The sequence below is a fragment of the Pseudalkalibacillus berkeleyi genome (genome assembly GCF_021608225.1).
GTDB classification, from domain to species: Bacteria; Bacillota; Bacilli; order Bacillales; family Fictibacillaceae; genus Pseudalkalibacillus; species Pseudalkalibacillus berkeleyi.
The window spans coordinates 1-57,671 of sequence record NZ_JAKIJS010000002.1; the positions used below are offsets into that span (position 1 = coordinate 1).

Here is a 57,671-nt window from a genome sequence, read left to right on the forward strand (position 1 = left end):
AGAGGTCACACCCGTTCCCATGCCGAACACGGAAGTTAAGCTCTTCAGCGTCAATGGTAATTGGGGGCTTCCCCCTGTGAGAGTAGAACGTCGCCGGGCGTAAAAAGGTGAAACGTACACAACGTCGTTTCATCTTTTTTTGTGTTTAATGTAAAGAGGAAGGTATGAGTAGTCGAAAGACTTCTCTTTTTTGTATGTCTAAAGAAGTCCGTAAGGACTTAAAACAACAAAGCATGTGAGGGTTGAGAGGAACGAGAAGGTCAAGGAAACAAACGAGTGACGACCGGAGCGTATGATATACGCGAGGACGTCACGAGTGTAGATGACAAAGAGATTCGATGTTCATCTCAAGCCGAAAGCCGAACACGGAAGTTAAGCTCGCGCGTCAATGGTAATTGGGGGCTTCCCCCTGTGAGAGTAGAACGTCGCCGGGCGTAAAAAGGTGAAACGTACACAACGTCGTTTCATCTTTTTTTGTTAATAAGCAAAATCTGATTGCGTATTAAGACTTACATCAATAAGGAAAGAATTGAGTAGTCAAAAGACTGCTCTTTTTTTGTGTGTTTAGAAGTCATGAAGGGCAAAAACAAAGAAGCAGCTGATTTATAGATATAAGATCATATTAGATGTAGTAAGAAGCTACTAAATTCCCCAAGTAAAAGCGAAAGTTCCACAAGGTTGCGTGAAAGTTCCACAAGTTCACTCCAAAGTTCCACAAGCGAGTGCAAAAGTTCCCTAAGTAAAGGCAAAGTAGAATGATACGTTTCTTAAAAGGTAGATTTTTGTGCCAAAAAACATCTATTTAGTAAATATTTTTTGCTATAAGTGCACGGTAGCGAGAAAAACGTTCTACGGAGCACTCAAAAATGGGCAATAGGTGCACGGTAGCGAGAAAAACGTTCTACGGAGCACTCAAAGAGAGTCAATGACTGCTTGGTAACGGCAAAATCGCACTACAAATCACTCATAATGAAGATTTTTGTCCCAAAAATCAACCTATATGAGACCTCCACTCCAACATGCAGTACAAACCCTATTTTCTCAACCTTCAAACCAACGTTTTTGCTCTCATTCCAAATTATTTTCATTCTTATAGCTTTTTTCACTTTCGGTTTCATGTTAGTTCGTGCTATTCTAGAAATTACAAAATTTGAAATCTCAGCTTTGGAGGTTTTTGCGGTGCTTGAAAATAGTTTTACATTAATTGCGATTATATTAGTGATCAACATTGTATATGTGACGTTTTTCACGTTGCGAATGATTCTAACTTTGAAAAATCAACGGTATCTAGCTGCCATAACAAGTATGTTTGAAGTGGTCATTTATGTTGTTGGACTTGGCATTGTACTCGACAACTTAAATGAGATTGAGAACTTGATTGCTTATGCTGTCGGTTATGGGATTGGTGTCATTGTTGGAATGAAAATTGAAGAAAAGCTCGCTTTAGGGTATATTACGGTTAATGTGATTACGAAGGAATTCGATTCTGATATTCCAAACGCACTTCGTAACAGAGGATATGGTGTTACGAATTGGTTGGCAGATGGGCGTGAAGGACCACGTCTCATGATGCAAATCCTGACATCAAGGAAATCGGAGCAGGATCTCTATAGTAGTGTTAAGGCTTTAGATACGAAAGCGTTTATTATTTCGCATGAACCAAAAGCGTTTTATGGAGGGTTCTGGGTTAAAGCAATACGGAGGTAAACAATGGACAAAGGTAAGCCGAAAAAAAAGAAGTTTGAAGTGCTTGAAAACGAGAGCATATCAGACTGTCTAGATCGAATGCAAAAAGAAGGCTACATGCCTGTTAGGCGGATGGAAGAGCCTGTATTTCAAGAGAAAACAAAAAATAATAAGAAAGACGTTGAATATTTACGTCAAAAAGTAGTATTCGAAGGGAAATTGCAGTAAAAACCGAACATTTCCTTTGTATTATTTAACAATGTTCGATTATTCGTTGACATAAGTGTTTTGACGTTGTTACAATTAAATTGAATCAAACAGCTCTCATATAATCTTGGGGATATGGCCCATAAGTTTCTACCCGGTACCGTAAATCACCGGACTATGAGGGAAAGCGAACGGTATGCTAACCAAAGAACTACAAGTATGCCCAGGATTTTTTATGCTTTCTCACAACCAAGGAGAAACGAATAGAATCCTGGGTTTTTTACGTCTAAAAATGATTGTTGATGAATATAGAAAGGTTTGGTGAGTCGATGGAGCCGTTAATTGGTGTCATTATGGGAAGTACGTCTGATTGGGAGACGATGAAACATACGTGTGACAGATTGGATGAGCTTGAGATTCCGTATGAAAAGAAGGTCGTATCCGCGCATCGTACGCCCGACCTCATGTTCGAATATGCAGAGAATGCTAGATCAAGAGGGATAAAGGTAATCGTTGCAGGTGCTGGAGGTGCAGCGCATCTTCCAGGAATGGTTGCTGCGAAAACGACACTTCCTGTCATCGGAGTTCCGGTTCAGTCGAAAGCGCTGAATGGACTGGATTCCTTACTTTCAATCGTCCAGATGCCAGGCGGTGTTCCTGTAGCGACAGTTGCGATTGGAAAGGCAGGAGCAACAAACGCTGGGCTTTTAGCGGCTCAAATTATTGGAACGACAAATGAAGAAGTCGCATTAAGGCTTCAAAAGCGTCAGGAGCAAACGCGAGAAAAAGTTTTAGAAAGCAGTGGTGAGTTAAATTGATGAAGCCAATCGTACCTCCACAAACAATAGGCATACTAGGGGGCGGACAGCTCGGTCGGATGATGGCAATTGCCGCAAAAGAGATGGGCTTTAAAGTAGCGACTGTCGATCCGACGAAAGGCTCCCCGTGTGGATTGATTGCTGACTATGAAATTGTTGGCGACTATGCTAGTGAAGAAGCTCGAAATCAATTAGCTGAAGTGAGTGATGTGATTACGTATGAGTTTGAGAATGTCGATCTCGATACAGCTAGATGGCTAGAAAACAATCACCATCTCCCACAAGGCAGTCACCTTTTAAAAGTGACGCAAGATCGAGCAGAGGAAAAAGCAACACTTGAAGCAATTGGTGTGCATGTCGCGCCATATGAGCTTATTTCAAAGTGTGAGGACCTTGAGGATACACTCGATAAAATTGGCTACCCCGCCGTCCTTAAAACGACGCGTGGTGGCTATGACGGAAAAGGCCAAGTTGTCATTGAATCACCTGACGATTTGAAGGCTGCCAAGGAATTACTGAGCGGTAATACGCAGTGCGTCCTTGAAAAGAAGATTAATTTTTCAAAGGAGATCTCCGTTATTGTTTCTCGAAATGTGAACGGGGATACCGAAACGTTTCCTGTAGCTGAGAATATCCATAAAAATCATATTCTCTACCAATCGATTGTTCCTGCGCGTGTTTCTGAAGCGAGCTTGGAAAGAGCAGAAAGTCTTGCTCGTCAGATTGCCCACGGTTTGGAGCTAGTTGGAACACTTGCTGTCGAGATGTTCCTTACGAATGAAGAAGGAATCTACATTAACGAACTCGCACCAAGACCACATAACTCAGGTCATTATTCGATTGAAGGATGTATGTTCTCGCAATTTGAGCAGCATATCCGTGCGATCTGTGGTTGGAAGCTAGGGAAGCCAACATTATTGAAACCGAGCGTAATGGTCAATCTACTTGGACAAGATGCTGAAACAATCCTAGATGTTGCGCCACTATTTGACGATGTCCATCTTCACCTTTATGAGAAGAAAGAAATCAAAACCAACCGGAAGATGGGACATTTTACGATCATAAACGATTCATTAGAAGATGCAGTTCATAAAGCAGAAACGATTGTAGAAAACTTACAACAAAAAGACAACTTGGAGGAAGTAAAATGATAGAAAGATATACAAGACCTGAAATGGGTGCGATTTGGACAGAGGAGAACAAATATAAAGCTTGGCTAGAGGTGGAAATTCTCGCATGTGAAGCATGGGCTGAGCTAGGAGACATTCCCAAAGAAGACGTTGTAAAGCTTCGCGAAAATGCTGGATTTGATGTGAATCGGATTCACGAGATTGAAGCAGAGACACGACATGATGTCGTTGCTTTTACACGTGCGGTTTCAGAAACGCTTGGAGAAGAGCGCAAGTGGGTCCATTACGGGCTCACTTCGACGGACGTTGTTGACACAGCACTTTCATACTTAATTAAACAGGCGAATGAAATTTTACTTACAGATGTGGAACGTTTTATCGAAGTTTTAAAAGAAAAAGCACTTGAACATAAGCATACGGTGATGATGGGGAGAACACACGGTGTCCATGCAGAGCCGACAACTTTCGGGTTGAAGCTTGCACTTTGGTATGAAGAGATGAACCGCAACAAGGAACGTCTTGAGCATGCGATCGAAGGCATTCGCTACGGTAAGTTGTCTGGAGCAGTCGGGACTTACGCGAACATTCCTCCATTTGTTGAGGAATACGTTTGTGAAAAGCTTGGTTTAAACAGATCAAATGTTTCAACTCAAACGTTACAGCGTGACCGTCATGCGCACTTCATTTCGACGCTTGCTTTAGTAGCAACTTCAATTGAAAAGTTCGCAACAGAAATTCGTGGCTTACAAAAGAGCGAAACACGTGAAGTGGAAGAGTTCTTCGCAAAAGGTCAAAAAGGATCATCGGCAATGCCACATAAGCGTAACCCGATAGGATCGGAAAACATGACTGGACTCGCGCGCGTAATTCGAGGACATATGGTAACGGCGATGGAGAACGTTTCTCTTTGGCATGAACGTGACATTTCTCATTCTTCTGCTGAGCGAGTGATCATCCCGGACAGCACGATCCTACTGAATTACATGCTGAACCGATTCTCGAATATCGTGAAGAACTTGACGGTTTTCCCAGAGAACATGAAGCGCAACATGTCTAGAACGTACGGATTGATTTATTCACAGCGCGTCTTACTTTCATTAATCGATAAAGGCATGAGCCGTGAGGAAGCATACGACCTCGTACAACCGAAAACGATGGAAGCATGGGAAAAAGGGATTCAGTTCCGTGAATTGGTTGAAGGGGAGTCACGTATAACAGATATGCTTTCAACTGAAGAAATCGATGATTGTTTCGACTATAACTACCACTTGAAAGAAGTAGATGACATTTTCAAACGAGTCGGTCTAGAGTAAATCACCTTATTGGTGCGAGGAGGAACGTTCATGGAAAAACAAGCGTTACTGTACGAAGGAAAAGCGAAGCGAGTCTATGAAACAAATGATGAGAAAATCGTTTGGATTGAATATAAGGATGAAGCAACAGCCTTTAATGGTGAGAAGAAAACGACCATCGCTGGCAAAGGAAAGCTGAACAATGAGATTTCCGCTTTGTTGTTTGAGAAGCTTCGCGAAAAGGGGATTGAATCTCATTTTGTTAAGAAGCTTTCTGAAACGGAGCAGCTTGTAAAAAATGTTCAAATCATTCCGCTTGAAGTTGTCGTTCGAAACATAGCGGCTGGCTCACTTGCGAAACGCCTTGGAATGGAAGAAGGCGAAGTATTACCGGAGACAATCGTTGAGTTCTACTACAAAAATGATGACCTCGGTGATCCGTTGTTAACGAGGGACCATATTCGGATTCTCGGGCTCGTAGAAGAAACGGAGCTTGCACTTTTACGAGAAAAAGGACTGGCTGTCAACGACGTGCTTGTCCCTTATTTCAAGAACCTGAACATCGACCTCGTCGATTTCAAGCTTGAGTTTGGGATTGGCGCAGACGGTGAAGTCATGCTTGCCGATGAAATCTCACCAGACACGTGCCGATTATGGGATGCAGAAACAGGAGAAAAGCTCGATAAAGACGTATTCCGACGCGACCTTGGCAGTTTAACCGAAACGTACAGTAAGCTTTTAGAACGTCTGACTGTTGCGCCATGAGTTTTACTTTTTCTAGATAATTTAAGATTTTTCTAGATAAATAGGTTCCGGACCATTCCGGAACCCCCTATATAGAAAATTTTAAGAATGTTGTGTTTTTTTATAGAAAAAACACCTAATTTAACTAAAAACAACCACTCGGGGAGGCCGATTTCATGTATAACGTTAAGGTTTTCATCACACTAAAGGAAAGTGTTCTAGATCCACAAGGTGCAGCAGTGAAAGATTCGCTCCATCGTCTCACTTACAACGCTGTTGAGGATGTTCGAATCGGTAAATACATTGAATTGACACTGAAAAAGGAAGATGGCGACATCGATCAGCAAGTACGCGAAATATGCGAAAAGCTCCTTGCGAACACAGTCATTGAAGACTATACGTATGAAATCGAGGAGGATATCCCTCAATGAGATTCGCAGTCATCGTTTTTCCAGGATCCAACTGTGACATAGACATGTACCATGCAATCAAGGATGAGCTTGGAGAAGAAGTCGAGTACGTTTGGCATGATGACCAAGACTTGAAGCAATTTGATGGCATCCTCATCCCGGGCGGATTTTCTTACGGAGATTACTTAAGAAGCGGCTCAATCGCGCGCTTTTCAAACGTCATGGAATCTATTTATGAAGCGAACCAAGCTGGCAAACCGATTCTTGGTGTATGCAACGGTTTTCAAATTTTACTAGAAGCAGGATTGTTACCAGGTGCGATGCAACGAAACGCAAAGTTGAAATTCATTTGTAAGCAAGTTGAGCTAGAAGTGATGAACAATGAAACGATGTTCACTTCAGCGTACGAAAAAGGGGAAAAAATCACAATTCCTGTCGCACACGGTGAAGGGAACTATTACTGTGATGAAGCGACTTACACAAAACTGAGTCATAACAACCAGATTGCGTTCACTTACGCAGATAACATTAACGGATCAAGACACGGGATCGCAGGGATTACGAATGAAAAAGGAAACGTTCTCGGTATGATGCCGCATCCGGAGCGAGCGGTCGACCAGTTGCTGGGTAGCGCAGATGGACTGAAATTATTTCAATCAATCGTGAAAACTTGGAGGGAAGCACATGTCGTATCTTCATGAACCAACAGCAGAAATGATCAAGGATCAGAAGCTTTATCAAGAAATGGGCTTGAACGATGAAGAGTTTGCGATGGTTGAGTCGATTTTGGGACGTCTACCGAACTACACGGAAACCGGGCTTTTCTCTGTCATGTGGTCCGAGCATTGCAGCTACAAGAACTCGAAGCCTGTATTACGCAAGTTTCCTACAGAAGGAAAGCGTGTCCTCCAAGGACCTGGTGAAGGAGCTGGAATCGTCGATATCGGTGACGATCAAGCGGTTGTTTTTAAAATTGAAAGCCACAATCATCCATCAGCAATCGAGCCATATCAAGGAGCAGCAACAGGTGTCGGTGGCATCATCCGTGACGTCTTTTCAATGGGCGCACGTCCCATCGCGCTTCTCAACTCACTCCGTTTCGGTGAACTAACATCGGACCGCGTAAAATATTTATTCGAAGAGGTTGTCGCAGGAATTGCAGGCTACGGAAATTGTATCGGCATTCCGACAGTCGGCGGTGAAGTGCAGTTTGATGCGGCTTACGAAGGTAACCCACTTGTAAATGCAATGTGTGTCGGTCTCATTGACCATAAAGATATTCAAAAAGGGCAAGCGAACGGAATCGGCAACTCCGTCATGTATGTCGGTGCAAAGACTGGCCGTGACGGCATTCACGGTGCGACTTTCGCATCTGAAGAATTGAACGATGCATCTGATGAAAAGCGTCCAGCTGTCCAAGTCGGCGACCCGTTCATGGAAAAACTTTTACTAGAAGCGTGTTTAGAGCTTGTCCAATGTGACGCGCTCGTTGGCATACAGGACATGGGGGCTGCTGGTTTAACGTCTTCCTCAAGCGAAATGGCGAGTAAATCAGGCGTTGGGATCGAGATGAACTTAGACCTCGTTCCTCAACGGGAAACGAATATGACGCCTTATGAGATGATGCTCTCTGAATCTCAAGAACGAATGCTGATCGTCGTAAAAAAAGGACGAGAAGATGAAATCGAGAAGATTTTTGATAAATGGGGCTTAGAGGCCGTAACGATCGGTCACGTTATCGAGGAAAAAGAACTTCGTCTCCTTCACAACGGAGAAGTCGTCGCTAGTGCACCTGTTGATGCGTTAGCTGAAGAAGCCCCAGTTTACAACAAGCCGAGTGCTGTGCCTGCCTACTATGAAGCATTCCAAGCACAAAACGCGTACATGCCACAAATGACAGATTATAAAGATACATTGTTAAAGTTACTCGCTCAACCGACAATCGCTAGCAAAGCATGGGTGTTTGATCAATATGACCACATGGTGCGTACAAGTACGGTCGTTTCACCAGGATCAGATGCAGCGGTTGTCCGCATTCGCGGAACACGCAAAGCACTCGCGATGACGACAGATTGTAATTCTCGTTATTTGTATCTTGACCCTGAAGTTGGCGGTAAAATTGCGGTCGCAGAAGCGGCTCGGAACATCGTCTGTTCTGGAGCGGAGCCACTTGCGATCACAGATTGCTTGAACTTCGGTAACCCTGAGAAACCTGAAATCTTCTGGCAACTCGAAAAAGCAGTGGATGGTATGAGCGATGCGTGTCGCACATTCTCTACACCAGTTATCGGAGGAAATGTTTCGTTATACAACGAAACGAACGGTGGCGCGGTTTATCCTACGCCAGTTGTCGGGATGGTTGGTCTTGTCCATGACCTCGAACACGTGACGACTCAAGATTTTAAAGAAGCTGGCGACGTCATTTACATGATTGGTGAGACGAAGCCTGAATTTGGCGGAAGTGAGCTTCAGAAACTATTAGAAGGTTCTATTTCCGGCAAGGCACCTGAGCTCGATTTAGAAAAAGAAGCGCGCTATCAATCTCAGCTTTTACAAGCGATTCAAGAAGGTCTTGTCGCATCGGCACATGACGTTGCAGAAGGCGGTATGGCAGTTGCGATTGCAGAAAGCATGATGGACGCGGAACTCGGAGCATCTGTAACACTTGCTGGTGATGAAGCGGCAACACTGTTCAGTGAATCGCAATCTCGTTTTCTCGTATCGGTAAAACCGGAAAACGTTGAGCAGTTTGAAAGTCTCGTAGACGCGACGAAAATTGGTGTCGTACTAGAGCGTCCAGTATTACGAATTGATACACCAGAAGGTAACGAGCTCGTCTCTGCAACGAAAGAAGAGCTTGAAACAGCTTGGAAGGGAGCTATTCCATGTTTGCTGACATCAAAGGTTTAAACGAAGAGTGCGGCGTGTTCGCAATCTGGGGACATGAAGAAGCTTCCCAGCTAACCTATTACGGTCTCCATAGCCTCCAGCATCGCGGTCAAGAAGGCGCTGGGATTGCTGTGACAGACGGTGAACAAGTTAAATTCCATAAACAAAGTGGGCTTGTGACCGAAGTATTCGGTAAAGGTGAACTGTCTTCTTTAACAGGAAAAGCGGCAATTGGACACGTTCGATATTCGACCGCTGGTGGCAATGAGTACGCGAATGTGCAACCACTTGTCTTTCAATCTCAGCGTGGCGGATTAGCGCTCGCTCATAACGGAAACCTTGTGAATGCAAACATGCTGAAGCAGCAGCTAGAAGCGCAGGGAAGTATTTTTCAGACGACATCTGACACAGAAGTGCTTGCTCACTTAATTAAGCGAAGTGGTTTGTATAATTTACGTGACCAAGTGAAAAACGCGCTCTCTATGATCAAAGGCGCTTACGCATTCGTCATTATGACGGAAGACGGAATTATGGCAGCTCAGGATCCGAACGGATTACGCCCATTGTCACTTGGTAAAATCGGTGATGCTTACGTTGTCGCATCTGAAACGTGTGCATTCGATGTGATTGGAGCGGAGTATATCCGTGACGTTCAGCCAGGTGAATTGTTGATCATCAATGATGACGGGATCGAGATCGATTCATTCACGTCCTCAACGACACGAGCGATTTGCAGCATGGAGTACATTTATTTTTCCAGACCGGATAGTCATATCGATGACATTAACGTCCATACAGCTCGTAAAAATTTAGGTAAACGCCTTGCGGCAGAAGCGTTTGTGGAAGCAGACGTCGTCACAGGTGTTCCGGATTCAAGCATTTCAGCAGCGATCGGTTACGCTGAAGCTGCCGGTATTCCGTATGAGCTCGGGTTGATCAAGAATCGCTATGTCGGCCGGACGTTCATTCAGCCTTCCCAAGCTTTACGTGAGCAAGGCGTGAAGATGAAGCTCTCTCCTGTACGTGGGATTGTTGAAGGAAAGCGCGTCGTCATGGTCGATGACTCAATCGTTCGCGGAACGACGAGCCGTCGTATTGTGCAGATGCTACGAGATGCCGGTGCGAAGGAAGTTCATGTGCGGATAAGTGCACCGCCGATTGCACACCCGTGCTACTACGGTATCGATATTTCTTCTAAGGAAGAGCTGATCGCATCGAATTATTCTGTTGAGGAAATTCGAGAGATCATTGGAGCGGATTCCCTCGAGTACTTGAGTGTAGATAGCATGCTGGATTCAATCGGACGCAACAAAAGTGAACCGAACTGTGGACAGTGTCTCGGATGCTTCACAGGAAAGTACCCAACGGAAATCTATCCAGATACTGTATTGCCACACGAAAAAGAACTCGTATTGAAGTAATCGTATACGGGAATTGTGAAGTAGATGATTAATAGGGGACGACGGAATAGCTTTCTATCCGTGAAAACAGAGAAAAGCCAATATGACGGATCAAAAGAGGCATTTGCGAGAGCTGACAATGAGGTCAGTAGCTTATAGAGATACCATAGGGAGGCGTTGGAATGGCACAATCATCATCCGCATACAAGCAAGCTGGGGTCGATGTAGAAGCAGGTTATGAAGCGGTCAACCGTATGAAGAAGCATGTGAAAAGCACGATACGACCTGAGGTCATGGGGGGCCTGGGTGGATTCGGGGGTATGTTCGATCTTTCCAAAGTCGACGTGAAAGAGCCTGTCCTTATTTCAGGAACGGATGGCGTCGGAACGAAGCTCATGCTCGCTTTCCAGATGGATCAGCATGATACGATTGGCATCGATGCGGTCGCGATGTGCGTTAACGACATCGTTGCACAAGGTGCGGAGCCTCTCTATTTTCTAGATTATATCGCTTGTGGGAAGTTGGAGCCTGAGAAGATTGAACAGATCGTTAAAGGAATTGCAGACGGTTGTAAACAAGCCGGAGCTGCCCTCATCGGTGGTGAGACTGCTGAAATGCCTGGTATGTATGATCCGACAGAGTACGATCTTGCTGGTTTTACAGTTGGTGTTGCTGAGAAATCGAAATTGATCACCCCTGAAAAAGTGAACGAAGGGGACGTCTTGATCGGGCTTGCTTCAAGCGGAATTCACAGCAATGGCTACTCGCTCGTTCGAAAAGTTTTATTAGAACAGGCAGGTTATCAGCTTAATCAAACGATTGAACAACTCGGCCAGACGCTTGGTGAAGAACTGCTCACTCCGACAAAAATTTACGTGAAACCAGTGCTCGAAGTAATCCGAAACCATGACGTCTCGGGGATTGCCCACATCACGGGTGGCGGGTTCAATGAAAACATTCCACGGATGCTTCCTGAAGGTTTGAGTGCTGAAGTAGAACTTGGTTCGTGGCCAGTCCCACCGATCTTCTCACTTATCCAAAGCGAAGGTGGACTCACTCAAGAAGACATGCTCGGCACATTCAACATGGGAATCGGCATGGTGCTAGCGGTGAAAAAAGAGGAATCAGATGCAATCATCCGTACATTAATTGAGCAAGGGGAAAGAGCCTATCGAATCGGAAAAGTGAAGGCAGGGGAAGGTATCTCATTTTTAGGAGGAGATCTCGATTGAAGAATATTGCGGTATTCGCATCAGGTTCAGGGTCTAATTTTCAAGCTATCATCGATTCAGTTGAAGCGGGCGACCTCCAAGCAAATATCACCTTACTCGTCTGTGATAAACCTGACGCGATGGCCATCCAACGTGCATTAAAGCATGGTGTTCCGACATTTGCTTTTTCGCCAAAAACCTACCAAGACAAAGCATCATTTGAAGCTGAAATTTTAACAAGATTAAAGGAAGTGGAAGTTGATTTCATCGCACTTGCAGGCTATATGCGATTGATCGGTCCGACACTTCTCGAAGCATATGAAGGAAAAATCGTGAACATTCATCCGTCGTTGTTACCGGCGTTCCCTGGTAAGGATGCGATTGGACAAGCATTGAAAGCGGGTGCCACAGAAACAGGCGTTACTGTACACTATGTCGATCAAGGTATGGACACTGGTCCAATCATCGAACAAGTAGCAGTGCCGATCTATGAAAGTGACACACAAAATCACGTTAGAAAACGAATCCATGACGTAGAGCACGAGCTTTATCCGAAAGTTTTACAACAAATATTGAACCCAGCTGAAGTCAGAACAAACTAAGAGAGGGGCATAAGCATGAAGCGCGCATTAGTGAGTGTTTCCAACAAAGAAGGGTTGATCCCGTTCGTTGAAGGATTAATCAAACAAGGAATTGAAATCGTCTCGACAGGGGGTACGAAAAAAGCAATTGAAGAAGCAGGACTTGAGGTTACCGGCATTTCAGAAGTGACAGGATTCCCAGAAATACTGGACGGACGTGTCAAAACACTTCACCCGAACATTCACGGAGGTCTCCTTGCTGTCCGGGATAATGCAGATCATCAAGCGCAAATTGAAGCACACAACATCACACCAATCGATTTTGTCGTCGTTAATCTCTATCCGTTCAAGGAAACGATTTCTCGACCAGATGTAACGTTTGAAGATGCAATTGAGAACATTGATATCGGTGGTCCGAGTATGCTTCGATCAGCAGCGAAAAATCATGCCTCTGTCACGGTAGCCGTTGATCCAGCTGATTACGGAGCGATTCTGGAGGAGCTTCAAACGAGTGGTGAGGTAACGAAAGAAACGAAGCGACGTTTGGCAGCAAAAGTATTCCGCCATACAGCCGCGTATGATGCACTCATCGCTCAGTATTTAACCGAAGAGGATTTTCCGGAATCGTACACCGTTACGTATACGAAAAAGCAATCCTTACGTTACGGAGAAAACCCGCATCAACAAGCTGCTTTTTACGAAGTTCCGATTGGAGATCCTTCTACGATTGCAAAAGCGAAGCAATTACACGGGAAGGAACTTTCTTTTAACAATATTAATGACGCGGACGCAGCCCTTCAAATCATCAGAGAGTTTGACGAACCAGCCGTTGTCGCGGTTAAGCATACGAACCCTTGTGGCGTAGGTGTTGGGAAGTCAATAGCTGAAGCGTACAAGCTTGCATATGAAGCGGATCCGGTTTCGATTTTCGGTGGAATCGTTGCGACGAATGAAGAAGTAGACGCAGAAACGGCCCAGATGTTACGCGAAATTTTTCTAGAAATCATTATCGCTCCTTCATTCTCAGAGGAAGCGCTCGCGATTTTAACGGAGAAAAAGAACTTGCGTTTGCTACAAATTGAGCCAAAGACAATAGCCGCGGATGTTGCGAATCGGATTCAATCCGTATCTGGTGGGGCATTAGTCCAGCAGGAGGACCACTTCGGTTTTGACAATGCTGAGCTGAAAGTCGCAACAAAGCGCGAGCCGACTGAGGCGGAATGGGCTGACATGAAGCTAGGCTGGCAAATCGTCAAGCATGTGAAGTCGAACGCAATTGTCCTTGCAAAAGGAAACCGAACGATCGGTGTCGGAGCAGGACAAATGAACCGAGTTGGTGCGGCTGAAATCGCATTGAAGCAAGCGGGTGACAATGTGATAGGCTCTTCAATGGCGTCTGATGCGTTCTTCCCAATGAGTGATACGGTTGAGGCAGCTGCCAAGGCTGGTGTGACAGCAATTATCCAGCCGGGCGGATCAATTAGAGATCAAGAGTCAATCGATAAAGCAGATGAATACGGCATTACGATGGTCATGACTGGTGTACGTCACTTCAAACACTAAGGAGAGGATTCTAACATGAAGGTTCTTATCGTAGGTAAAGGCGGCAGAGAGCATACGATCGCATGGAAAATGGCGCAATCTGAGCATGTATCAAATGTGTACGTCGCACCGGGCAATGTTGGCATGACAGATGTTGCTGAATGTGTGGCGATACCGGAATCCGATCAAGAAGCACTCGTACAATTTGCGAAAGACAACCACGTCGATTTGACCGTCATCGGACCAGAACAGCCGTTACTTGATGGTATCGTCGACCGTTTTCAAGCGGAAGGATTGCGTGTGTTCGGACCGACAAAGAAAGCCGCACTAATAGAAGGTAGTAAGACGTATGCCAACGATTTGATGAGCAAATACTTGATCCCGACTGCGTTTTCCGCATCGTTTACCGACTATAGGGAAGCGAAGGATTACTTAGGAAAAAAAGGTGCGCCGATTGTCATCAAAGCGGACGGTTTAGCTGCGGGAAAAGGTGTCGTCGTCGCGATGACGATGGAAGAGGCGGAAGAAGCGCTTTACAGTATGATGATCAATACAAAGTTCGGTGAAGCGAGCAATCGCGTGGTTTTAGAAGAGTTTTTACAGGGTGAGGAATTTTCACTGATGGCGTTCGTGAATGGTTCCACAGTCCATCCGATGGTCATTTCTCAAGATCATAAGCGCGCGTTTGATGGCGATCTTGGACCGAACACGGGCGGAATGGGTGCTTATTCTCCTGTTCCACACATTAGTGATGAGGTTGTGAATGAAGCGTTTGAGCGGATTTTGAAGCCGATGGCAGACGCACTTGTAAAAGAGGGAGCATCATTCACCGGCATTTTATACGCAGGATTGATGCTGACAGAAGAAGGGCCGAAAGTCATTGAGTTTAACGCTCGATTCGGAGATCCGGAAACGCAGGTCGTGTTGCCTCGCCTTGAGTCAGATCTTTTTGAAGTGATGACGCGTTTGATTGAGAATCGCGATGTTGAATTGAGTTGGTCTGACGAAGCGTATGTCGGAGTCGTGCTCGCTTCTGGCGGTTATCCTGAAGCTTATAATAAAGGACTGACGATCAAAGGTTTGGATTTTGTTTCAACAGATACGCTCGTGTTTTATGCAGGCGTAAAGAAAAATGCAGATGATGAGCTTGTCACCGATGGCGGACGCATCCTATTGTTAGCCGAAAAAGCAGGTGATTTAAAAGCTGCCCAGACGCTCGTTTATGATCAAATGAGCAAGCTCCATTGTGAAAATAGCTTTTACCGTATGGATATCGGAGACAAAGCACTTAAGTTCGTCTCTTTTTAAACAGGAAAAAGAGAAATGCAACAATACCTCCGATGACCATGGCCAAAACAAACATCATATCCGTCAAGTATTCCATAAGAACTGTCATTTCGTTCACCTCCAAATAAAAGATAAAAAGACCTGGTAAAACGACCATTTTCCAGGTCTTTTCTTTGTACGTTAAAAAAGATAACTTTTTAACACGGAGTTATTCGACGTGGTGAAAAAGTTTACGTATTAAGTATAAGTGCAACTAAGGCTCAGCCATCGCCAAGGCTTTGGCTTTGCCAAGTTTTCTTTATTGAGATTTTTTAGTAATAAAGTGCCGAGTTCCACAAGTGAAAGGCAAAGTTCCACAAGCCGGAGCAGAAGTTCCACAAGTGACAGCTGAAGTTCCCCGAGTCAGAGTCGAAGTTCCACAAGTCAGAGCGAAACTTCCACAAAAGAGCGCGAAGGTCCCTTAATTCTGCTTATTTTTCAAAAATTGAGCTTCATTATTACGATGGATTGATCGGTGAGCCTTCTTTTGTCATGGAAGCGAGGTCCATGTGTTGTAATTCTTGGCTGCGTTTGTACAAATCTGTAGCTGGGCAGTATTTCGTAATACCTTCTCCAACTTTCATCGATCCGATCAGCATCCATAAGAGATGGTTATGATCGTTTGGTTTCCTTCCAAGACGTGCAGCTGAACATGCGACCATCGTCAAACCAATTGTAATTCGAATTAATGCATTCATTGTTCCGATATTTGGCTTCATGCTTACTCCTCCTTCTTTTTTAAGTACTGTAGGAATGTGTCGAGATATGGTAATATTGAACTTGCGTATATTTCAAAAAATACTGACATCTTTCACGTGGAAAAAAATTATACAATCTTTCGGGGTGATCAAATCATGAATTGGACGAAGCAGCAGCTCCGTACACATATACAAGTGATACAAGGTGAGAAGCCACCAACAATTGTTTTACAAAATGCAAGTTATCTTAATCACGTTCTCCGTAAATGGATGAACGCAAACATTTGGATCTATAAGGATCGCATCGTCTATGTCGGCAGTAAGATGCCTCAAAACGATGAGGGATGTGAGATCGTCGATTGTGAAGGCAAATCGATTGTACCTGGTTACATTGAACCACATGTACATCCTTTTCAACTTTATAATCCCCAGACGTTCGCTTCTTATGCGGCAAAACGAGGCACAACAACGTTTGTCAGTGACAATTTAATGTTACTTCCATTGCCTAACGAGAAAGCGCTTACTTTTATGAAGGAAATCAATGAACTGCCTTTCTCATTCTACTGGTGGTGCCGTTACGACTCGCAAACTAAGCTGCAAAATGAGGACGAAGTATTCTCGGACAAGATGTTCAATCAATTCCTCGATCATCCCTATGTCCTACAGGGTGGTGAACTGACGAACTGGCCGCAAGTGTTAAAGGGAGACGATAAAACCCTTCACTGGATGCAAGAGACGAAGCGTCGAGGTAAGAAGGTTGAAGGTCATTTGCCGGGTGCTTCTGAACGGACACTTACTAAGATGGCAGTCCTAGGTGTCGATTGTGATCATGAAGCGATGACAGGAGAAGAAGCGGTCATGCGTATGTCACTTGGCTACACGACTTCACTGCGTTACTCTTCGATCCGACCTGATTTACCGAAAATTTTAGAAGAGATGTTAGCGCTTGGCGTCACGAATTTTGATCGTGTCATGATGACGACAGACGGTTCAACGCCTACTTTTTATGAAGATGGTGTGACAGACGAAGTGATTCGAATTGCGCTTGAAAAGGGAGTGCCAACAGAGGACGCATATGCAATGGTGTCTTACAATATCGCACGCCACTACGGATTCGATCACTTGTATGGCATGGTTGCACCAGGTCGTATCGCTAATCTCAACATTCTAGACAATCCGATGACTCCGACACCCACGGCCGTGTTATCTAAAGGTCTCTGGGTAAACGATGAGTTAGAAGCGAACGTAGATTGGGATCGATATGATATTAAGCCGTATCAATTCGACTGGTCAATAACTGAGGAGGATCTAAGTCAAACCGCGCGCGCTGGGATTGATATGGTGAATTCAGTCATTACAAAACCGTATCGTTCAGAGGTTGATTTTGGTGTCCCGGAGCTATCGACAGAGCACGATGAATGCTTTTTCAGTCTTATTGATCATAAAGGAAACTGGCGAATCAGTACGATGTTGAAAGGCTTTGCGAACAATGTATCTGGATTTGTCAGTTCTTACTCGAATAGCGGAGATCTTATTCTCATCGGAAAAAGTAAAAAAGATATGGTCGCAGCCTTCAATCGGATGAAGGAACTTGGTGGAGGCATTGTCCTCGTAGAAGATGGCGAGGTCGTATGTGAAATTCCTCTGACGCTCAATGGTGGATGCTCAACCCAACCGATGGAAGTCGTGATGGAACAGCAAGCAAGTCTTGTGAAAGCGTTGAAAGAACGTGGTTATCCTTTTGTCGATCCGATTTACAGCTTACTGTTCTTCTCTTCAACCCACTTACCGTATATCAGGATTACGCCGACTGGAATTGTAGATGTATTGAAAAATGAGGTACTCTTTCCTGTTGTAATGCGTTAAACTATAGTGGAGAGGGATAAACTAGGGGTGTTGTATCATTATGAATAAAAAGTGGTTGATAGCAACGTGTTTCGTAGCACTTGTCCTATTGTTTGCCGCGTGTTCGTCTAAGGAAACGTCCACTGAAAAGAAAGAGCCAAAGGATAAAACAGAACAAGAAACGAAAGATAAGGAAAAACCGGAACCTGAAGAGCCAGAGTATGCTTATTCATTCCCACTGACGGGAATAGGTACAGATGAGGCATTACAATCTCGGGTTGTTGCAGTAATGGTGAACAATGCACCAGAAGCACGCCCACAATCCGGCTTACATAAAGCCGATCTCGTTTACGAAGTTTTAGCGGAAGGACGCATTACCCGACTGGTCGCACTCTTTCAAAGTGAAAAGCCTGAAGTGATTGGACCGGTCAGAAGTGCACGTGATTACTACGTTCGTCTCAGCAACGGATTTGATGCGATTTATGTTCATCATGGTTGGAGTCCATCAGCGAAAACAATGCTCACATCCGGAAATATTGACTCACTCAACGGGTTGTATTACGATGGGACATTGTTTGAACGTGTGAGCTTCAGGAAAGCACCGCATAATTCATACATCACGTATGAAAACATTTTGAAAGAATCGAAAAAGCGAAACTTCGAACTTGAGCAAGAAATACAGGCATTTACCTTTATGGATGAAAAAGAAGCCTCCAGTATTGAGGGAGATCCTGCTGGAAATCTCACCGTCACGTATGGTAAATATCAAGTAGAATATCAATATCAAGAAGACAAAGGCATTTATCACAGATATACGAGTAAGAAACAGACGGTTGATCGTGAAACAAATACGCCTATTGAGCTAGAAAATATTTTCGTCGTATCAACTGATCATAAAATTCTTGACAGCCAAGGCCGCCGAAGTGTGAACTTAACAAGCGGTGGAGAAGCGATTCTTTTCCAAGAAGGGAAAGCGAAACAAGTCCAATGGAAAAACGATGATGGACGGATCGTACCGGTAAAAGATGGATCAGAAGTTCCACTAGTTCCCGGAAAAACGTGGGTCAACATCGTACCAAGCTCGGACTTCAGTTCAAAAGTAACTTGGGAGTAGATTTGAAGGAGTGACAAGGGATGCAAATTGATAAACTAAGAGGAAAAACACTAGATCAACTGTTTGACTCGATCTTGACGTTAAAAGACCGCGAGGAGTGCTATCGATTCTTTGATGATCTTGCAACGATCAACGAGATTCAGTCGTTGGCGCAGCGCCTAGAAGTAGCGCGCATGCTTCGTGAAGGATTTACCTACCATAAGATTGAAAAAGAGACAGGCGCAAGCACAGCGACGATTTCACGTGTAAAACGCTGCCTAAACTACGGTAATGATACGTACCAACTAGCGCTTGACCGCGTAAAAGAAAATCAAGAATAATCTCGGAAACGTCTGCCAACCGCAGACGTTTTTTCATTTGGGAGGCGACTTAGTTTTTATCGTGGACAACTCCAGATTTATCGATCATCCTACTTTTTTAATACGGAAACCGGGGAAATCCCCGGTTTTTTCATTTTAGAAGGGATTTTTAAGCGGTAAATTTGGATTTATCGTGCAAAACTCAAGATTTATCGATCAAAACTCGAGATTTATCGTGCAAAACTCAAGATTTATCGTGCAAAACCCGAGATTTATCGTGCAAAACTCGAGATTTATCTTGCAAAACTCAACTTTTATCGATCAAACCCACATGGTCCTCAAATTGTTATTCACTTTTGTCATTATTCTCCTCTGTGTCCTTTGTTTTTCCGCATCATCATTTCTGTTATAATCCTTAAAGGAAGTGTAAATGAGGAGGCCGCACTATGTTTGAATATCAAGAGTGGAAGCACGTGTTTAAGTTGGACCCTAACAAAGAGATTACCCCTGAAGCACTTGATCAAATTTGCGAATCGGGTACAGATGCTGTCATCGTTGGCGGTAGTGATGGCGTCACAATCGAAAACACCGTTGACCTTCTATCTCGCATTCGAAAGCACACCGTTCCTTGTGTGCTAGAGATTTCTAACATCGAATCGATCACACCAGGATTTGATTATTATTTTGTACCGAGTGTCTTAAATAGCCAAAATCCAGACTGGATCGTTGGTTTGCATAAAAAAGCCATCAAGGAATACGGACATCTCATTAATTGGGACGAGCTTGTAACAGAAGGCTACTGTATCGTAAACCCTGATTCTAAGGCTGCCAAGCTATCTGAAGCGGAGGCTGACCTCGATAATGAAGACGTACTTGCCTATGCGAAAATGGCTGAGCACATGTTCCGTCTACCGATCTTTTACCTAGAGTATAGTGGTACATATGGCGAACTTGACCTCGTAAAAGACGTGAGCACGGTGCTTAACAAAACAAGCTTCTTTTACGGAGGCGGAATTAAGGACAAAGAACAAGCACGCACGATGGCACAATTTGCTGATACGATTGTCGTCGGGAATATCATATATGAAGATTTAGAAGCAGCAATCAGTACTGTAAAAGTTGTCAAAGGATAAATTGAATTTATACGTCGGTTAGGCTACAATAAATGTAAGAACATACGTTTGTATAGGTGGTGTTGAAATTGCAACAAATCGTTGAAAGATTGCTCTCTGGCTTGAATCCTGAGCAGAAACGAGCAGTCAAACATACAGAAGGACCGTTATTGATTATGGCGGGTGCGGGTAGTGGAAAGACACGCGTGTTGACGCACCGTATTGCATACTTACTAATCGAAAAAGGTGTTGCACCTTGGAATATCCTCGCGCTTACGTTTACGAACAAGGCGGCACGTGAAATGCAATCAAGGGTAGCAACAATCACAGGACCTGCTGCAGACAACATTTGGATGTCTACGTTCCACTCGATGTGCGTACGAATTTTACGAAGAGATTCCGACCGAATCGGCATCAACAGGAACTTCACGATCTTAGATTCGACAGATCAGCTATCGGTCATTAAAAAAGCATTGAAGGACATGAACCTTGATTCGAAAAAATTCGATGCGAGAAGCATCCTTGGAACGATTAGTTCAGCAAAGAACGAACTCAAAACCGCTTCAGATTTTCAAAAAGTCGCATCCGGCATGTTTGAAGAGGTTGCAGCGGATGTGTACGAAGAGTATGAAAAGCAGCTTAGGAAGAACCACGCGCTTGATTTTGATGACTTGATCATGTCTACGATCAAGCTTTTTCAACGTGTTCCTGAGGTGCTCGAATTTTATCAACGAAAATTTCAGTATATCCATGTCGATGAGTATCAAGATACGAACCGTGCACAATATATACTCGTAAACTTGCTAGCGGACAAGTCTCGCAACTTGTGTGTCGTCGGTGACTCGGATCAGTCGATTTATAAATGGCGTGGAGCTGACATCAGCAACATTCTTTCGTTTGAAGAAGACTATAACGATGCACAAGTGATTTTACTAGAGCAAAATTACCGTTCGACCAAGCGGATTCTCCAAGCGGCGAATGAAGTCATTCAAAATAACACAGGCCGTAAAGCGAAGAATCTTTGGACAGACAATACAGAAGGTAAGAATATCCATTACTATCAAGGGGATAGTGAACATACGGAGAGTTATTTCGTCGTCGGTAAGATAAAGGAAATGCTGCAAGAGGGTCGAAAGCCTTCAGAAATGGCGATTCTCTACCGCACGAATGCGATGTCCCGTGTCATGGAGGAAGCGCTTGTCAAATCGAACATCACCTATAACATTGTCGGGGGCACGAAGTTCTACGACAGGAAAGAAATTAAGGACATTCTTGCTTATTTACGCCTTATTTCGAATCCAGATGATGACATCAGTCTAGCTCGGATCATTAACGTACCGAGGCGTGGGATCGGTTCAACGACACTTGATAAAATCGGTCAATATGCAGCGATGCATGACTTGTCGATCATCCAAGCATTAGGTGAAGTCGAGCAAATGGGCTTGAGCGCTCGTTTCGTTTCGCGATTAGCTGAATTCCGCGATCAAGTCGTCAATTGGTCCAGAATGCAGGAATACTTGTCTGTTACAGAATTAACGGAAGAAGTATTGGAGAAAACAGGCTATAAGGATGAGTTGAAAAAGGAAAAATCAATCGAGTCTCAGAGCCGTCTCGAGAACTTAGATGAATTCCTTTCCGTAACTCAAGAATTTGAAAAACAAAATGAGGATAAAAGCTTAGTCTCATTCTTAACCGACCTCGCTTTAGTTGCGGACATCGATAAAATGGATGACGATCAAGAAGAACAGAAGAAAGATGGCGTTGTATTAATGACGCTACACTCTGCTAAGGGACTTGAGTTCCCGATCGTTTTCTTAATGGGCCTTGAAGAAGGCATCTTCCCGCATAGTCGATCTCTGTTTGAAGAGGATGAAATGGAAGAGGAGCGCAGACTCGCTTACGTCGGCATTACCCGAGCGGAACAAGAGCTTTACTTAACGAATGCGAAAATGCGTACGCTATATGGTAAAACGACGATGAATGCACCGTCCCGTTTTATTAACGAAATTCCGGGAGATTTAATCGAATCCTTGAACGAAGAGGAGAAACAAGACACACTGCCGTGGATGCAGACGTCTAGTCGCTCGTCAGGTTCACCTCAGATGGGGGCACCACGTCGTTCACACAGAAAGACGCCAGCGAGATCAAGTAGCAGCTCACTGGATTGGAATGTGGGAGATAAAGCGAAGCATGGTAAATGGGGTGTCGGTACTGTTGTCAGCACCAAGGGTGAAGGTGACTCACTCGAACTCGATATCGCATTCCCACAACCAACAGGCATCAAAAGATTGCTAGCGAAATTCGCACCGATTGAAAAAGGTTAATGGATGTAATGTTGATTTCTGTGAAATTCACTCCCTTCCCGCGGGCGAACCGCGAGCCACCTCGCTCATTGTGTCGTTCGAATAGTTTTGTTCGCTGAGGGGTCTCGCCTGGTCCGCTGTTCCCGCAGGACAAGGAAGGCTTTGGCAACATTACATCGCACGAAGAAAATACGAATTTCATTTTCAAGGAGTGTCGTGAATTTCGCCTGGAAATCAACGTGAATATTGCTTATTTGAATTAAGACACTACCACTTCACCAACAAGTGGTATCAGGTATAGAAAAGAGGTAAAGTGATGACGGAGGAACAAGTGAAGACCAAAATTGAGGAATTAAGCACGGTCCTTAATCAATATAATTATGAGTATCACGTATTGGATAAACCGTCTGTTCCTGATGCGGAATACGATCAGAAACTTCACGAATTGATCAAGCTTGAACAAGAGTATCCTCATTTACGTTCAGAGGACTCACCAACTCAGCGCGTCGGTGGCGAACCACTTGAAGGCTTTCAAAAGGTTGAGCATCGAACGCCGATGTTGAGCTTAGGAAATGCATTTAACGAACAAGATTTGCGTGACTTTGACCGTCGAGTACGTGAAGGTGTCGGTGGTGAGGTCCATTATGTATGTGAGCTGAAGATCGATGGTCTCGCTGTCTCCCTTCTCTATGAAAACGGTCGATTTATTCGAGGTGCAACTCGGGGCGACGGTACAATCGGAGAAGATATCACGAATAATTTAAAGACAATTCGTTCCATCCCACTCCGTTTGAAACAGGATGCAACACTTGAAGTGCGTGGGGAAGCCTTCATGCCGAAAGCTTCCTTCAATAAGCTGAATGAAACGCGTGAGGAAGAAGGCGTTGAGCAATTTGCGAATCCTAGAAATGCCGCGGCCGGTTCTTTACGTCAGCTTGATCCGAAGATAGCCGCACGCCGTAATCTCGATATTTTTGTATACGGTGCGGGTCAGTACGAAGGGAAAAGCGTCGAGTCTCATAGCGACAGTCTGCACTATATGAGTGAGCTCGGCTTCAGAACGAATCCGGAATGGAAACGATGTGACACGATTGAAGAAGTGATTGAATACGTGGAAGGCTGGGTTGAGAGACGACCAGACTTGAATTATGAGATTGATGGCATCGTCATTAAAGTCGATTCACTCGATCATCAGGATGAGCTTGGAACGACGGTGAAAAGCCCACGCTGGGCAGTCGCGTATAAATTTCCAGCTGAGGAAGTTGTGACACGTCTTCAAGACATTGAATTAACAGTCGGACGTACGGGCGTTGTAACACCTACGGCGATTTTAGAGCCAGTCCTCGTGGCTGGAACAACGGTTAAACGCGCATCACTCCACAACGAAGACTTAATTCGCGAGAAGGACATCAAGCTCGGAGATTATGTCGTTATAAAAAAGGCAGGCGACATCATTCCAGAAGTCGTTAACGTCATTGAAGAGAAGCGTACTGGTGAAGAGAAAGATTTTCATATGCCGACGCATTGTCCAGAATGCGAAAGTGAACTCGTTCGAATAGAGGATGAAGTCGCGTTACGATGCGTTAACCCGAAATGTCCGGCACAGATCCGTGAAGGTTTGATTCACTTCGTTTCAAGGAATGCAATGAACATTGACGGACTTGGTGAAAAAGTGATCACGCAACTATTCAATGAAAACTTGATTCAAGATGTAGCGGACCTTTATGACCTGAAACGAGAGGAGCTATTACAGCTCGATCGGATGGGTGAGAAATCTGTTGATAATTTACTGAAGGCGATCGAAGCCTCGAAAGATAATTCAATGGAAAAGCTTTTGTTCGGACTTGGCATCCGTAACGTTGGAGCGAAAGCAGCTCGTACGCTTTCTGAGCATTTTGAAACGATGGAAAATTTACAGAAGGCGACTAAGGAAGAAATTACCGCAATCCATGAATTTGGAGACATCATGGCGGATTCAGTTGTGCTTTATTTTGAAAAGCCAGAGGTGGCACAATTACTTGAACACCTGCGTGAAGCAGGGGTGAATATGGAATACAAAGGGCTGAAGCGCAGCGATGTGGAGAACATTGATTCACCGTTTAGCGGGAAGACGATCGTTCTGACAGGAAAACTGTATCAGCTCTCACGAAATGATGCGAAAGCAGAAATTGAACGGCTTGGTGGTAAAGTGACAGGCAGCGTAAGTAAAAGCACCGATTTATTAATTGTTGGTGAAGACGCTGGCTCTAAGTTGACGAAGGCTGAGAAGCTAGGAATTGACGTCTGGAGTGAGGAAACTTTTATCAGTAAGCTGAATAGCTAAGGAGTGTGCAGTTGAGGGGATGTATAAAAAGCTGTTTGTTATTTTTGGTGCCTCTTTAATCCTATTGTCTGGCTGTCTTCCGTTCGACAACCTTAAGAAAGACCCTGTCGTGGAAGAGAAGGATAACGATAATGAAAAAGCGATACCACTTCAAAATATTAATACGACTGATGACAACTACTATAAATCTTTGAAAAACTATGAGCCAGGTGCCGCACGTGGTGAAATTAGTTATGGTGTAGATAACCGAATTGACGTCGACGAGATGGAAACCGGTTTAATGCGCCTTTCAAAGGATACGTTCGCAATTGACGACTACTACTTTCAAGAAGGCCAGTATTTGACGAAGGATACGATCCGCAATTGGTTGAAGCGTTCTAGTCAAAAAGCTGACAAAGCGAAAGGTGGATTTATTCAAAAAGGTTTGAATCCAGGCATAGACGAAGAAGCGTATGAAAAGGGAAGCGTTGACGACAAGAAGGAAATGTTGAACAATGACCCGAAAATTCTTTCGTACGTGCTAGAGCAAAATTACCTGAAAGACAGTGGGAAAGATAGCGTAGAACTAGGTGGAATCTCTGTTGCACTTGCGTTCAATTCAAAATACTATTACAAAGTGATTGATGAAAAAGGTAGGATTCACCCTGGCGAAAAGAAGTTAGACGCTAAAGACGTGAAGAAGTACGCTTCTAAAGCAGGGCAAGAGGTCGTCAATCGGTTACGGCAACACCCGGAGCTTCAAGATGTACCGATCGTGATCGGATTATTTTACGAAGAGGAGCACGGGGCTGTTGTACCTGGAAACTATTTCGGTAAAGCTGTCGTCAAACCAGGATCAACAAATGTGAACTGGGAAGACGTCAATGAGAAATATTATTTCTTCCCGTCTGCTAAAGCAGAGGAAGACCACCGTGAAGACTTTAATAAGTTCGTTCAGTTCGAAGGAAAGATCAAGGAATACTTCCCGAACTATATCGGCGTGATCGGTAAGGCGCTATACAGAAATGATCAAATTTCGAAGCTAACGATCGAAATCCCGATGCAGTTTAAAGGAAAGTCCGAGGTCATTTCCTTTACCCAATATGTCAACTATCTCGTGAAGCAATACTTCCCAGATGAAGTTGTAGAAGTGAACATTAAATCTTCTCTTGATGAGCTTGAAAGCTTGATCGTGACTGATCCAACGAAGGATGACTCGATTGTTCATATCTATTAATGTGGAAAACGCTTTGAACAGCATGATTCAGCTGCTTCAAAGGGTTTTTCTTTTTTGAAAGAAAGGAGTGTGTTTCTACTGCTCTTTCTTTTTATAGAGGATGATGGAAAGCAGGATGATGATGCCGATCACTGTGGCGATGACGCCTATGTAAGTCCATGCGATTGCAAACATACCACTTCCTATGGGAAAGGCGAATTTGAAAAAGACAGCAGTGACGATGGCTTCTTCTATTAAGAAGGTACTGCAGACCAACCAAACGGATACGTCCTCTTTTTTGATTACATATACGAGAGAAATGCCGAAAACAATCAAAAATGTGAGGATATACAACGAGATGAGGAGATCGATGTTGGCCAATTTGTTTTCCTCCTAACAACTGATTTTTGTATAGGGTGTTTTCCCTATTTTTTCAGGATGTAAAAGTGCATTTAGGGTGGAAAAATGAAGCGGTGACAGTTGGTTACCCAATGAAATATTCTGACTATTGCTCAATGTTTGAAAGCGGAGATTTTATAGGTTAGAATGAGGGTGTAATTGAAATGCATGAATGCGTTTTCAATACTACTCTATTGGGAAATTGGAGGGGTTCATACTTATGGTAGTACCTTACAAACACGAGCCATTTACCGATTTTTCCGTTAAGGAAAATCGTGAAGCTTTTGAAGAAGCTTTGAAAAAAGTCGAGAAAGAACTATTAGGTAAAGACTATGACCTAATCATCAATGGAGAATATGTCTCTACGGATGATAAGATTGTTTCATACAATCCAGCGAATAAAGAAGAGGTCATCGGTCGTGTTTCTAAAGCGAACCAAGAGCTCGCTGAAAAAGCGATGCAATCTGCGGACAAAGCTTTTGAAACTTGGCGCAAGGTAGACCCTGAGGAGCGCGCGAACGTATTATTCCGTGCTGCTGCAGAAATTCGTCGCCGTAAGCATGAATTCTCTGCTTTGTTAGTAAAAGAAGCAGGTAAGCCGTGGAAGGAAGCAGATGCTGATACAGCTGAAGCGATAGACTTCCTCGAGTATTATGGACGTCAAATGCTCGAAATTAAAGACGGTAAACAGATCCAAAGTCGTCCGATCGAACACAACCAATACAAGTACATTCCATTAGGAGTCGGTATTACGATTTCTCCTTGGAACTTCCCATTTGCGATCATGGCTGGGACAACTGTTGCACCAATCGTAACGGGTAACACGGTCATCCTTAAGCCAGCAAGTGCAACTCCAGTAGTTGCTGCTTGGTTTGCAGATGTTATGTTGAAAGCTGGAACGCCAGCAGGTGTATTAAATTACTTGCCAGGTAGCGGTTCAGAAGTGGGAGACTATCTTGTTGATCACCCTAGAACTCGTTTCATCAGCTTCACAGGATCTCGCGATGTCGGTACACGTATCTGGGAACGCGCTGCAAAAATTCAAGATGGCCAGAAGTGGTTGAAGCGTGTCATCGTTGAAATGGGCGGAAAAGACACTGTATGTGTTGACGCTGATGCTGACCTTGATTTAGCTGCACAATCCATCGTATACTCAGCATTCGGATTTGCTGGACAGAAGTGTTCTGCTGGTTCACGTGCTGTCGTTCACCAAGACATTTATGACGAAGTTCTTGATCGTGCTGTTAAGCTTACGAACGAACTTGTTACAGGTGAAACGAAAGACGCTGACGTTTACATGGGACCAGTTATTGATAAAGGTGCTTATGACAAGATCATGGACTATATTGAAATTGGAAAAGAAGAAGGCCGTCTGATGGCTGGTGGTGAAGGTGATGACTCTAAAGGTTACTTCATCAAGCCAACAATCTTTGCTGATCTAGATCCGAAAGCTCGTTTAATGCAAGAAGAAATCTTCGGACCAGTTGTTGCATTCAGTAAAGCACGTGACTTCGATCACATGCTTGAAATTGCAAACAACACTGAATACGGTTTGACTGGTGCACTTCTTACAAACGACCGAGATAAGATCAAGCGTGCGAAGGAAGATTTCCATGTCGGAAACCTTTACTTCAACCGTGGATGTACAGGTGCAATCGTTGGATACCAACCATTTGGTGGATTCAACATGTCCGGAACAGACTCTAAAGCTGGTGGACCTGACTACCTCGTACAACACATGCAACCAAAGACAACATCAGAAGGATTGTAAGAACGAATATAGAATCAATAAGGAGCTCCCTCACATTGTGAGGGAGTTTTTTCATTATAGAAAGGTTTGGATGAGGGCTTGTTTGGGGTGATTTTCGAGATAAATTCGATTTTTTCTAGATAATTTCGTATTTTTCTAGATAATCCTTAATTTCTCTAGATAATTTCAAAAAAGTCTAGATAAGTGAGCGGTTTGTGGTGAAGTGGCTTGGACAAAACGAGGAAAATGTAATTTTTCAACAGAATACAGAAGGTTTTTCCACCTCTTAACCGAATTTCAGTTGTTAAGCTGTAAAATTTAAGGGGGATGGGTTGGTTGTTTCAAAATTTTTTATTTATACATATTGTTGCGGGAATCATTTGTTTAATTACTGGATTCATTGCCGCAACAGCGCGTAAAAAGAGAGGGAAGCACACGATTGTCGGTGAGGTTTATCACGGATCATTCTTAATTGTTTTCATAACGGCATTAATTATGTCCATATGGAATTGGAGTGAAAGTGCATATTTGTTTTATATTGCATTGTTCTCATATGGACTAGCTTTACTAGGTTATCTTGCTCGTAAAATGAGATGGAAAAACTGGCTGAGAACACATATTGGCGGTATGCTCGGATCTTATATCGGAATCGTAACCGCGACATTAGTCGTGAACGTAGAAAAGATTCCAGTGCTTAACGAGCTTCCAGTCCTACTCTTTTGGTTCCTGCCAACCATCATTGGAACACCGATCATCTCGATGATCTCGAAAAAATATATTGGCAAGAAAAAAATGAAAGCAGCTTAATACTTAACATGAAAAAACACCGTAAGCCGGTGTTTTTTCGATTCTATAGGAACGTTTCACAGTGCTTTTCCTACTACATTTATAGTGTTGTTTGAAGGTTTTATGGGTATATAAAACTACAGCGGCTAATTTAGGCCTTTAGCACGTAATTTGCATAATATTTTTATACTGTTGGGTAAAATATAGGAGGTAAGACATGCTGTAAATATAACCCAATGGTAAAAAAATCCTTAAATTAATCTTCATAAATTTTTATGAATAGATATTATTATATTCCCGCGAAAAGGCTTTCATTTCCAATATTAATGAATAAATATACAACTTACCTGTAATTTAATAATTATCACAATGTTCTAAACATTATATTGTGTTATCGTCATTAATGGTGGCAACAAGTGCGGAATATCGCGGAAGGCGAGTTTAATTTATTTTTGCATATTACGTGTATACAAAAAAACAGGAGGTGCTCTCATGGAGGAATTTACTCTATCAACAGCAACATGGTTTTGGTTACTCGTACCTATGCCATTAGTCGTCATACTATCAATCATTTCATATTTCGTAGAAACGAAGGGAGAGAATTAATACATGGGTATTGATACGCCTACTTTAATAACCTTTATTATTTATTTAGTCGTCATGCTTGGGATCGGTATTGTATCCTACCGTATGACTAGTAACTTATCTGATTATGTACTTGGTGGAAGAAGCTTAACGCCAGGAGTTGCAGCACTTAGTGCCGGAGCATCGGACATGAGTGGTTGGCTCTTACTCGGCTTGCCAGGGGCTGTTTATGCAGGTGGAATGAGCGCGGCTTGGATCGGTATCGGTCTTTCTGTCGGTGCTTATCTGAACTGGCAATTCGTTGCGAAACGTCTTCGTACGTATACTGAAGTATCTAAGGATTCCATTACGATTCCGGATTACTTCGAAAATCGTTTCCGTGACAACTCAAAAGTATTACGTGTAATTTCAGCAATTGTTATTCTATTTTTCTTTACCGTATACACGGCTTCCGGACTTGTAGGGGGAGCAAAGCTTTTCCAATCGTCATTTGATATGACGTATACATCTGCACTTTGGATTGGTGCAATTGTTATTATCTCTTACACATTCCTTGGTGGTTTCTTAGCAGTAAGCTGGACAGACTTTATTCAAGGAATCTTAATGTTCTTAGCATTAATCATCGTACCAATTGTTGCGATCAATAAGCTTGGTGGTTGGAATGAAACAATCAACCAAGTGGGAAGTATTGATCCAGCGTATGTTGATATTATGTCAGGAATGGGTGGTACAGCTGGGTTCTTCGCGATTGTATCCTCACTCGCATGGGGACTTGGTTACTTTGGACAACCACACATTCTAACTCGCTTTATGGCAGTAAGATCACCAGATGATATTCCGAAAGCTCGCCTAATCGGTATGGGTTGGATGGTTGTTTCTCTATTCGGAGCAATCTTCACTGGTCTTGCAGGTATCGCGTATTTCGCTGATAACCCACTAGAAGGTGCAGCATCAGAAACAGTATTCATCTTGTTCACGCAAGTACTCTTTGACCCATGGGTAGCAGGTATCCTACTTGCAGCAATCCTAGCGGCAATCATGAGTACAGTCGACTCTCAGCTACTTGTATCTTCAAGTGCTCTTGCAGAAGACTTTTACAAAGCGATCTTAAGAAAGAACGCTAGCGAAAAGGAACTTGTATGGATTGGTCGTTTCGCAGTACTAGGAATTGCACTAATCGCACTACTCATCGCATCTGATGCAGATAGTAAAGTTCTAACGCTTGTAAGTTACGCTTGGGCTGGATTCGGTGCCGCATTCGGACCTGTTGTCATCTTGTCACTGTTCTGGAAGCGTATGACACGTAACGGTGCACTAGCTGGTATCATCGTTGGTGCTGTAACGGTTGTTCTTTGGAAGGTACTATCCACTCCACCAGAAGGAGCTGAACAATCGGCTGCAGTCATTCCATTCAGCCTTTACGAAATCGTACCAGGATTTATCCTAGCGACGATTGCAATTATCGTTGTAAGTATGATGGGTAATGGACCTAAAGACGCAGTTGAAACAGAATTTGATGAAGTAAATGACGAAATCTAAATATTAGTACATGAAGGACTGGCTGGTTATAGCCGGTCCTTTTTTACGTTGAAAAATTTGAATCATTTTAATGGGCAGTTCGTAGAAAGAAATATGGGGGGTGAAGCATTTTGGATAATACAATCTTTAACAAAGCACTTTTGACAATCTGGACCAGCCCGCGTAAAACAATTCGCACAATCTTAGATAGTGGAGACGATAAATATACGTTGATACTCGTTTCAATAGCGGGAATTATGAACGCACTTAACCGGGCTTCCGGAAGTAATATGGGTGAAGATATGTCTATATGGGCTATCATCTTGTTGGCACTCTTTTTTGGACCACTATCCGGCATCATCTCGTTGTACATAGGTACCTTGTTAATTAGCTGGACAGGTAAATGGATTGGCGGAGTCGGTGATCATTCCGAAATCAAAGTTGCGTACGCTTGGTCAAACGTTCCGGCTATTATTAGTGTAATTCTCTGGATTCCACAACTGATCTTTTTTGGTGATGATATGTTCACAGCGAATATGGAGAAAGTCGAAAGCAATCTTGGATTCACGATCCTCTTTTTCGCTATAAGTGCGATAGAGGCTGTCTTGTTAGTATGGGGAATTATTATACTTATCAAGAGCATTGCAGAAGCACAGCAATTTTCGTCATGGAGAGCGATTGGGAATCTACTGTTAAGTGTGCTAATTGTCGTCGTGCCGATTCTACTTATTGTCTTAATAGCTAATGGCTAAAATGATGAAAGGACCTGACGTTCAAGTCAGGTCCTTTTTTTCACGTTGTTAAAAATTCGAGCGTGTTACTTCGCCGTTTCGTACGAGCTTCATGATCGAGTGGCGGTTTGAAAGGAGAACTCCGAAAATGATGAGGAACGCACCTAAGATCATGAGGGGTGATACGACTTCTTGTAAAAAGAGATAGCCTACGAAAATTGCAATCAGTGGGGATACATATAGCCAAGTAGATGGGAAAACCGGATTCGTCTTGGAAATAAGCCAGTAGTATAAGCCATGTCCACCGATTGACCCGATGATAATCAAGTAAATCATCGAAACTTGGGCGTTTGAGTTCGCGAAGAGCGAAGCAAAGCTTGGTTTTTCAACGAGATAAGAGAATGCAATCAACATCACTCCCCCGTAAAACATTTGCACCCCATTCATAAGAAACGGCGAAAACCGTTGTTCGGAAGCGAAATGGCGTTTTGAAAAAACGGAGCCATATCCGTAGCCGAACTCACCAATCAAGACCGCAATACAGCCGAGCATCCACATATATGACCACACGCCGTTTAAACCTGGCAAAGAAATGAAAAGGACACCAGCTAGAGCAACAATGAGTCCAACGATTTGTAAGGAATCTAAGCTCACCTCATTCCGATGCCGTTGAATGAGTAAGATCATCATCGGACCCGTTGCAGAAAGGACTGCGGCAAGACCTGACGTGATAAATTGCTCTGCCCAGTAAAGCGTTGAAAACGTCATGAATGTAATGCAGAAGCCAACTACAATCAGTGGTTTGGAGAGCAGGGCTTGTTTTACCTGTTCTTTTTTCATCGCATAATAAGCAAGGACAAGTAACCCTGCGATCGTAAAGCGGACCCCACCAGACAAAATCGGTGTAGCACCTGCTTCAATCCCTATTTTGATAAACAGAAAAGTCGTGCCGAATATAACACATACGAGTATATAGTTTAGGAAAATCATATGGATCCCTCCTCTTTTGTCTAAGGAGAGTATAGTGTGTTGGGTATACAACAGTTTCTATCCGCGTATAACAGTTTGCTTGAAAAAGGGACTGTTGTGAGGTTTACTTAAAGGAGAAGCGTAACCGAGCAGAGGAGGTGGTCTTGATGAAGTTAGTTGTACAAAAGGATTCAGCAACACCAATCCATCAGCAAATTTATCACCAAGTCTTGAACCGGATTCAAACAGGCTCGCTACCTGATGGTGAGAAAATGCCGTCGTTACGAAAGCTATCCAATGAACTAGATGTCAATTATCTGACGGTGAATAAAGTGTATCAGCGATTGGAAGAGGAACGTCATATCGAGATTCTTCAAGGGAAGGGTGCGTTTGTGAGAAGTCGTCACAAAACGAAGCCATTCATTGACGGTGAGAAAGAGCAGGAAGTCTTCTCTACTCTGCTCCAGAGGTCGCAGTATCTTGTGAATCGATCGAAGAGCCATTACGATTTTTCGAAGGCAGTCGTTTCTCCAGGATTACTACCAAGTCATTTTCTTGCTCAGCAAACGAAGGCGATTATTGATCAGAACCCAATGATTTTAACGACGTATGGACCGGTAGAAGGGGATGAAGAGCTTCGGGAAGAGGTCGCGATTTATGTTGAACAACAGCTTGGTTACCGGACAGAAGCTAACGATATCCTGATTACAAGCGGTGTTCAGCAAGGGATTAACATCGTTGCCAATACGTTCTTGTCCCCAACGGATACAGTTGCGGTTGAAAGCCCGTGTTACGGAGCGGCAATCGATACGTTTATGAATAAAGGGAATGCGATCCTTCCGATTGAGATGGATGATGAAGGCATGCGGATGGATGTACTTGAGACGCATTGCCGTACAGCACCGCCTAAGCTTGTGTATGTCAATCCAACCTTCCAGAACCCTACGGCTCGAACGATGAGTGAAAGGCGACGAAAAGAGCTTCTGGAGCTCGCAGAAACGTACAACTTTTTAATCATAGAAGACGATTCCTTCAGCGAAGTGTATTTTGACGGCGTTCTGCCACCGAAGCCGATTAAATATTTCGATTCAACGGGTCATTGTATCTTTTTGAAAGGGTTCAGCAAAACGATGGCACCTGGGATCCGACTCGGAGCGATCATAGCAGATGAATCGTTATATGAGTCCCTTTATATATCGAAGGCGTCAATGGATGTAGGAAGTCCGCTACTCAATCAGAAAGCGCTACTACCATTCATGAAAACAAAGCGAATGAAGGATCACCTAGAGAAGCTGCGGATCGCCTTGCAAATCAGGCGTGATATGACGATAGAGATCCTTGATGTGTATTTAAACGGGCAGATCCGATATGAGCAGCCAAAAGGTGGATTGAACCTATGGGTGGAGCTACCTGATACGATTGATGTAGAAGCTTTGCAAAGACTCGCAAAAGAACATTCTATTTCTTTTTTACCAGGTAGCGCTTGTTACGTGACCGATTCGCCGACATCGTCAATTCGGCTCAGCTACTCTACACTTAGTGACCGAGAAAATACGGAAGGCATTACGCAACTCGCCTCGCTGATTGCTTCCCAGCTTTCAAGATCGTAGTGGAACTTACCTTGAAGCACAAAGCGAGAAGTGGAACGCAAGGAGCGAGAAGTGAAACGCAAAGTGCGAGAAGTGGAACGCAAGGAGCGAGAAGTGGAACGCAAGAAGTGAGAAGTGAAACGCAAGAAGTGAGAAGTGAAACGCAAGGAGCGAGAAGTGGAACGCAAAGAGCGAGAAGTGGAACGCAAGGAGCGAGAAGTGAAACGCAAAGTGCGAGAAGTGGAACGCAAGGAGCGAGAAGTGGAACGCAAGAAGTGAGAAGTGGAACGCAAAGAGCGAGAAGTGGTTCAAATCAGCAGAGAAGTGATCCGAAAGAGCGAAGAATCATCCCGCAAGAGCGGAAATGTCGACTGAGCGATTCGAAAACTAGCCAGTCATCCGAGTCCACTGGAATTAACCCCCATGTTCCTGTTTGGGTCTTTTGTTGATTCTCTGCAGTTCTTTTTGGTATCATCAGTATATTGCAATACGTACGATTTTTTGGAGGTGGATGATTTGTCTCGAATTACGAAAGAAGAAGTGAAGCACGTCGCGAAGCTTGCTCGACTATCTGTGACTGAAGAGGACGCGGATATGTTTACGAAGCAACTAGACGATATTATCGGTTATGCCGAACAGTTGAATGAACTTGATACAGAGAATGTGGAACCGACCACACACGTTTTAGATATGAAGAATATCCTTCGCGAAGATGTGAAGAAGGAATGGCTCACGAACGAGGAAGCCTTGAAGAATACACCGGACAAGCAGAACGGACTTATTAAAGTACCAGCAGTTCTAGAGTAGGGAGGGAGAAAACAGAAGATGTCTTTATTTGATAAGAAGATTTCAGAACTACACGAACTCTTACATACAAAAGAGATGAAAGTAAGTGAGCTCGTTGATGCTTCCTTCTCTCGCATCCAACAAGTGGACGAGAAAGTGAAAGCATTTTTGACGTTAAATGAAGAAGGCGCACGCGAACAAGCGAAGCTTCTAGATAGTAAAATGGGGACCGACGAGATGCGCGGCCTCTTATTTGGTTTACCAATCGGAGTTAAAGATAACATTTCTACGAAAGGACTCCGCACAACGAATGGAAGTCAGCTGCTCGCGAACTTTGAACCGGTTTATGACGCAACGGTCGTTCAAAAGCTGAATGAAGCGGAAACGGTCACGATCGGAAAGCTGAACATGGACGAATTCGCCATGGGCTCATCCAATGAAAACTCAGGCTTTTTCCAAACACGTAACCCTTGGAACACGGACTATGTGCCAGGTGGATCTAGTGGTGGATCTGCTGCATCAGTCGCAGCTGGAGAAGTCTTTTTCTCATTAGGATCTGATACAGGTGGATCGATCCGCCAGCCCGCTGCTTTTTGTGGTGTGGTAGGACTTAAGCCAACATACGGACGCGTTTCCCGTTTCGGACTCACTGCATTTGCGTCTTCCCTTGACCAAATTGGACCAATCACGAATACGGTAGAAGACAACGCGTTCTTGCTCCAAGCGATTGCGGGTCATGACAAAATGGATTCGACTTCTGCAAACGTGGACAAGCAAGACTATACAGCAGCCTTAACAGGTGATGTAAAAGGCCTGAAAATTGCAGTACCAAAAGAATACATCGGCGAAGGTGTAGATGAAGAAGTTAAGAATCGCATCATGGAAGCACTCAAGGTCCTTGAAGGTATGGGTGCTGAATGGGAAGAAGTATCCCTTCCACATTCTAAATACGGTGTAGCAACGTACTACTTACTTGCGTCATCTGAAGCGTCATCTAACCTCGCTCGTTTTGACGGCGTCCGTTATGGTGTCCGCACGGAAAACGCAGACAACTTACTTGAGCTTTACAACCATACGCGTAGCGAAGGGTTCGGGGACGAAGTGAAGCGCCGAATCATGCTTGGAACGTTCGCGTTAAGTTCTGGATTTTACGATGCGTATTATAAGAAAGCTCAGAAAGTACGTACATTGATCAAGAACGACTTCGACCAAGTCTTTGAAAAATATGATGTCATCCTTGGGCCGACAACACCGACGACTGCCTTTAAAGTCGGTGAAAAAACAGACGATCCACTGACGATGTATGCGAACGATATCCTGACGATCCCTGTGAACCTTGCAGGTGTACCAGCGATCTCAGTACCATGCGGACTTTCAAACGGATTGCCAGTCGGACTACAAATCATCGGAAAAGCGTTTGATGAAAGCACGATCTACCGCGTTGCACATGCTTATGAGCAAGCGACAGACCATCATCAAAACAAACCGGAACTGTAAAGGGGGGACGATAAGATGCATTTTGAAACGATTATTGGACTTGAGGTCCACGCAGAACTGAAAACGAATTCGAAAATCTTCTGTAGCTGTTCAACAGAATTCGGTGCACCGCCGAACACGAACGTGTGCCCAATCTGTCTCGGACACCCAGGGGTTTTACCTGTCGTAAACGAACAAGCCGTTGATTTTGCAATGCGCGCCGCAATGGCATTGAACTGTGAAATCACGCGCGAAACGAAATTTGACCGTAAGAACTACTTCTATCCAGACAATCCGAAGGCGTATCAGATCTCACAATTTGATAAGCCGATCGGCGAAAACGGCTGGATTGAAATCGAAGTAGAAGGTGAGAAGAAACGAATCGGGATCACGCGTCTCCATATGGAGGAGGACGCGGGTAAGTCGATGCACGCTGACGACGGAACGCATTCTCTTGTGGACTTGAACCGTCAAGGGACGCCGCTTGTTGAGATCGTCTCTGAGCCGGACATCCGCACACCAGAAGAAGCTTACGCATACTTAGAAAAATTGAAAGCGATCCTGCAATATACAGAAGTATCGGATTGTAAAATGGAAGAAGGTTCGTTGCGATGCGACGCGAACATCTCACTCCGCCCGGTCGGACAAGAGAAGTTCGGTACGAAAGCAGAGCTTAAGAACTTAAACTCATTTGCAAACGTACAAAAAGGTCTTGCACACGAAGAGATCCGCCAGGAGAAAGAATTGCTTAGCGGAGGAGAAATCCTTCAAGAGACACGCCGATTTGATGAAACGACGAAAAAGACGATTCTCATGCGTGTTAAGGAAGGTTCGGACGACTATCGTTACTTCCCAGAACCGGATCTCGTTGGGCTATCTATTGATGAAGCTTGGATTGAGCGTGTCCGTTCAGAAATTCCTGAGCTTCCGGATGTACGTAAGCAACGTTACATCCAAGACTTGAAACTACCATCTTATGATGCAATGGTTTTAACCCAATCGAAGAAAATGTCCGACTTCTTTGAAGAAGTACTCGCAAATGGCGCAGATGCAAAAGCTGCATCGAACTGGATGATGGGTGAAGTCTCCGCGTACTTGAATGCTGAATACAAAGAGATTGACGAAGTGGCACTTACACCTGAAGGTCTTGCGAAAATGATCACCTTGATTGAAAAAGGAACGATTTCTTCTAAGATTGCGAAGAAAGTATTCAAAGACTTGATCGAAAAAGGTGGCGATCCAGAAGTGATCGTCAAGGAGAAAGGACTCGTCCAAATCTCTGATGAAGGTGAACTTCGTACAATTATTACAGGTATTTTAGATGAAAATGAACAGTCGATTGAAGACTTTAAGAACGGTAAAGACCGAGCAATCGGATTCCTCGTCGGTCAAGTGATGAAGGCGACGAAAGGGAAAGCAAACCCACCGATGGTCAACAAAATACTCGTCGAAGAAATGAACAAACGATAAAGTGAATGGAAGGAAGCCCTTAATAGGGGCTTCTTTTCTGATTGAATTCAATTTAGGGTATATGGTCTTTGCATTTTGTATTTGGGGTCACTATAATAAGGTGGACTAGAAAAAATTACAATCTTAGAAGCGATTGTTTTGTGAAGGAAATAGAACCCTAAGTAAAAAAGGTGATCGATATGAAACGAGCACGATTAATTTATAATCCAACTTCAGGGCGTGAGCTAGTAAAGCGTCAGTTACCCTACATATTAGAAAAGCTTGAAAAGGCGGGCTATGAGACGTCTGCACATGCTACTGTTGCTGACGAAGGTGATGCAACAAGAGCGGCTCGTCTAGCGGTTGAGCGGGAATTCGATCTCGTCATAGCTGCTGGTGGGGACGGAACGATCTATGAGGTCATCAACGGGATCGCTGAGCGACCGAACAGACCGAAGATGGGGATTATCCCTGCTGGAACGACGAACGATTTTGCGCGCGCTCTAGGCGTCCCTAGAACGATTGAGAAGGCTGTAGATGTCCTTTGTAAAGGGACGGATATTCCGGTCGATATCGGACGTGTGAATGGCAGATACTTCGTCAACATCGCTGGTGGCGGAAAGCTGACAGAATTGACATATGCCGTTCCGAGTCAGATGAAGACGATGATCGGACAGCTTGCGTATTATTTGAAAGGTATGGAGATGCTGCCATCCATCCGTCCGACGAACGTCAAGATTGAGTATGATGACAAAGTATTTGAAGGCGAAATCATGCTATTTTTGGTCGCTAACACGAATTCAGTAGGTGGATTTGAAAAACTTGCGCCACTCTCGGAGTTCAACGACGGTCAATTCGACCTCGTCATTTTGAAAAAGACGAACCTTGCAGAGTTTATCAGGATTGCAACCCTTGCACTTAAAGGGGACCATATCCGCGATGAACATATCATTTATGAAAAGGCGAGTCGCATTAAGATTCATACAGATGAGAAAATGCAGCTGAACCTAGACGGTGAATACGGAGGACGCCTCCCAGGCGAGTTCGTAAACCTAAGACATCACCTGCAAATGATTGTCCCGAAAGAACGGTTCAAAACAGACAACGACTAACAAATAAGGCTGTCCCAATACATTGATTATGAAATCAATGCCAGGGTCAGCCTTTTGTTATGCTTTCGTGTATATATCTGATTTATTGTGCATTTAATTGAATTATCGTGCATATATCCGGATTATCGTGCATATATCAAAATTATCGTGCATAAATCAAAATTATTGTGCATATATCAAAATTATCGTGCATATATCAAAATTATCGTGCATAAATCCAGGAACTTCATGTTAAGTCCCTCTTTAGGTAAAGTCCTCGTATGCTTCTCGTGGTTTCATCTTATATCCAACGAAAACGATTAACAATATGAATAAAGCCACTCCGATTATAAACAAACCTAGGCTCGTAAATCCTATGCCTGCCCAGCCTTTTACAAAGGCCACGCTGTAGACAATGAGTGTTGCACCGAGCTGGAAGACAGTGTACGGGAGGATATACCAGCCCAGTTTTCTATGAAAGTATATGACTAACCAGCTGAATATAATCCAGCTTAAGCTAATAGCCGTGAGTAAGACAATGTCTGTCACGAATGTGCCTCCTTCAGTTCAGGAATCGTTTGACTGTTTAAACAATCAATCCTTCTTATTTTTAATCTCTATTTTACTATCGTGATGGACATTATTTCTCCTATATATAGTAGCCAACCCGAAATGAATAATTGGTAGTAAGGCAATCCACCAAAGTGTAGGTGACCCAATAAAGTATAATGCTGGTGGAATGAGAATGATGCCACTAATTAACATAAACAATGAATCTCGAGTTAAGGCTGAAAAGACAAACAAAATAAAGGACGAAAGTGTACAGCACCAAAAGATAATACCCGCCCAATTAATGCCCATATTTAACGCCTCCTCTTACTGACATTATATACCGTTTATTATAGAGTATCGATGAAATTATTGAATGATTCCAACTAAAAGCAGTCCAAGTTATTAGATTGATAAGAAAATAATCCATTCGACAAAATCAAACGCATGTCAAACAAACATTTGATTGAAGTAGACGGAATCCTTCATACGTCTATACATTCTAGTTGATTTATTTATGGATGAATATGGGAAACATAGTAGGTAAACGATTGAAAGGTTGGAATGGGATGGACTTTTATGAGCTAACACTTCGATTAGTGCTTTCATTCATGATGTTATTAATCATAACGAGGATAATGGGGAGAAAAGAGTTAAGCCAAATAACGTTTCATAACTTTGTATCTGCTGTTGCAATCGGGAATATCGGCGCTTCACTTGCGATTGATGATCGACTGGATGTACTAAGCGGGATTTACGCATTAATAGGTTGGACTGTTTTTACAGTTGCGTTAGGGTACATAGATATCAAGTCAAAGCGAGCCATGAAATGGTTCAATGGTGACGCTCTTATTGTGATTAAGGAAGGTAAGATCATGGAGGGTGCGTTACGAAAAGCTCGATTAGATCTAGACTCCTTAAATTTAATGCTCAGGAGAAAGAGTGTCTTTTCAATAAAGGATGTTGATTACGCGATCTTTGAAACAGATGGAACTTTATCTGTTATGAAAAAAGACAATAAGCAATCCGTTACGAAGGAGGACCTTGGGTTCTCTAAAAGTAGTAGCGTCATTCCAATTGGGACGGAAGTGATATCAGATGGGAAAATCAATGAACACAATCTGTTGAAATTGAACCTCAGTCCACTCTGGCTCGAGCAGCAATTACGAAAAGCAGGTGTCAAAGATCCTTCAGACATCTTTTACGCTGAAGTGCAAAAAGACGGCTCTCTATACATAGACCTGAAAAACGATGAAATCAACTAATTCACTCATTCGACAAACTCCAATATGATTCAAACAAACATTTGATTGAAGTGTCATACCCCTTGTGGGACAAGAACTTTATAAGGGAACATAGCATGGTTTTTTTTGAAAACGATGAAAAATTAGTGGTAAAATCCATAGTTAAGAAAGGGGTGTTCATATGGAGAAGATTCTTGTTATTAATGGTCATGAGTATTTTAAACACTCAAGAGGTGAACTCAACCGCACGCTCTTCAATGTAATCATTGATTGTCTCTCACACCATTATGAAGTGAAAACATCGATTTTAGAGGACGGTTATGATAAAAGTGAGGAACAAGAGAAAGTGAAATGGGCTGATGCGGTCATCTACCAGACGCCCATATACAATTACAGTGTACCGGGACTCTTTAAAAGGTACTTCGATCAAACACATGAACATGGCGTATACTTTCGCGGGAATACACCTGAATACGGAACAGGTGGTGGGCTGCTGACCGGAAAAAAGTATATATTCTCAACCACATGGAACGCTCCTTATGAGGCATTCAACGATAGAAGTAAATTCTTTGAGGGGAGAAATGTTGAGGATGTTCTCTTCCCACTTCATCTGATCCATAAATACGTAGGGATGAAAGGGTTAAAAACATTTTCTTGTTTCGATGTGAAGAAGAATCCCGATATCGAATATTATAAAAAAACATTAATTGAACACCTAAGTAAATATTTCAAAATATAAAAAGTGCTCGGGAGGATCTACTCTCGAGCACTTTTCAGTATAAATGGGGCATTCGACAAACACCAACGGACTTCAAACAAACATTTGATTGACATAGACCACTAGAGTGGTAAGGATTTTAAAAGGTGTCTGCCAACTTCAAGGTAAGTTTGGTACACTTATGGAAAAGGATGGAAAGGTGAATGTATATGGGAAAATTAAAGGTGGATGATTTCAGCAAGACATAGCATAAAAGAATCTAAAACCTTCTCGACAAAATTTTCAAACTATCAAACAAACATTTGATTAAGGGACCTAATCAATTGCTGTAGAAGGGATTTGCAGTTCAAATAAACGTTTAATTGATAGAGTGCTCTTGTCAGGTACCGAAAATAGAACCTGAATGGATTAAGGGGTTCAACAAGGAAAGATTTCACCTCGAAAAACAGTCGACAAATTATTATAGAGTTCAAACAAACATTTGATTGACGCTAATAAACCTTTGATCTCACTACGTTTTTCCATTTAAACAAATGTTTTAATTGAAAGTTTTCTAGGTGCAATATGGTAGATCCACAAATGACTTTAAGAGGAGGAAGGTTAATGAGTCCCGTTGTATGAATAGAAATGATGATGGCAGCTGGTGTGATTGCATTTGTATTTTTGGTAGCAATCTTTGTACCGAAGAACGTTAGAAAAGTGACTATCATAATCGCTACATCCATTACAATGGCAATCCTATTATTCTTTGCCATCCGTCCAATCTGGTATGAATATCAAATCACCAAAAGTGAAGAGCGGCTTAATCATTATTTGTCAAATAAGTATGCAAGTGAAGATTGGAAGATTGAAAGAAGGACAACACCTCGTTATAACGCCTATCAACTAAATGTCACCTTTCAAAGTGAGAAAGAGTGGACCTATACGTATTACATAAAGGATGAAATATGCCAGATTTCTTGGTCAAGTACTGGCTTAGAACCTCCTAGCCAAGCTGAGCATTACGAACCTAAGGAGTGCGATGAACCGTAATCTGGTTTTTGTAAGGGACTTCCCGTGTGGAGGTCTTTTCTTTAAAATTTTAAAAAACATTTGAACTTTTCGTAGGATTAATGACTCTAACAAGTAAGAAAGAGGGGGGAGACATTGCAAATTAAAAAACTGGTGCGGAAAGCACAACGTGGGGATAAAGAAGCACTATTACAGCTCGTATTGGAACGAAAGGATGAGTATTACCGGCTCGCGTATAGCTATTTACGACATGAGGAAGATGCGATGGATGCCCTTGAGGACATGATCGTCATTCTCTACGAAAAGATTAGCCGACTGAACAAATCACAATCCTTTTATAGCTGGAGCAAGACCATCCTCGTTAATGAGTGCCATGACATCTTAAGAAAACGAAAGAAGACGACAGTATTGAAAAGTAATCATGAGCACTTTCAAGAAAAAGAAGGAGAGACCAGCATATATAAATTGGACGTGAAAACACACTTGGAACAGCTGAATAAGGACCAGCAAGAAGCCATTCAGCTCAGATACTGGCTCGATTATGACTATGAAACGATTGCCCGCTTAACAAACGTTCCCCTAGGAACAGTCAAATCAAGAATTTCTACTGGACTCAAAAAGCTCAAGGAACACCTTGGAGGTGAATACTTATGAGTGATATCAAAAAAAGCTTGAGAAAAGATGGAGAGAAAATACGATTATTGAAGGCACCTGAAGCCTTAGAAGAGCGGTTGCGATCAAAGCTTAATGAAGCTCCGACAAAACAGAGCAATCATTTCAAAAAACCCTTCCTCATAGCTGCATCGTTTATATTTGTATTCTTTTTCACCTACCAATTTGATACGATCGCTTTTTACGGAAAGAAGATACTTGGTTATGACGATATATTGACGGACTCTTTAAGTGAGTTGAACGAACAAGGGAAAGGTCAGGTCATTGGAAAGAGTGCAGACCTTCCAGATGGAGGAAAGTTGACGCTTGATGGATTGATGCTGGATGATAATCAACTGATTCTTTTCTATACCCTTTACGATCCAAAGCAGAAGGTTGAGGATATCTATCTTAATACAAGAGGGATTTTAGACGGTTTCCTTGGAGAAATTACACCAGATTCAGGTAGGGCAACGACAAGTGATGACAATACCTCAATGACAATTGCACAGTCCTTTGAACCACCCAATCCCTTCGCTAGAGAGCTGACATTTAGACTGAGTTATGATAATGATCCTAGTAAGAATGTGGAGATACCATTTGAACTAGACCGTTCAAAGGCCATGATGACGAAATATAAGCAGAAAATTAATCAAACGATTAAAACGAGTAGCGCAGATTATGTGTTTGAAGAAATGGTCGCAACACCAACGCAAACTGTTTTTACAGGTAAAATATTCGTTGAGGATAAAAAAGCTTGGCATAGTGAAATGACTTCTCAAGGCTTTGAAATTCAATTAAGAGCAGATGGAAAACTGATTCAAAAGCAAGGGCAAGGAAATAGCTCTGGACTATTTGGTAACACATTTGATGTGAAATTCGAACCGTTAGATGATGTGGAAGAACTCACCATCATACTTGAAAGCGGTCTAACGACGAATGAATCAGAGCAAAAAATACCGCTAAAACAAGGCACGTTCAAACTAGATGATCAAACAATCTCTATTGATGAAATCAAAAAGGAGAATGGTAAGATTGAAATCTTATTGACGGCAGATGACAACTTCAGCGTACTGGAAGCTGAACTTACGGGCACCAACGGGAAAGTGGGGTTAGAGTCCGTAAACGATACAGACTACCGCAGTACTGAGGATGGTTTAGTAAAAGAATTTGTTCTCTCTTTTGACGGTACAGTGAAAGGGGAATCTTTCCTCCGCATATCTAAATATGCTGCTGTAAGACCAAATGGGAAATCAATCGTTGTACCGATTAAGTAAAAATAGAGAAACCTTAAACAGTCTGGAGGGATTTTGTGCTAGGAGTAAATAAAGGCAAGGTCATTTTGGCCTCACATGATTCAAGTTGGAGATCTTTATTTGACGAGGAGAAAACGCTTCTTAATTCATTGATTGGGGATCAAGCCGAAGATATCCAGCATATGGGGAGTACCGCTATTAATGGGATCCAAGCGAAGCCAATCATTGATATTCTCGTTGGTGTAACAGCTATGGAGGACATTAAAGCTTTTGACGAGGAAAAGCTGAGAGAACAAGGCTATTTCCGATTAAAGAAAGTTGTGTTAGAAGGGAAGGTTGTTTTTGCGAAGTTTTCGAGCTTAGAAAATCTTACGAAAACACATATCCTCCATGTCGTTGAGCATAACGGCGGCTGGTGGAAAGCGCACACGTTCTTCAGAGATTATTTGAACGAACATCCCGAAACTGCAAACGCATACGAACGACACAAACAAGAGCTTGCAGAACGCTACCCTGACAACGAAAAAGCTTACACGGACGGTAAGAAGATGTTCGTGGATCAGGTACTCGCAAAGCAATAACAAAAAGGCACCGGAAACCGGTGCCTTTTACATTAAGGTTCTTACTTCGATTCTTTTAACAAACTACGGACTTTCTTTAGTTCGTATTTAATGGCTTCGAGTTCGGTTGTTTTCGTTGCTGTACGATCCAAATGCTCTAAGATTTCACTAATTGCAAACAAGAAGAGCGATTGAAAGACTACAACGGAGATAGAAACGAACACAGCCCCACCGTCAAACATGATAAAGGAACTGATGATGCCTAGCCCAATAAAAACCCAACCTAGCACCTTAAAAGTATGACTCACTATGTATCCTCCCTTATTTTCTTAAGATACCTCCATCACAACAATGTCGTATAATTCACCATCTGCATAGACGAGAAATGCCCACTCACCTGATTCAGGAAATTTTACATTTGATGGCATGTGCGCATCAGCGCCGTTATTCGGTCCGGCCATTTCCTTTGACCAGTAATGAGTTTTACGTTCGCTCTCATATAACACTTGATGAACCGAATCAGTCTCTTTATGGTAGCCGACAACGGTCAGCTCTACTTGTGATGGTACATCCCACAAGTGCCACATCCACTTTTGGCCATTTAGACTGGGCATATCGGCACCGATGATTCCTGTTTTGTTTTCGTTCCCAATCATGTACCGGCGACCAAATTCTACAGCCTTGTTGTCCCAGCTTATTGCATCGATATCGGATTCCTTTACGAAGTCAGGCGTATTCTCTGGTAAAATCATTTTTTCTTCCACAACTTCTTCAGATGTACACCCTATTAACATGACTATTAAACTACAGAAGACAAATAATCTGATTTTCAATACATCTCCTCCTCATTACTTTTGCATTTGCCGTTATTTTACCATGAAATACCACCACGATATGTTTGAACTTGAACAACTACGCTTATGTATAACTCATTTAGGGAATAAGCCCTATATGAAGCAAAAGGAGGAAATCGAATTGAAATTACATACACTTGTACTGAATTGTTCATTGAAATCAAGCGATGAGACGTCCCACACACAAGCCCTGATTGATGAATCCCTGAAGATCTTTAAGGAGCATGATGTTACATACGATATTGTACGCCTTGCAGACTATAACATAGGCTATGGTATTACGGATGATACAGGTGAAGGTGACGACTGGCCTGAAATTCATGAAAAAGTGAAGGCGGCTGACATCCTGATCATTGGAACACCACTCTGGTTAGGGGAGAAGAGTAGTATTGCTGCGCATGCGATTGAACGCCTATACGGGGCAAGCGGGCATACGAATGAAAAAGGACAAGCGATCTACTACAATAAAGTCGGTGGAGTTGTCATAACAGGAAATGAAGACGGCGCGAAAAATGCTGCTCGGTCCGTTCTTTATGCCCTGTCACACATCGGTTTCACGATTCCGCCGAACGTTGACGCCTATTGGGTAGGAGAAGCAGGTCCAGGACCCTCTTACATGGACGCAGACGGAAAAAATGAATTCACCGAGAAAAATATCAAAATGATGAGCCACAATCTTATCCACATGGCACGTATTCTTAAAGAAAACCCAATCCCGGCAGAAGGGAATACGATGGATTAAAATATAAAAAAACAAGCCCTAAGCGATTAACGCTTGGGGCTGATGTTTTTCACACTTAAAGAAAGAATGAATTCTTTCTTCAGTATAAGTGCAACTATGGTTCAGCCTTCACCTAAAGGCTTGGCTTTACCAAGTTTTCTTTATATTGATAATGAGTAAGTGACGTAATACTCGGTACGTAAAACCTCCTACGAAAAAGCCAATGGCATAACTAAAGGCATTGGGAAGGCCACCGATAGAAAATCCATAAATGAATCCCACTACCGCAAACACTAAGGGCATCTTAACGAATTTCATGTATACACCTCTAATCAAGTTGTTACGTATCATTATGCCCAAATATCTCCAAATGAAAAATCCGCAACCATTTTTGTTTACTGACAACGTATTGTGCTACAATCAGATAAGAATTTTACGAGCGGAAGAAGGAAAAGAAATGTCCAAAAAAGCATTACCAGTCCAAAAAAATGATATCGTGAACGTCACGTTCCAAGACCTTTCCCATGATGGTGCAGGTGTGGCGAAGGTAGATGGTTATACCCTTTTCGTACCTAGAGGGTTACCTGGGGAAGAAGCACAAGTGAAGGTTACCAAAACGAAGAAAGGCTTCGGTTTCGGAAAGCTGCTGGAACTAACGAAAGAAAGCGAGCACCGAACAACACCACCATGTCCGATCTACAAGCAATGCGGCGGCTGCCAGCTTCAACACCTGACATATGAAGGACAGCTTGAATACAAACAAAAACAAGTGCAAGACGTGATGGAGCGAATCGGCAAGCTTAAGGACGTCAACGTATTACCTGTCTTAGGTATGGACGATCCTTGGCGCTACCGAAATAAAGCGCAAGTACCAGTTGGAGAACAAGAAGGCGGACTGATCACTGGATTTTATCAAAAAGGAAGCCATCGGATTATCGACATGAAGGAATGCCTGATCCAACAGGAAGCTAACGACCTTGTCGTCCAGACGGTAAAAGAGATTGCCAACCATTATGGCATCCGAGCCTACAATGAACGCACCCACAAAGGAACGCTCCGCCATGTCGTTGCGAAGTATGGCCAAAACACAAATCAAATCATGGTCGTTCTCGTTACGAAAGGAAAAGAACTACCGAATAAGAAAAATATTGTGGCAAACATCATCGATCGTATTCCGAATGTGAAATCAATTGTCCAAAACATCAACCCGAAGAAAACGAACGTCATTTTTGGAGATAAAACCGAAGTTCTTTGGGGTGACGAGTACATTTACGACACGATCGGAGACATTCAATTTGCCATTTCAGCTCGTTCCTTCTACCAAGTGAACCCGACTCAAACGAAAGTGCTCTATGATAAAGCACTCGAGTACGCACAGCTTGAAGGAAACGAAACGGTCATAGATGCGTATTGTGGCATCGGTACGATCTCGCTATTCCTAGCTCAAAAAGCGAACCAGGTGTACGGCGTGGAAATTGTTCCTGAAGCGATTGAAGATGCGAAACGGAATGCAGAACTGAACGGAATGGAAAACGTGGAGTTTGAAGCAGGAGAAGCAGAAACGGTCATCCCAGCCTGGTATGAAAAAGGAATCAAAGCCGACACCATCGTCGTCGATCCACCAAGAAAAGGCTGCGACGAAACCCTACTCAACACAATCCTAGACATGAAACCAAACCGAGTCGTCTACGTATCCTGCAACCCAGCAACCCTAGCCCGAGACCTCGCCATCCTAGAAGAAGGCGGATATGAAACACAGCAAGTCCAACCAGTAGATATGTTTCCACATACGACGCACGTGGAGTGTGTGGCACAGGTTATTATGAAATGAAAATATTTAGTAGTAAAAGATATCCTCAATTTTCGGGATATCTTTTAGTATGTTTTGGAGTGCCTAGGGGACGTTTCTTTTGGATTCTTATGCACGCACTGAAAGAATAGTCCCAATTGCATCCGTCAGGTGTTAGTCGAGAGAGGGAGTCTTGAAAATGGAAGCTAATAAAAAGTGGTTAACCATACCTAAAGATATTAGAAGTAATCTCATCCAGAATGTTTTTTGTGCTAATTGTAGAGATGCTGTCACCATAGTTGATTTCATTATAGTCAATAATCCGTATGGAGTGCTATTAAAAGGAAAGTGTAAAACCTGTGGCAATGAGGTTGCCAGAGTAGTGGAGAATGAGTGGTTCATTTGAAATAAGCAGATGAACCTTCCTTCCGTTTTTCATCGACTTCACGTGTGGATTATAGCTGAACAATTTTTTTCCTACTGTCTTGTCAAGAATCTATTTTTTATCTTGACAACCTTTACATAAAATGGAATAATTTACAAAACAACCACAAAATACCTCTTTGTTTCAATTTTTACTCATCAAAAGTACTTCTGTAATAAACCCTTCCAAAAGTAAGATTCCTAAAGAAACAGTACCTATTCTTCACTCTAATTCTATAAAACCTTCATTTTAATCTTCTAACCACCTTAATTCTTTCAAGCGATTACAAAGGAAAGGAGGTGAATACCGAGTTCATACCTTTAAGAAGAAGTATGCATACAATTACGAATAAATTAATATTAAGGAGGATGTGCTTATGGGACACGATATTTTTGGTGTAAATAAAACAGGAGAGGATATTGCTTATGCTCGTTTTAGTATGGGAAATTACAACTCTATCATATTGTACAATTTGCTGAATGCGGAGGAATTTCATGCAGGAGTGAGTGGGAATGGAGGCAGTACAATCATATCCAAACAACAACTTGAAAAAGCTATGAATGACTATAAGAAAACCTTCGGAAAAAAGGAGGTCTCTAAGACAGATATTGATCTAAAGCAAATATTCAATTTTATAGAGCAATGTTTATCAACTGCGCATGAGGAAGGTAGTGTAAAAGTGTATTTTGGATAAAAAACGGTTCAATTGCTCTACCATAAAGCAACAGAACCGCCTTCTATTATCTACTCCCCAAACGCTTCAGGTAACAACCTAAACCCTTCAATGTCCACGTCTTCTTCTACTTCAATCATGATACAGCGTTTGCCTTTGTAATTGACTTGCCTGACGTATTCGAGGTCTTGTGGGCTGATGGAGATGTTGGCGACTTTCGTTTGAATTTTAATCGACTTCGATTTGTATTTCGGTACGACGCTACTTGCTTTTAGTTCATAAGATTCGTTATCTGTGATTCTTTCAAAAGCGGCTTTCACTTTTTCAGATTCGACTTGTTCCCCGCCACTTTGGTTTAAGACACGTTCAACGTTCTTGTAATCAAGCCTTGGTTCTTCGTCATCTTCGTTTTCCTCGACCATCGTGTTGATCTCCCGGTATACGTTCGCGAGAGTAGAGGGGGTGAGCTGATCGCCCATAACATCCTTCATTACTTCTTCAAACACTTCTTTATCTTCTTTGGCAGTGATTGTATGGTCACCGTTCAGCACTTCATCTATGAATCTATAATCCGGTTCATTTGCTTTGTTCGCTGCGTATAAAACATGGTTCACATCCGATGCGCCGTTTGAGAAGGCAGGGAAAAGAAATCCAGTCATCGGTGTGTCGAGATCAATGACGGAGTCTACATCAATATTGTATTTGAATGCTTTTTCCACATAGTCAAAAACGAGCTCTCTTTTTGCCTCTTGTGTTTTATTGATGCTGCAAAGGATGAAGGGGTGGGAGTAAACCGCATCTCGTTCACTTTCTTCTGCTTCATCATTTCGCTTTTTCATCGGTTTCAAATATTCGGCGCGGATGAAGGTGATCACGACATCCTTTTCATACGGATTGTCTTTGATCATTTTCTCCGTCATTTGAAGCATTTGATCCTTCCAGTCTTCAACCTCTTTGCTTAGTAAGCCTTTATGTAGGATAAGCTGGCTGTGATTGTCTGCGTCCCGCTTGAACTTTAATTCAAAAAGCTTTTCATCTACCTGTCCGGTGATCAGTTTCTTGAAGTTTTTAATAAATAGCTCCTGTTGATCCCGGTCGAGCATTTCGAACGGCTGGCTCTGATAATGATAAATGTCTGTCGTTTCTTTCATAATATATACGTTGAAAATGTCCGAGATCTTCATTAAGTCATTGTCCACTTTCAATTGTCTGCGCAATCCAGCTATATCTTTCTTGTTCATTGAGCGTACACTCCTATGCCTGCTAAATTCATGAAAACGATTCTTTTATTCTAACATAGGAGTAATCGGATGATGTGAATCATTGATATACTAGTATTAATGAGTCGTTAGTGAGAGGGGAAGGGAAATGAAGGGAATCCTTATCGATTATATGAATCGGTTTACTGATTTAAGTGAGCCTGAATTAGAAAAAATTGCAGCAGATATCTGTGTTGAAACGTTTGAGAAAGGGACCGTTTTAGTACAGCAAGGTGACGTTCCAACGCAATGTTTTTTCGTTCTAAAAGGTATGGTACGGCAGTACGCTGTTGATGAAAATGGAAAAGAGCATACCTTCAACTTCTTTACCGAGCAAGAAAGTGTAACGATATTCAACCAGCATAGTCAGGATAAAACATCAAAATATGCGTTAAGCTGCCTGGAAGAGTGTGTGTTGGTGGTTGGTGATTTATTAACAGAACAGGACATGTTAGAAGCACATCCTGTCCTGGAAAAGATGTTGCGTAAAATGATGGAAGAGAGTATGGGAGAGATGCACGATAATTTCACTACATTCGTCGCCTCTAAGCCTGAAGAACGGTATAAAGCATTGAAGGAAAAGAAGCCGGAACTCTTGAACAGGGTTCCTCAGCATCAGCTCGCAAGTTATTTAGGGATTACACCTGAATCGTTAAGCCGTATAAAAAAAAGATCAGAGCAAGCTGAATTAAAAATCGTCGACTAGTCCGTCATTGTAACTTTTCTGCCTTTCACCATTAGCCATATTCCAAAGCCTAGTTCACCCGCGATCATCGGTAGGCTTAACACCATTTCCAGCATGTTCGTTGTGTGTTCCAATTGCGGAAAGAAGGTGTGTAACAGATGAATCAACATATAACTACTACCAGCAATAACAAGTAAATAGCTGATTATTTTCGGGATACGGGAAGATTTTAAAGCAACAAATCCGACGAAGAAAAGGTGTAAACCAAATATAATCAAGCCGATTGACCAAATAGATTCAAAAGATAGAATGGAAGTCATGACTTGAGATGGGGGAATTTGTGCCCCTTCAAGAATGGTTTGTCGAGCAATCACTAAATGCGATACAGCCAATGCGAGAATAGCCGTGTATAGGAGTCTAAGCCAAATAGCTACTAGCGAGTACGCTTTGTGGACCGGCTTCAATACGACATAAAAAGCCCACGATACAAGAACATCCAGAATAATGATGATCATCCATCCAAGTATACCAAGCTCAAATAATGAGAGGGATGCTTGGATGTTTTTGAATGTTGCGCCTGCATCCCCTGTAATGACTAACGAATTGTGCACATATCCATATGAGAAACCTGCCGCAATGGCCATAAGTAGTAATGATACCCCTGCAATAATAGCTGCCCTTTGCTGAACGTTCTTCAACTCATACCAACCCCTCTTTTATGTTTAATTGTATAGTAATCCAATGAGTGGAAACAGTCATTGATTTAAGTCAAGAATGACATTGTCCTTTTGTTTTTCAGAGATTAGGTACTTGTACAGTCAGGATATCGGTTCGTTCATAAACTATGGTACAAGCACTATGAAAAGCGTGTTTCATAGTGACATAGAAAGGTGCCATAAAAAAATGACTACAGAAAACAAGTATCGAACGTTAAGTCAGCTGTTTGAACAATGGAATCATGTCATCAAAGAGTATCACGACGATATTTCAAACATCGTACAAAGTGCGCGTGATACAGAACGTAGTGATCGGAGTGTTATCCACGTCCCGAAGGATTTTTCGTCGATTTTACAGGCTGTAAATGCAGCAGCATCAGGAGACACAATATTAGTAGCGGACGGCGTTTATCAGGAATGCATAACCGTTCCCTCTAGCAAAGCCTCATTACGGATCATTGCGAATGGAAGCAAGGTAATCCTCAACGGAAAAGGTGAACTGGATACTGCTTTTACATTAGAAGCGAACAACATTGAAGTGAGTGATTTTTCAATCACAAATTACGTGAAAGCTGGCATCGAAGTGACTGGTGTATACGGTGTGAAGCTGATTGGGAATACGATTGAAAAGGTTACAGAAGGTCATGGTATTCAGCTTGATCAAAAAACATTCTCCAATTTAATCTGGAAAAATAAAATCTCTCATGCTCGCCTTGATGGTATTAATCTTCAGTCAAAAAATGTTTGGGTCGTCGATAACGAATTTAGCTACAATCGACAGAGTGGTGTACGAATCCAAAAGGTTGGAAACCATATCGTCGGAAATCGGGTTACGAATAACGAGCATGGTATCGTTGAGGACCAGGGGTTTAACCTCATATACGATAACGATGTTTCTATGAATAGACAAGAAGGGATCCATCTTCCATCTGGAATTGGAAGTTCGATAACTTTAGGGAACCAGGTTAATCGCAACAAACAAAACGGCATGTCGGTCAAGACGGTCGGGAATTCCATATTAGATAATCTAGTCAACAATAATGAAAAAACTGGTATCAAGATTGAGTCGGCTCTGAATGTCCTTGAGCTGAACAAGATTGACGATCATATGGACAATGGTGTTGTATTATCTGCTAAAGCGCTGAAAAATCTCGTCTATCAAAATCTTCTTAAAGGAAACAAACCAGAAAACCTCGTTGTTAAAAATCAGAAAAATACCATCCTGCAGAACCGAATCATCACCTCGCCTTTTCTTCGCCCGGAAGAAGTAGATACCGTTAAACAAGGCGTCCTTCACGTTCCTAAAGAATTTCCAACGATTTCTGAAGCTGTGAATGCAGCGTCTATAGGCGATACCATATTAGTCAGTAACGGCGTGTATAAAGAGGAAGTATCTGTTCCAATCTCAAAGTCAGGACTGAACCTCATCGCGAATGGAAATCGAGTAATTTTAGATGGTGAAGGAAAATTAAATATTGGGTTTGCGTTAGCTTCCAACCTTGTGCAGGTTAAAGGTTTCAAGATCCAAAACTATGCGCAAGCAGGTATTACGGTAAAAGGAACTGGCATCTCACTCATAGCAAATACGATCAACAATATAACGGATGGTAGCGGAATTGAACTGTCCCTCGCGTTCTCTACATTAATGTGGAAAAATAAAATCACCAAAGCGAAAGTACATGGCATAACGATCAAAGCAATGAACACGTGGATTGTAAACAACGACATATCCTCAAATGGTGAAAATGGAATCAACTATGAAGGAAGCACGACTGTCGGAAGCACAATTACAAAGAACCGGATCAAAGATAACGGACAAAACGGGATTTCAGACACAGCTGGATTCAATTTTATCTATAACAATGAAATGATGGGGAATAAGCAAAATGGGGTTTATGAAGTATCGGGTCTCGGATCTGGAGCAATCATCAAAAATAAGCTTTATTTAAACCAAAACGGTGTCCGACTTGATAACGAAGGTGCCCAAGTCGCAGGCAACACGATTAGATCTAACTCGAAGTCTGGCGTAATGATCAATAGCGACTTTAATAATCTAACCGAAAACACGATTGCAAGAAATCATCACAACGGTGTCGAACTAACTCCAGAAGCGAATAATAATCTCATTTACAAAAATCAGATCGTTGAAAATAGACCGGTAGATATTAAATCTACGAACCCAAACAATACATTCATTGATAACAAATGTATGAATAGTGAACCACCAGAGATTTGTAAAAGGAAATAAAAAGGACGGCTCTCCTGCTCTTAAGCATGAGAACCGTCTTTGTTTTGTTATGGATTCTGTTATCTATCGCAAACACTGAAAATGCAAACAAATATTTGGAATAATATGCTAAAATTGTAGTTAATTAAAAAGGGGTGTGGGATTGTGAAGGACCTGAAGAAGGAGTATCCAATTCTAAAACAGGATGAATATCATCGGAAAATGAAAAAGAAAAACAAAGGGCTTGTCATTGATACATTTAATGGCATTATAAATTTTTTCTTGAAGATCATCTTCCGGTAATCCTTATTCAATATAAGAGGGAAAATAGATATTACATTGTTAGTTAACAACTTAGAGGGGGAAATAATGTTAGAATGGCTTTGGTTACCGTTAATTGTTGCATTTTCTCTACTTTATTATGCTCATAAGAATGGATTGAAGCATAAGGAAACATTAAGAGAAATTGATTTGAAAGAGAAACAAATTGAGTTAGAAATGATGAGAGAAAGAAACCGCTCAACTAACGATAAAAAGGGTGAGGGTTAGGATTACTTGTTAATTTTCAGCTACTAGGGGGCTTTCGTGAAAAAAGGAGATAATAAGAAATTAGGAGGTATAAATGAAAATCAAAGAGGTACAAAGTCCATATATCAATGAAACTATCAATGATAGAAAATATAGTTACATTGAGTCACTGGGGACACCTATCATTGAAACAATAGATGATGGGATTTGTATTCATTTTATTTATTTTGGCGATAGTGAAACCAAATCCGTTCATGTCTTGGGCAGTTTTCCAGGATGGGAGTTAGACAAAGGGGAAATGGTAAAAATCGAAGATAGCAAGGTATGGGTGAAATCCTTTAAAACCGACAGTCCAGTGGCTAGTACATATTACTTTTCGGTAAATGATGAGTTTGGAGACAACTGGGAGAAACGCTTTGAACATTTTTTAACAGATCCTTTAAATCCCAACAAAATGTTGTTTTCTGAATCACCAGGTGACATAAAAATTAAAAACACAGAGGTTTCATACTTCTCAGTCAGTAAGTCGCTTTCATCTTTGGATATAAAAAATAAGAACCATAATATATACAAAGAGGTTTTTACCAGTAACCTTTTGGATAACCAAAGGAATCTATGGATCTATGACCCCGTTAATGCCATTGATACTCCCAAAAATCTATTAATTATTTTTGATGGATTTCAATATACAGAAGCTATTCCAGTTGCTAATATGATTGACCATTTATATGAAGAAGGAAATATAGCTCCAACATTAATGATTGGAGTGGATAGTCCTGATCGTTTTAATGAATTTAATGGAAATGAACAGTTTACTAAATTTATCACAGATGAGTTACTACCATGGATACGTAATACCTTCGCTGTTAGTCACAATCCTAAAGATGTCGCTTTATGCGGTGCAAGTTTAGGTGGTTTATCCGCTTTTTATACTGCGTTAAATCATTCGAACCTTTTTGGTAATGTAATATCTCAATCAGGATCCTTTAATCACAAAAAAACGAAGGTTGAGAATGATCAGTATTGGTCCGTTCATTATCTAGAATCCCAACCAAAGCATCCTGTTCGTATATATATGAATTCTGGACGGTTAGAAATGGACGAATTACAACACGCAAATTCACTCACATACCAAACGCTTCTCAGTAATGGTTATGAAGTTAAGTATGAAATATTTAATGGAGGGCATGATTTGCTTTGGTGGCGTGAAACCTTTCTCGATGGGCTGGAATATTTATTTTGCGAAGAATAATAGCCTTATAAACTGTTAAATTACAAAGAGTAAACGAAAGATCGATATTATCTAGAAATCAAGTTTTCATGAAAAGGGGGCGCTTGCTTAAAAAGTAAGTGCTCAATCTTTGACCGGAGAGATAAACGACATTGGAAGTAGGGATGTGCTAAAAGTGATGATGTTTGAAAAGAATGAAATTAATAAGTGGAAAATTGAATTAGAGATTATGAATTCAAATCCGTCCTATAATCTTGTGTCCAAGAATAAACAAACTATTAGTTTTGAAGATATAGAGTCTGAGTTTCAAGAATCTAAGAAGCTAAACACCACTCGATTATTAATCAAGAAGTCTGAAAAGCACATTGGTCTAGTGGATTACTGCATAGAAAATCCCTCTGATGGTACACCTTGGGTAAGTTTGTTTGTCATTCATAAACAGTTTCAAGGTTCTGGAAACTCTCTTGAAGCATTTCGACATTTAGAAGAGCTCATTAGACAAAAAGAAAAGAATAAGTTACGTTTGGCAGTACATAAGGAAAATGAGAAAGGGTTAATTATTTGGACTAAATTAGGTTTTAACAAATTTAAAGAAGTAGTTTTGGATGGAAAACCACACTACTGTTTAGAAAAGGATTTATAGTCTTTATTCAAGATAAGGGACCTTTAATGGAGTAAAAGGTTTCAAATAAATACGAGAAATAGCTCAATTCATAATGAATTTGGGCTTTTTTTTCACAGAAAAAAAGCACCGCAATCTGCGGTGCTTTTAGTCGTGTTTTTTAATAACGGGACCAGTTACTAATTTTAGATAAATCCAAGTACGGATGCCATAACGATGAGGATCAGTATTGGAGCGACAAGTCTTAGTGACCAAATCCATAACATGCCCCATAGACCGCCTTCGCGAAGTCCTCCGATTTCAAGGGATTTCTTCTTACCAAGTGCCCAACCGACAAATAGAGCAGTCAATAATCCACCGAGTGGTAGGAGGATGTTGGAAGCTAAATAGTCGACTGCATCGAAGAATCCTTTGCCGAAGATCGTGAATTCACTCCATGCCCCTAGTGAAAGAGAAGATGGAACACCGAATAAGAAAATGATCGTTCCTAGGATCCAAGTTGCTTTTTTACGTGTCCACTCAAACTTACGCATAAAGTACGCAACCGGTACTTCTAGAATCGAAATCGCTGATGTTAAAGCTGCCATTGAAATCAGTAGGAAGAACAAGATCGAGAAGAACTGTCCTAATGGCATTTGTTCAAATACAGCAGGAAGTGTGATGAAGATTAACCCTGGTCCTGCGCCTGGGTCCATTCCG

60 protein-coding genes, 1 rRNA gene and 1 riboswitch (1 of these 62 running past the window's edge) are annotated in these 57,671 nt (G+C 42.3%); of the genes, 49 read left to right on the forward strand and 12 right to left on the reverse strand.

From position 1 onward, the window contains the following. From rrf to purD, 15 genes are all read left to right on the forward strand, one after another. Nucleotides 1-99: ribosomal RNA gene (gene rrf, locus L2716_RS15440) — 5S ribosomal RNA — on the forward strand; the annotation flags it as partial. 1,080 nt (nucleotides 100-1,179) lie between these two features. Beyond that, nucleotides 1,180-1,707 (forward strand): DUF2179 domain-containing protein, encoded by a 528-nt coding sequence (locus L2716_RS15445; protein WP_236337901.1) that lies wholly within the window; start codon nucleotides 1,180-1,182, stop codon nucleotides 1,705-1,707. Nucleotides 1,708-1,710: 3 nt separating this feature from the next. Further along, complete coding sequence (locus tag L2716_RS15450; protein WP_236337902.1) at nucleotides 1,711-1,914, forward strand: NETI motif-containing protein; 204 nt, start codon at nucleotides 1,711-1,713, stop codon at nucleotides 1,912-1,914. Nucleotides 1,915-1,990: 76 nt separating this feature from the next. Next, nucleotides 1,991-2,091: riboswitch (purine riboswitch) on the forward strand. 131 nt (nucleotides 2,092-2,222) lie between these two features. Continuing rightward, complete coding sequence (purE, locus tag L2716_RS15455; RefSeq protein ID WP_236337903.1) at nucleotides 2,223-2,711, forward strand: 5-(carboxyamino)imidazole ribonucleotide mutase; 489 nt, start codon at nucleotides 2,223-2,225, stop codon at nucleotides 2,709-2,711. After that, nucleotides 2,711-3,862 carry a 5-(carboxyamino)imidazole ribonucleotide synthase gene (gene purK, locus L2716_RS15460; RefSeq protein ID WP_236337904.1) on the forward strand — a complete coding sequence of 384 codons (1,152 nt, stop codon included), beginning with the start codon at nucleotides 2,711-2,713 and terminating at the stop codon, nucleotides 3,860-3,862. The genes purE and purK overlap by 1 nt, the downstream gene beginning before the upstream one ends. Then, nucleotides 3,859-5,154: an adenylosuccinate lyase gene (purB, locus tag L2716_RS15465; protein ID WP_236337905.1), complete on the forward strand. Its 1,296-nt coding sequence runs from the start codon at nucleotides 3,859-3,861 to the stop codon at nucleotides 5,152-5,154. The genes purK and purB overlap by 4 nt, the downstream gene beginning before the upstream one ends. A gap of 30 nt (nucleotides 5,155-5,184) precedes the next feature. Further along, on the forward strand, nucleotides 5,185-5,898 hold the full coding sequence (purC, locus tag L2716_RS15470; protein ID WP_236337906.1) for a phosphoribosylaminoimidazolesuccinocarboxamide synthase: 714 nt from the start codon (nucleotides 5,185-5,187) through the stop codon (nucleotides 5,896-5,898). A gap of 155 nt (nucleotides 5,899-6,053) precedes the next feature. After that, on the forward strand, nucleotides 6,054-6,308 hold the full coding sequence (gene purS, locus L2716_RS15475) for a phosphoribosylformylglycinamidine synthase subunit PurS (RefSeq protein ID WP_236337907.1): 255 nt from the start codon (nucleotides 6,054-6,056) through the stop codon (nucleotides 6,306-6,308). After that, complete coding sequence (gene purQ / locus L2716_RS15480; protein ID WP_236337908.1) at nucleotides 6,305-6,988, forward strand: phosphoribosylformylglycinamidine synthase subunit PurQ; 684 nt, start codon at nucleotides 6,305-6,307, stop codon at nucleotides 6,986-6,988. The genes purS and purQ overlap by 4 nt, the downstream gene beginning before the upstream one ends. Continuing rightward, nucleotides 6,972-9,197 (forward strand): phosphoribosylformylglycinamidine synthase subunit PurL, encoded by a 2,226-nt coding sequence (purL, locus tag L2716_RS15485; RefSeq protein WP_236337909.1) that lies wholly within the window; start codon nucleotides 6,972-6,974, stop codon nucleotides 9,195-9,197. Before purQ ends, purL begins: the two co-directional genes overlap by 17 nt. After that, the gene (gene purF / locus L2716_RS15490) at nucleotides 9,173-10,597 is read left to right on the forward strand and encodes an amidophosphoribosyltransferase (protein WP_236337910.1); all 1,425 of its coding nucleotides are present in this window, start codon (nucleotides 9,173-9,175) and stop codon (nucleotides 10,595-10,597) included. Before purL ends, purF begins: the two co-directional genes overlap by 25 nt. A gap of 161 nt (nucleotides 10,598-10,758) precedes the next feature. Next, the gene (gene purM, locus L2716_RS15495; RefSeq protein ID WP_236337911.1) at nucleotides 10,759-11,808 is read left to right on the forward strand and encodes a phosphoribosylformylglycinamidine cyclo-ligase; all 1,050 of its coding nucleotides are present in this window, start codon (nucleotides 10,759-10,761) and stop codon (nucleotides 11,806-11,808) included. Beyond that, nucleotides 11,805-12,389, forward strand: a complete 585-nt coding sequence (gene purN, locus L2716_RS15500; protein WP_236337912.1) for a phosphoribosylglycinamide formyltransferase — start codon at nucleotides 11,805-11,807, stop codon at nucleotides 12,387-12,389. The genes purM and purN overlap by 4 nt, the downstream gene beginning before the upstream one ends. 15 nt (nucleotides 12,390-12,404) lie before the next feature. Then, a complete protein-coding gene (gene purH / locus L2716_RS15505) occupies nucleotides 12,405-13,931 on the forward strand; it encodes a bifunctional phosphoribosylaminoimidazolecarboxamide formyltransferase/IMP cyclohydrolase (RefSeq protein ID WP_236337913.1) in 1,527 nt (508 codons plus the stop codon). 15 nt (nucleotides 13,932-13,946) lie between these two features. After that, nucleotides 13,947-15,218 (forward strand): phosphoribosylamine--glycine ligase, encoded by a 1,272-nt coding sequence (gene purD / locus L2716_RS15510; protein ID WP_236337914.1) that lies wholly within the window; start codon nucleotides 13,947-13,949, stop codon nucleotides 15,216-15,218. Here the strand turns inward: purD and L2716_RS18425 are convergent. Further along, nucleotides 15,199-15,306, reverse strand: a complete 108-nt coding sequence (locus L2716_RS18425) for an EYxxD motif small membrane protein (RefSeq protein WP_329610139.1) — start codon at nucleotides 15,304-15,306, stop codon at nucleotides 15,199-15,201. The genes purD and L2716_RS18425 overlap by 20 nt on opposite strands. Before the next feature lie 229 nt (nucleotides 15,307-15,535). On the opposite strand from L2716_RS18425, the gene L2716_RS18355 reads away from it, so the two are divergent. Further along, on the forward strand, nucleotides 15,536-15,661 hold the full coding sequence (locus tag L2716_RS18355) for a hypothetical protein (protein ID WP_268964077.1): 126 nt from the start codon (nucleotides 15,536-15,538) through the stop codon (nucleotides 15,659-15,661). A gap of 33 nt (nucleotides 15,662-15,694) precedes the next feature. On the opposite strand, the gene L2716_RS15515 is transcribed toward L2716_RS18355, so the two are convergent. Further along, nucleotides 15,695-15,955, reverse strand: coding sequence for a YgaP family membrane protein (locus L2716_RS15515; RefSeq protein WP_236337915.1), 261 nt, complete (start codon nucleotides 15,953-15,955; stop codon nucleotides 15,695-15,697). Between the two features lie 135 nt (nucleotides 15,956-16,090). Here L2716_RS15515 and L2716_RS15520 point away from each other — a divergent pair, with 135 nt between their 5' ends. From L2716_RS15520 to L2716_RS15550, 7 genes are all read left to right on the forward strand, one after another. Beyond that, on the forward strand, nucleotides 16,091-17,800 hold the full coding sequence (locus tag L2716_RS15520; protein WP_236337916.1) for an adenine deaminase C-terminal domain-containing protein: 1,710 nt from the start codon (nucleotides 16,091-16,093) through the stop codon (nucleotides 17,798-17,800). Between the two features lie 40 nt (nucleotides 17,801-17,840). Then, the gene (locus L2716_RS15525) at nucleotides 17,841-18,893 is read left to right on the forward strand and encodes a DUF3048 domain-containing protein (RefSeq protein ID WP_236337917.1); all 1,053 of its coding nucleotides are present in this window, start codon (nucleotides 17,841-17,843) and stop codon (nucleotides 18,891-18,893) included. A 20-nt stretch (nucleotides 18,894-18,913) separates the two neighbouring features. Further along, entirely contained in the window at nucleotides 18,914-19,213 is a 300-nt protein-coding gene (locus tag L2716_RS15530) for a YerC/YecD family TrpR-related protein (protein ID WP_236337918.1), read from the forward strand. A 425-nt stretch (nucleotides 19,214-19,638) separates the two neighbouring features. Beyond that, nucleotides 19,639-20,325 carry a heptaprenylglyceryl phosphate synthase gene (pcrB, locus tag L2716_RS15535; RefSeq protein WP_236337919.1) on the forward strand — a complete coding sequence of 229 codons (687 nt, stop codon included), beginning with the start codon at nucleotides 19,639-19,641 and terminating at the stop codon, nucleotides 20,323-20,325. Nucleotides 20,326-20,393: 68 nt separating this feature from the next. Continuing rightward, nucleotides 20,394-22,628, forward strand: a complete 2,235-nt coding sequence (gene pcrA / locus L2716_RS15540; RefSeq protein ID WP_236337920.1) for a DNA helicase PcrA — start codon at nucleotides 20,394-20,396, stop codon at nucleotides 22,626-22,628. 295 nt (nucleotides 22,629-22,923) lie between these two features. Next, nucleotides 22,924-24,930, forward strand: a complete 2,007-nt coding sequence (ligA, locus tag L2716_RS15545; RefSeq protein WP_236337921.1) for an NAD-dependent DNA ligase LigA — start codon at nucleotides 22,924-22,926, stop codon at nucleotides 24,928-24,930. 19 nt (nucleotides 24,931-24,949) lie between these two features. Continuing rightward, complete coding sequence (locus L2716_RS15550; protein ID WP_236337922.1) at nucleotides 24,950-26,146, forward strand: CamS family sex pheromone protein; 1,197 nt, start codon at nucleotides 24,950-24,952, stop codon at nucleotides 26,144-26,146. Nucleotides 26,147-26,221: 75 nt separating this feature from the next. Here the strand turns inward: L2716_RS15550 and L2716_RS15555 are convergent, their stop codons facing one another. Next, entirely contained in the window at nucleotides 26,222-26,506 is a 285-nt protein-coding gene (locus L2716_RS15555; RefSeq protein WP_236337923.1) for a hypothetical protein, read from the reverse strand. 238 nt (nucleotides 26,507-26,744) lie between these two features. Here L2716_RS15555 and pruA point away from each other — a divergent pair, with 238 nt between their 5' ends. The 4 genes from pruA (at nucleotide 26,745) to L2716_RS15575 (ending at nucleotide 31,915) form a co-directional block, all read left to right on the forward strand. Beyond that, the gene (gene pruA, locus L2716_RS15560; protein WP_236337924.1) at nucleotides 26,745-28,295 is read left to right on the forward strand and encodes an L-glutamate gamma-semialdehyde dehydrogenase; all 1,551 of its coding nucleotides are present in this window, start codon (nucleotides 26,745-26,747) and stop codon (nucleotides 28,293-28,295) included. Between the two features lie 315 nt (nucleotides 28,296-28,610). Beyond that, entirely contained in the window at nucleotides 28,611-29,081 is a 471-nt protein-coding gene (locus tag L2716_RS15565) for a DUF2306 domain-containing protein (protein WP_408005332.1), read from the forward strand. Between the two features lie 588 nt (nucleotides 29,082-29,669). Then, nucleotides 29,670-31,184: a sodium/proline symporter PutP gene (gene putP, locus L2716_RS15570; RefSeq protein ID WP_236337926.1), complete on the forward strand. Its 1,515-nt coding sequence runs from the start codon at nucleotides 29,670-29,672 to the stop codon at nucleotides 31,182-31,184. Between the two features lie 110 nt (nucleotides 31,185-31,294). Beyond that, nucleotides 31,295-31,915, forward strand: coding sequence for a Yip1 family protein (locus L2716_RS15575; protein ID WP_236337927.1), 621 nt, complete (start codon nucleotides 31,295-31,297; stop codon nucleotides 31,913-31,915). A 48-nt stretch (nucleotides 31,916-31,963) separates the two neighbouring features. Here L2716_RS15575 and L2716_RS15580 read toward each other — a convergent pair whose 3' ends face one another. After that, the gene (locus L2716_RS15580) at nucleotides 31,964-32,884 is read right to left on the reverse strand and encodes a DMT family transporter (protein WP_236337928.1); all 921 of its coding nucleotides are present in this window, start codon (nucleotides 32,882-32,884) and stop codon (nucleotides 31,964-31,966) included. A gap of 146 nt (nucleotides 32,885-33,030) precedes the next feature. Here L2716_RS15580 and pdxR point away from each other — a divergent pair, with 146 nt between their 5' ends. From pdxR to L2716_RS15610, 6 genes are all read left to right on the forward strand, one after another. Continuing rightward, nucleotides 33,031-34,473, forward strand: coding sequence for a MocR-like pyridoxine biosynthesis transcription factor PdxR (gene pdxR / locus L2716_RS15585; protein ID WP_236337929.1), 1,443 nt, complete (start codon nucleotides 33,031-33,033; stop codon nucleotides 34,471-34,473). Nucleotides 34,474-34,484: 11 nt separating this feature from the next. Beyond that, nucleotides 34,485-34,901 (forward strand): hypothetical protein, encoded by a 417-nt coding sequence (locus tag L2716_RS15590; RefSeq protein WP_236337930.1) that lies wholly within the window; start codon nucleotides 34,485-34,487, stop codon nucleotides 34,899-34,901. Between the two features lie 67 nt (nucleotides 34,902-34,968). Beyond that, the gene (gatC, locus tag L2716_RS15595) at nucleotides 34,969-35,259 is read left to right on the forward strand and encodes an Asp-tRNA(Asn)/Glu-tRNA(Gln) amidotransferase subunit GatC (protein ID WP_236337931.1); all 291 of its coding nucleotides are present in this window, start codon (nucleotides 34,969-34,971) and stop codon (nucleotides 35,257-35,259) included. A gap of 18 nt (nucleotides 35,260-35,277) precedes the next feature. After that, nucleotides 35,278-36,735 carry an Asp-tRNA(Asn)/Glu-tRNA(Gln) amidotransferase subunit GatA gene (gatA, locus tag L2716_RS15600; RefSeq protein WP_236337932.1) on the forward strand — a complete coding sequence of 486 codons (1,458 nt, stop codon included), beginning with the start codon at nucleotides 35,278-35,280 and terminating at the stop codon, nucleotides 36,733-36,735. A 15-nt stretch (nucleotides 36,736-36,750) separates the two neighbouring features. Continuing rightward, on the forward strand, nucleotides 36,751-38,184 hold the full coding sequence (gatB, locus tag L2716_RS15605; RefSeq protein ID WP_236337933.1) for an Asp-tRNA(Asn)/Glu-tRNA(Gln) amidotransferase subunit GatB: 1,434 nt from the start codon (nucleotides 36,751-36,753) through the stop codon (nucleotides 38,182-38,184). Between the two features lie 179 nt (nucleotides 38,185-38,363). Next, nucleotides 38,364-39,275 (forward strand): diacylglycerol kinase, encoded by a 912-nt coding sequence (locus L2716_RS15610; protein WP_236337934.1) that lies wholly within the window; start codon nucleotides 38,364-38,366, stop codon nucleotides 39,273-39,275. 243 nt (nucleotides 39,276-39,518) lie between these two features. Here L2716_RS15610 and L2716_RS15615 read toward each other — a convergent pair whose 3' ends face one another. Together L2716_RS15615 and L2716_RS15620 are read right to left on the reverse strand one after the other, a co-directional pair. Further along, nucleotides 39,519-39,803, reverse strand: coding sequence for a hypothetical protein (locus L2716_RS15615; protein WP_236337935.1), 285 nt, complete (start codon nucleotides 39,801-39,803; stop codon nucleotides 39,519-39,521). 45 nt (nucleotides 39,804-39,848) lie between these two features. Next, nucleotides 39,849-40,115: a hypothetical protein gene (locus tag L2716_RS15620; RefSeq protein ID WP_236337936.1), complete on the reverse strand. Its 267-nt coding sequence runs from the start codon at nucleotides 40,113-40,115 to the stop codon at nucleotides 39,849-39,851. 194 nt (nucleotides 40,116-40,309) lie between these two features. On the opposite strand from L2716_RS15620, the gene L2716_RS15625 reads away from it, so the two are divergent. The 6 genes from L2716_RS15625 (at nucleotide 40,310) to L2716_RS15650 (ending at nucleotide 45,264) form a co-directional block, all read left to right on the forward strand. Continuing rightward, nucleotides 40,310-41,068, forward strand: a complete 759-nt coding sequence (locus tag L2716_RS15625) for a DUF421 domain-containing protein (protein WP_329610140.1) — start codon at nucleotides 40,310-40,312, stop codon at nucleotides 41,066-41,068. Between the two features lie 160 nt (nucleotides 41,069-41,228). After that, complete coding sequence (locus tag L2716_RS15630) at nucleotides 41,229-41,786, forward strand: NAD(P)H-dependent oxidoreductase (protein WP_236337937.1); 558 nt, start codon at nucleotides 41,229-41,231, stop codon at nucleotides 41,784-41,786. A gap of 606 nt (nucleotides 41,787-42,392) precedes the next feature. Then, on the forward strand, nucleotides 42,393-42,797 hold the full coding sequence (locus L2716_RS15635) for a hypothetical protein (protein ID WP_236337938.1): 405 nt from the start codon (nucleotides 42,393-42,395) through the stop codon (nucleotides 42,795-42,797). A 114-nt stretch (nucleotides 42,798-42,911) separates the two neighbouring features. Continuing rightward, the gene (locus tag L2716_RS15640; protein ID WP_236337939.1) at nucleotides 42,912-43,430 is read left to right on the forward strand and encodes an RNA polymerase sigma factor; all 519 of its coding nucleotides are present in this window, start codon (nucleotides 42,912-42,914) and stop codon (nucleotides 43,428-43,430) included. After that, nucleotides 43,427-44,704, forward strand: coding sequence for a DUF4179 domain-containing protein (locus L2716_RS15645; protein ID WP_236337940.1), 1,278 nt, complete (start codon nucleotides 43,427-43,429; stop codon nucleotides 44,702-44,704). Before L2716_RS15640 ends, L2716_RS15645 begins: the two co-directional genes overlap by 4 nt. 35 nt (nucleotides 44,705-44,739) lie before the next feature. Continuing rightward, entirely contained in the window at nucleotides 44,740-45,264 is a 525-nt protein-coding gene (locus L2716_RS15650) for a GrpB family protein (RefSeq protein WP_236337941.1), read from the forward strand. A 41-nt stretch (nucleotides 45,265-45,305) separates the two neighbouring features. Here the strand turns inward: L2716_RS15650 and L2716_RS15655 are convergent, their stop codons facing one another. Together L2716_RS15655 and L2716_RS15660 are read right to left on the reverse strand one after the other, a co-directional pair. Further along, nucleotides 45,306-45,551 carry a hypothetical protein gene (locus L2716_RS15655; RefSeq protein WP_236337942.1) on the reverse strand — a complete coding sequence of 82 codons (246 nt, stop codon included), beginning with the start codon at nucleotides 45,549-45,551 and terminating at the stop codon, nucleotides 45,306-45,308. A gap of 21 nt (nucleotides 45,552-45,572) precedes the next feature. After that, on the reverse strand, nucleotides 45,573-46,076 hold the full coding sequence (locus L2716_RS15660) for a hypothetical protein (protein WP_236337943.1): 504 nt from the start codon (nucleotides 46,074-46,076) through the stop codon (nucleotides 45,573-45,575). A 142-nt stretch (nucleotides 46,077-46,218) separates the two neighbouring features. Here L2716_RS15660 and L2716_RS15665 point away from each other — a divergent pair, with 142 nt between their 5' ends. Then, on the forward strand, nucleotides 46,219-46,839 hold the full coding sequence (locus tag L2716_RS15665) for a flavodoxin family protein (protein WP_236337944.1): 621 nt from the start codon (nucleotides 46,219-46,221) through the stop codon (nucleotides 46,837-46,839). Nucleotides 46,840-46,965: 126 nt separating this feature from the next. Here the strand turns inward: L2716_RS15665 and L2716_RS15670 are convergent, their stop codons facing one another. Next, nucleotides 46,966-47,136 (reverse strand): hypothetical protein, encoded by a 171-nt coding sequence (locus L2716_RS15670; protein WP_236337945.1) that lies wholly within the window; start codon nucleotides 47,134-47,136, stop codon nucleotides 46,966-46,968. 139 nt (nucleotides 47,137-47,275) lie between these two features. Here L2716_RS15670 and rlmD point away from each other — a divergent pair, with 139 nt between their 5' ends. The 3 genes from rlmD (at nucleotide 47,276) to L2716_RS15685 (ending at nucleotide 49,725) form a co-directional block, all read left to right on the forward strand. Continuing rightward, complete coding sequence (rlmD, locus tag L2716_RS15675; RefSeq protein WP_236337946.1) at nucleotides 47,276-48,649, forward strand: 23S rRNA (uracil(1939)-C(5))-methyltransferase RlmD; 1,374 nt, start codon at nucleotides 47,276-47,278, stop codon at nucleotides 48,647-48,649. Between the two features lie 157 nt (nucleotides 48,650-48,806). Beyond that, entirely contained in the window at nucleotides 48,807-49,013 is a 207-nt protein-coding gene (locus L2716_RS15680; protein ID WP_236337947.1) for a hypothetical protein, read from the forward strand. Between the two features lie 394 nt (nucleotides 49,014-49,407). After that, entirely contained in the window at nucleotides 49,408-49,725 is a 318-nt protein-coding gene (locus tag L2716_RS15685; protein WP_236337948.1) for a hypothetical protein, read from the forward strand. A gap of 50 nt (nucleotides 49,726-49,775) precedes the next feature. On the opposite strand, the gene L2716_RS15690 is transcribed toward L2716_RS15685, so the two are convergent. After that, complete coding sequence (locus L2716_RS15690) at nucleotides 49,776-50,945, reverse strand: DUF4317 domain-containing protein (RefSeq protein ID WP_236337949.1); 1,170 nt, start codon at nucleotides 50,943-50,945, stop codon at nucleotides 49,776-49,778. 127 nt (nucleotides 50,946-51,072) lie between these two features. Here L2716_RS15690 and L2716_RS15695 point away from each other — a divergent pair, with 127 nt between their 5' ends. Continuing rightward, nucleotides 51,073-51,669 (forward strand): Crp/Fnr family transcriptional regulator, encoded by a 597-nt coding sequence (locus tag L2716_RS15695; protein WP_236337950.1) that lies wholly within the window; start codon nucleotides 51,073-51,075, stop codon nucleotides 51,667-51,669. Here the strand turns inward: L2716_RS15695 and L2716_RS15700 are convergent. Then, nucleotides 51,666-52,346, reverse strand: coding sequence for a DUF4386 domain-containing protein (locus L2716_RS15700; RefSeq protein WP_236337951.1), 681 nt, complete (start codon nucleotides 52,344-52,346; stop codon nucleotides 51,666-51,668). The two genes, L2716_RS15695 and L2716_RS15700, sit on opposite strands and share 4 nt — an antisense overlap. Nucleotides 52,347-52,551: 205 nt before the next feature. Here L2716_RS15700 and L2716_RS15705 point away from each other — a divergent pair, with 205 nt between their 5' ends. The 5 genes from L2716_RS15705 (at nucleotide 52,552) to L2716_RS15725 (ending at nucleotide 56,993) form a co-directional block, all read left to right on the forward strand. Continuing rightward, nucleotides 52,552-54,612 carry a right-handed parallel beta-helix repeat-containing protein gene (locus L2716_RS15705; protein ID WP_236337952.1) on the forward strand — a complete coding sequence of 687 codons (2,061 nt, stop codon included), beginning with the start codon at nucleotides 52,552-52,554 and terminating at the stop codon, nucleotides 54,610-54,612. Nucleotides 54,613-54,756: 144 nt separating this feature from the next. Then, a complete protein-coding gene (locus L2716_RS15710; RefSeq protein ID WP_236337953.1) occupies nucleotides 54,757-54,894 on the forward strand; it encodes a hypothetical protein in 138 nt (45 codons plus the stop codon). A 66-nt stretch (nucleotides 54,895-54,960) separates the two neighbouring features. Further along, the gene (locus tag L2716_RS15715; RefSeq protein WP_236337954.1) at nucleotides 54,961-55,140 is read left to right on the forward strand and encodes a hypothetical protein; all 180 of its coding nucleotides are present in this window, start codon (nucleotides 54,961-54,963) and stop codon (nucleotides 55,138-55,140) included. 73 nt (nucleotides 55,141-55,213) lie between these two features. Next, a complete protein-coding gene (locus L2716_RS15720; protein WP_236337955.1) occupies nucleotides 55,214-56,371 on the forward strand; it encodes an alpha/beta hydrolase in 1,158 nt (385 codons plus the stop codon). 160 nt (nucleotides 56,372-56,531) lie between these two features. Continuing rightward, nucleotides 56,532-56,993 carry a GNAT family N-acetyltransferase gene (locus L2716_RS15725; protein WP_236337956.1) on the forward strand — a complete coding sequence of 154 codons (462 nt, stop codon included), beginning with the start codon at nucleotides 56,532-56,534 and terminating at the stop codon, nucleotides 56,991-56,993. Nucleotides 56,994-57,157: 164 nt separating this feature from the next. On the opposite strand, the gene L2716_RS15730 is transcribed toward L2716_RS15725, so the two are convergent. Then, nucleotides 57,158-57,671: the 3' portion of a sodium-dependent transporter gene (locus tag L2716_RS15730; protein ID WP_236337957.1), read on the reverse strand. 842 nt of this gene lie beyond the right edge of the window; 514 of the gene's 1,356 nt are visible here — the last part of the coding sequence; its start codon lies off the right edge, out of view; its stop codon occupies nucleotides 57,158-57,160.

Bases quoted from the DNA above. Each gene is read 5' to 3' on its own strand.
- purS (WP_236337907.1), top strand. From the start codon at position 6,054: ATGTATAACGTTAAGGTTTTCATCACACTAAAGGAAAGTGTTCTAGAT.
- purE (WP_236337903.1), top strand. From the start codon at position 2,223: ATGGAGCCGTTAATTGGTGTCATTATGGGAAGTACGTCTGATTGGGAG.
- L2716_RS18425 (WP_329610139.1), bottom strand. From the start codon at position 15,306: ATGACAGTTCTTATGGAATACTTGACGGATATGATGTTTGTTTTGGCC.
- purK (WP_236337904.1), top strand. From the start codon at position 2,711: ATGAAGCCAATCGTACCTCCACAAACAATAGGCATACTAGGGGGCGGA.
- rlmD (WP_236337946.1), top strand. From the start codon at position 47,276: ATGTCCAAAAAAGCATTACCAGTCCAAAAAAATGATATCGTGAACGTC.
- L2716_RS15645 (WP_236337940.1), top strand. From the start codon at position 43,427: ATGAGTGATATCAAAAAAAGCTTGAGAAAAGATGGAGAGAAAATACGA.
- purB (WP_236337905.1), top strand. From the start codon at position 3,859: ATGATAGAAAGATATACAAGACCTGAAATGGGTGCGATTTGGACAGAG.
- purF (WP_236337910.1), top strand. From the start codon at position 9,173: ATGTTTGCTGACATCAAAGGTTTAAACGAAGAGTGCGGCGTGTTCGCA.
- L2716_RS15670 (WP_236337945.1), bottom strand. From the start codon at position 47,136: ATGAAATTCGTTAAGATGCCCTTAGTGTTTGCGGTAGTGGGATTCATT.
- L2716_RS15635 (WP_236337938.1), top strand. From the start codon at position 42,393: ATGATGATGGCAGCTGGTGTGATTGCATTTGTATTTTTGGTAGCAATC.
- pdxR (WP_236337929.1), top strand. From the start codon at position 33,031: ATGAAGTTAGTTGTACAAAAGGATTCAGCAACACCAATCCATCAGCAA.
- L2716_RS15450 (WP_236337902.1), top strand. From the start codon at position 1,711: ATGGACAAAGGTAAGCCGAAAAAAAAGAAGTTTGAAGTGCTTGAAAAC.
- L2716_RS15580 (WP_236337928.1), bottom strand. From the start codon at position 32,884: ATGATTTTCCTAAACTATATACTCGTATGTGTTATATTCGGCACGACT.
- L2716_RS15695 (WP_236337950.1), top strand. From the start codon at position 51,073: ATGAAGGGAATCCTTATCGATTATATGAATCGGTTTACTGATTTAAGT.
- purH (WP_236337913.1), top strand. From the start codon at position 12,405: ATGAAGCGCGCATTAGTGAGTGTTTCCAACAAAGAAGGGTTGATCCCG.
- L2716_RS15705 (WP_236337952.1), top strand. From the start codon at position 52,552: ATGACTACAGAAAACAAGTATCGAACGTTAAGTCAGCTGTTTGAACAA.
- purC (WP_236337906.1), top strand. From the start codon at position 5,185: ATGGAAAAACAAGCGTTACTGTACGAAGGAAAAGCGAAGCGAGTCTAT.
- L2716_RS15685 (WP_236337948.1), top strand. From the start codon at position 49,408: ATGGGACACGATATTTTTGGTGTAAATAAAACAGGAGAGGATATTGCT.
- L2716_RS15520 (WP_236337916.1), top strand. From the start codon at position 16,091: ATGAATTGGACGAAGCAGCAGCTCCGTACACATATACAAGTGATACAA.
- L2716_RS15515 (WP_236337915.1), bottom strand. From the start codon at position 15,955: ATGAAGCCAAATATCGGAACAATGAATGCATTAATTCGAATTACAATT.
- gatA (WP_236337932.1), top strand. From the start codon at position 35,278: ATGTCTTTATTTGATAAGAAGATTTCAGAACTACACGAACTCTTACAT.
- L2716_RS15715 (WP_236337954.1), top strand. From the start codon at position 54,961: ATGTTAGAATGGCTTTGGTTACCGTTAATTGTTGCATTTTCTCTACTT.
- L2716_RS15720 (WP_236337955.1), top strand. From the start codon at position 55,214: ATGAAAATCAAAGAGGTACAAAGTCCATATATCAATGAAACTATCAAT.
- L2716_RS15690 (WP_236337949.1), bottom strand. From the start codon at position 50,945: ATGAACAAGAAAGATATAGCTGGATTGCGCAGACAATTGAAAGTGGAC.
- pcrB (WP_236337919.1), top strand. From the start codon at position 19,639: ATGTTTGAATATCAAGAGTGGAAGCACGTGTTTAAGTTGGACCCTAAC.
- purD (WP_236337914.1), top strand. From the start codon at position 13,947: ATGAAGGTTCTTATCGTAGGTAAAGGCGGCAGAGAGCATACGATCGCA.
- purQ (WP_236337908.1), top strand. From the start codon at position 6,305: ATGAGATTCGCAGTCATCGTTTTTCCAGGATCCAACTGTGACATAGAC.
- L2716_RS15620 (WP_236337936.1), bottom strand. From the start codon at position 40,115: ATGGGCATTAATTGGGCGGGTATTATCTTTTGGTGCTGTACACTTTCG.
- L2716_RS15550 (WP_236337922.1), top strand. From the start codon at position 24,950: ATGTATAAAAAGCTGTTTGTTATTTTTGGTGCCTCTTTAATCCTATTG.
- L2716_RS15630 (WP_236337937.1), top strand. From the start codon at position 41,229: ATGGAGAAGATTCTTGTTATTAATGGTCATGAGTATTTTAAACACTCA.
- purM (WP_236337911.1), top strand. From the start codon at position 10,759: ATGGCACAATCATCATCCGCATACAAGCAAGCTGGGGTCGATGTAGAA.
- purL (WP_236337909.1), top strand. From the start codon at position 6,972: ATGTCGTATCTTCATGAACCAACAGCAGAAATGATCAAGGATCAGAAG.
- putP (WP_236337926.1), top strand. From the start codon at position 29,670: ATGGGTATTGATACGCCTACTTTAATAACCTTTATTATTTATTTAGTC.
- ligA (WP_236337921.1), top strand. From the start codon at position 22,924: ATGACGGAGGAACAAGTGAAGACCAAAATTGAGGAATTAAGCACGGTC.
- pruA (WP_236337924.1), top strand. From the start codon at position 26,745: ATGGTAGTACCTTACAAACACGAGCCATTTACCGATTTTTCCGTTAAG.
- L2716_RS15530 (WP_236337918.1), top strand. From the start codon at position 18,914: ATGCAAATTGATAAACTAAGAGGAAAAACACTAGATCAACTGTTTGAC.
- L2716_RS15610 (WP_236337934.1), top strand. From the start codon at position 38,364: ATGAAACGAGCACGATTAATTTATAATCCAACTTCAGGGCGTGAGCTA.
- L2716_RS15680 (WP_236337947.1), top strand. From the start codon at position 48,807: ATGGAAGCTAATAAAAAGTGGTTAACCATACCTAAAGATATTAGAAGT.
- L2716_RS15725 (WP_236337956.1), top strand. From the start codon at position 56,532: ATGTTTGAAAAGAATGAAATTAATAAGTGGAAAATTGAATTAGAGATT.
- gatB (WP_236337933.1), top strand. From the start codon at position 36,751: ATGCATTTTGAAACGATTATTGGACTTGAGGTCCACGCAGAACTGAAA.
- L2716_RS15525 (WP_236337917.1), top strand. From the start codon at position 17,841: ATGAATAAAAAGTGGTTGATAGCAACGTGTTTCGTAGCACTTGTCCTA.